The organism is Bradyrhizobium arachidis (assembly GCF_015291705.1).
Classification (GTDB): Bacteria; Pseudomonadota; Alphaproteobacteria; order Rhizobiales; family Xanthobacteraceae; genus Bradyrhizobium; species Bradyrhizobium arachidis.
Genome location: NZ_CP030050.1, coordinates 9,341,588 through 9,399,258, shown reverse-complemented (window position 1 = coordinate 9,399,258; position 57,671 = coordinate 9,341,588). Strand labels below are relative to the sequence as shown.

The window sequence follows — 57,671 nt, the reverse complement described above, 5'->3', positions numbered from 1 at the left end:
ACACGGTCTCGGTGATGACGGCGCCGCCGATCAACGTGCCGGAATGCACGCCGGCCAGCGTCACGACCGGCAGCAGCGCGTTGCGCAGCACATGACGGCGCTGGATCACGGCATCGGAGAGGCCTTTCGCACGCGCCGTCTTGACGAAGTCGAGCCGCTTGACCTCTAGCATCGAGGCGCGCGTCATGCGGGTGTAGGTCGCCATGAAGAACAGGCCGAGCGTCATCGCCGGCATGATCAGGTGCTTTGCGACGTCGACCGCATGGGCAAGCCCGGTGTAGTTGGCGCCGACCGTCTCGTAACCGAAGCTCGGCAGCCAATCCATGGTGACCGAGAACAAGAGGATGCCCATCAGCGCCACCCAGAAGATCGGCATGGCATAGAAGATCAGCGCGAACACGGTGATCGCCGTATCGAGGAAGGTCCCGGCAAAGCGCGCGGCGAAGGTGCCGAAGAGAACGCCGAGCGCGAGTGAGATTGCGAACGCCGTCAGCGTCAGCAGCAGCGTCGCCGGTAGCCGCTCGCCGATCAGCTTTGCGACCGGCGCCTGCTGGCGGAAGGAGAAGCCGAGGTCGAGGGAGACGACGCCCTTGACGTAGATGAAGAGCTGCTCGGGCAGCGGCTTGTCGAGGCCGAACTTTTCGCGGAGCTGCTTGACGAAGACCTGGTCGCTGGCTCCGGCTTCGCCCGCCATCACGACCGCGGGATCGCCGGGCGCAAGGCGGATCAGGAAGAAATTGAGGACGACGATCGCGAGCAGGACGATCACGCCCTTGAGGACACGCTGGGCAACGAAGGAGAGCATCTTAGAAAGTCATCTTGGTGAGGTGTCCAGGAGCGACTGGGGCAGTGTGCTCCCTCGCCCCGCGCTTGCGGGGAGAGGGTTGGGGTGAGGGGCTTCTCTCCACGCATGAGTATGCTCATGGACCTGTACCCCCCTCATCCGCCACGCGCGAGACGATGCTTCGCATCGCTCGGGGCGTGTTGACCTCTCCCCGCAGGCGGGGAGAGGTAAGAGGCTCATCACTTGTCGAGCCATGCGTCCTTGAAGCCGTCATTGACCCCGATCCCCGTGGTGATCAGGTTCTTGACCTTGCAGCGCGTGATGGTCGGGAATTGCAGCTCGAGCATCCAGGCCACCGGCACGTCCTCGACCAGGATTTTTTGCGCCTTCTCATAGATCTCCTTGCGCTTCGAGTCCGGCGTTGCGATCGCGCCGTCGGCGAACAGCTGGTCGATCTCCGGGTTCACGTAGCCCTCGACGTTGTTGAAGATCTGTCCCTTCGCGATGTTGCTGGAGATATAGTTGCGGCCGACGCCGAGCGCGGGATCGCCATACTGGTAGAGATACGTGAAGGCGATGTCGTAATCCCAGTCGCCGATCTTCTGGTTGCCGCCGGCAACGTCGGTGGCGATGGTTTCGATGTTCATGCCGACGTCCTGGAGGTTCTGCTTCACCGCTTCACCCCAGCGCTGCCAGGTCTCGCCATAGGCGAGCGGCAAGAGGCGGATCTTCTCGCCCTTGTAGCCGGCTTCCTTCAGCAGCGCCTTGGCCTTGGCCGGATCGTACGGGTACTTCTTCACGTCGTCGGTGTAATATTTGATGGCCGAAGACGAAGGGCCCGTCGCGACCTTGCCGAGCCCGTTCCAGATCACATCCTTGGCGAAATCACGGTCGATCGCAAACATGATCGCCTGCCGCACCCGCTTGTCGGCGAGCGGACCCTGGCGATTGTTGAGCCACAGCCAGGCCAGCGGCGAGAAGAACTCCCAGCCGGCGCCGGTGACGCAGGTGTCCTTCAGCTTGGACAGCCGCGGCACGTCGAAATTCTCGACCGAGCCGCCGGGCAGCACGTCGACCTTGCCGGTCTCATAGGCCACGGAGCGCGCGGCCGCGTCGGGAATGATCTGCCAGTAGATCTCGTCGATGTAGGGTTTGCCCTTCTCGTAATAGTTCGGGTTCTTGACCAGCCGGATGAACGAGCCCTTCTGCCATTCCTTGAACATGAAGGGACCGGTGCCGACAGGCGCGTTGTTGTAGGGATTGGTCTTGAAGTCGGTGCCTTCATAGAGATGCTTCGGCACCATCGGCATCGAGCCGACCTCGAAGATTCCGAGGAACGGGCCGAACGGCTGCTTCAGCGTGAACACCACCGTGTAGTCGTCCGGCGCCTCGACTTTGTCGACCTGCGCCAGATTGGTGCGGGCACGCGCATGCGTCTGCTTCAGCATCTCGATCGAGAACAGAACGTCGGCGGCGGTGAAGGGCTTGCCGTCATGCCAGGTCACGCCCTTCCTGAGCTTGAAGGTGTAGGTCTTGGCGTCCTCGCTGACGCTCCAGCTTTCGGCGAGCTCCGGCTGCGGCTCGAGCTTGGGGCTGTAGCGCAAAAGGCCCTCGAAGATGTTGCCCGACACCATCTGGGTCGGACCGTTCTGGATCATCGCTAGCATCAGGCCGGGCGGCTCGGGCTGGATCACGGCGTTGATCACGCCTCCTGTCTTCGGCTCTTGCGCCAGGGCCGGGGCCATGAGGCCGCAAGCCAGGAGGAGACCAAGCAACACTCGTTTTGGCATGTCGTATCTTTCTCAAGCGAGACCAGCCGCAGATGCTTCGCAACGTCCTCGCGCGCGAAGCCGCGGCCGGCCCATCCCAGTCCCCATCCAATATCGAGGCTCACACAGTCCCGTTCGGCGCCGCAAGATGAAAGTCTCGACAGCGTTCGCACAAAAAATGTACAGCGCGTCCCGTTTTCACTTGATTCATTGTCTTGTCACGGAGACAAGTCGGCCATGGATAACGCCACCCGCTCCGAACGATCCCGCAATGCCGCGCTCGAAGCGGCCATCGCGATCATCGCGCGCGACGGCCCCGGCCGGCTGACGCTCGACGCGATCGCGCGCGAGAGCGGCCTCAGCAAGGGCGGCGTGATGCATCAGTTCCGCACCAAGGAGGCGGTGCTGAAGGCGTTGCTCGAGCGGCAGATGGCGCATTTCGAGGAATTCTCGACAGCCTACATGGCGAAGGTAAGCAAGACCTCTGCCAATCCCAATCTGGCGACCCAGCTTGCCACCGTGCGCGAAGCCGCGACCTCGCCGAATTCCGCCGCGCTGGCGCTGGTTGCGGCCATGGTCGAGAATCCCCGCCTGATGGCGCTGCCGCGCGAGCGCGAGATGGAGCGGATGGCGGCGATCAGGGACGAGGCCGCCGATCCCGATCTAGCGATGCTGCGCTGGGCCGGCGCGATGGGGCTGCTGCTGAGCTCGCTGTTCGGCATGTCGCCGCTCGGCAAGGACGAGCACCAGCGGCTGTTCGCGCGTCTGCTCGATGACGCGCAATGGACCGGCCTCGAGCAGCCGGCCACTACGCGCAGCACCAAATCCGCGGCGCCATCGGCGGCAAAGGCCGCAACCCGGCGCAAGCGCGCCTGATTCATCGTTAACGAAACCTTGCCATGACCTGCACAAAGCCGCGCCTGCGGCCAAAGGCGTCAGGCTGTCATTTTGCGACTTTACAAACCAACTGGTCGGTTTTATAAATCGAAACACTGAGACGGCCCGAGGCTTCCGAATTGGCCCCGGACGAAGCCCCGGGCCGGCGATGGTGAGCGCCGCAGCCGCGTCTGGTCCCACACGCGGCTGCGGTCACCGAGTCTTTTCCTAAGGCCTTGTTCAAAATCGGCCTTTCACAAAAGCCGCTAGAGGAGTCTGGAATGGATCGCTCGATCGCGTTGCGCGGTCTGGGAACGCTGGTGCGTTGCGCGGCCGCAGCCGGCTGCGCCACGGTCGCGCCGGTGCCCTATTCTGAAATGGCGTCGTCGGCCTACATGGCGCCGGACAAGTCGGACGGGCGTGTGCCCTATCGCTATTCCACGCCGGTCGACTGGCGCGCCTATAATAAAGTGATCCTCGATCCGGTCGTGATCTATCGCGGCAAGGATCACCAGTTCGGCGACATGTCCAACAGGGACAAGGCGACGCTCGCCGCCTACATGCAGAATTGCTTCGCCGACCGGCTGCGCGGCCGCTTCGCGCTGGTGCGCGAGCGCGGGCCGAACACGCTGCGGATCAGGCTGACGCTCACCGGCGCCGTCACCAACACGCCGGTGCTGGGTACACTCTCCCGCTTCGACATGGCCGGCGCGGTTTATAACGGCGTGCAGGCCGCGCGCGACGGCGAGGGCATGCTGACCGGCTCGGTCATCTACGGCGTCGAGATCTTCGACGCCACGACCTCCAGGCTGATCAGCGCCTACGTCACCAAGCAATATCCCGGCGCCTACGACATCAAGGCCACCGCAGGTGCGCTCGCGGCCGCTACCGCCGGCCTCGACAAGGGCGCCGACGCGCTGATGACGCAACTGAACTGACGCTGCGACCCATCCAACGAAAGGTGCCATTGATGAATTTCTTGCTTCGTTTCGTGCTGCGCATCGTGATCACGATCGTGCTGATGGCTTTTGGCGGCCGCGCCGGCGCCGCCGCGCCGCCTGATCCGAGCGGCACCTGGCTGGTCGAGGACGGCCGCGCCCGCATCCGGCTCGAGCGCTGCGGTCCCTCGCGCGATCGCATCTGCGGCTTCATCGTCTGGATGAAGGAGCCGGCCGACAAGCGCGGCCAGCCCTATCGCGACAGCCAGAATCCGGATCCCGACCAGCGTGCCCGCGCGCTGCTCGGTCATCAGCTCATCATGGGCCTGCAGGCGACGGCCGAGGGACGGTTTGCCGGCGAAATCTATAATGCCGAAGACGGCAAGTTCTATTCGGTCTCGCTCTGGCGCGAGTCTCCCGACCGCCTCAAGCTCAAGGGCTGTCTCATAAAGTTCCTGTGCCAGACCCAGACCTGGCAGCAGACGCTCGACGTGCTGCCCGGCCAGCTCGTCGGCCTGACCGGTGATCTCACCGGCCCCCGCGCGGACAAGGAATGGGCCGCTGTGCCGGCGCCGAAGCCGATCCAGGTAAAGGCGAAGTAGCGGACCTGCGGTGGCGCTGTTGGGTCCGGCATGCCAGATTGGTTCGCAATCAACATCGAGAACCATGCCGGGGGCAATATGAGCGACCAGCCGTTTCCGAATCCAGAATTGCGCCCCTTGCACTTGAAGATCGGCGCGCAGACCATCGCGGGTTTTGAAAGCGCAGGTGAGGGGCGTCCGATCCTCCTCATCCACGGCAATTCCTCCTCGTCGCACATCTGGCAGAAGCAGTTGCAGGGCCCGCTTGGGGCCAAGTATCGCATCATCGCGATCGATCTGCCCGGACATGGCCATTCCTCGCCGCCGCCAAACCCCGCGAACGATTATTCCGGCCGCGGCTATGCCGCGGCGATCGCGGCCGTGGCGCGCGAGCTCAATCTCAGGAATGCGGTGGTCGTCGGCTGGAGCCTTGGTGGTCACGCCGTGCTCAACGCGGCAGCCTTGCTGCCCATGGCCGCGGGCCTGATGATCTTCGGCACGCCGCCGGTCGGCAGCGGACCGCAGGGTTTTGCCGGATTCAAGAACCTCTCGCCCACCGCCTTCACGGCTGCGCCGACCGAGGCCCAGATCGCGGAATGGGTGCATACGGCCTTCGCGCCCGGCTATGCGCCGGTGCCCGATTTCGTTGTTGAGGATTTTCGCAGGACCGACGGCAATGCCCGCGCCTGCCTCGGCGCCGTTGCGCAAGGAGGCGGCCTCGCCGACGAGGTCGAGATCGTCCGCAACCTGAAGGTTCCGCTGGCGATCGTGCAGGGCGGCGAGGAGCAGATCGTCGATCTCGGCTATCTCCAGCGCCTGACCGCGCCGACGCTGTGGCGCGGCGCAGTCCAGATCGTCGCCGGCGCCGGCCATTCTACCCAATGGGAGAAGGCCGACGCCTTCAACGCGCTGCTCGACGCGTTTGCGTCGGAGGTGTGAGTGCGTCCTTACCCTCCCCCGGAGGAGGAGGGTAAGGGAGGGTGCCTCACCGCAACCCCGCTCGCCGGAACCCTTCCAGATAATGCTCGCGGTCGGCCTCGGTGGCCCAGGGCAGCTGCGTCGCGATCCAGTGCAGCGAGATGCCCGGCTGGGTGCGGCGCAGCTCGCCCAACGCGCTCTCCGCCAGCGCGCTGTCGCCGATCATGCCGGCGGATACCGCGAGCACGCGGTAGGCGCCGGTGAGGTCGCCGCGGTAGCGGATCGCCTCGCGCGCGAGCGCGATGGCCTCGTCATAGTGCCGCTCGGTGAAGCGGGCATAGCCGGCGATGCCGTAATAGATCGCCAGCGATGGATCGCGCGGCGAAAGCCGGATCGCCCGCTGCGCCGCGTCGAACGAGTCCCGTGAGCGTCCGGCATAGGACAGCGCCAGCGCGTAATAGCCCTGCGCCAGCGAGAAGTTCGGATTGAGCGCGAGCGCCTGCTCGAACTCGGACAGCGCGTTCGAAAGCCTGCGGGTCGAGAAGAACACGCTGCCGAGCGCGGCATGCGCCCAGGCATCCTCGTGGTCGCAGCGCACCGCACTGAGCGCGGCGGCCTCCGCGGCCGGCGCCACACTGGCAAGTTCGGCCCAGCCGAGATGCACGCCGAACATGTGGTTGGCCGCCAGCACCGACAATGCCTGGCCGTAGTTCGGATCGATCCCGACCGCGCGCTCGAGCAGCGCCTGCGCGGCCTCGTGATCCTGCCGCGTCACCCGCCAGTAATGCGACAGCGCCCGCATCAGGAGGTCCCAGGCGTCCAGGCTCGCGGGCGGCTTGCGCCGGTTGCGGAAATTCTCGGCCGCGTGGATCTGCGGCTCGATCGCCGCGGCGATCGCGTTGGTGATCTCGTCCTGCACGGCGAAGACGTCGACCAGCTCGCGATCGTAGCGCTCGGCCCAGAGATGGCTGCCCGACGCGGCATCGTTGAGCTGCGCGGTGATGCGCACGCGAGTGTCGGCCTTGCGCACGCTGCCTTCGACGACGTAGCGGACGCCGAGTTCCTCGGCAATCTGCCTGATATGGACCGCGCGTCCCTTGTAGGTGAAGGACGAGTTGCGGGCGATCACCATGAACCAGCGCTGTTTCGACAGCGCGGTGAGGATGTCCTCGCTGATGCCGTCGCCGAAATAGTCCTGCGCGGGATCGCCGCTCATGTTCTCGAAGGCCAGCACCGCGATCGCCGGCCGGTCCGCAGCAGTGCGCGGCCGGGCGGGGGCGGGCTCGGCCGGCGCCGATGGCGCCGCCGATTCCTCCCGGACCTCGCCGACGAAACGGAAGCCCTTGCGCGGGATGGTCTTGATCAGCCGCTGCGCCGCACCGTCGTCGCCAATCGCCTTGCGCGCGGCGTTGATCCGGCTGTTCAGTGCGGAATCCGAGACGATTCGGTCGCTCCAGATCGCGCTGATCAGGTCATCCTTGGTGACGACGCGGGCGCGCTGCGCGACCAGATAAAGTAGCAGATCGAACACCTGCGGCTGCAGCGGCACGGCTGCGCCGTCACAGGTCAGTTCCCGTAGGTCGCCGTCGAGCACGTTGTTTTCAAAGAGGAATCGCACGTTTCTGTCGTCTCAAGCAAAAATCAAAGTCGTCTCAGGCGAAAATCAACCCTCCGCGAAAGTCTCTGGCGGGCCGATCCGGCATGGTGCGAAGACCAAATAGTGCCGATTCCTCGGCACAACGGAGCGTTCTATGACCCAAATTGATCACCAGGTTCATTCGATCGGCCCGGACATTGCGGGCTCACGCATTTTCAAGTTCATCGCCTTTCTGTACGGAATTGCGGCATATCTCGTGTTTTTCGTCACCATTCTCTACGCTATCGGCTTCGTGATGGGGCTGGTGGTGCCGAAGACGATCGACACCGGAACCGACACGCCGACGGCCGAGGCCGTCATCATCAACCTGCTGCTGATGTCCCTGTTTGCCGTTCAGCACAGCGTGATGGCGCGCCAGCGCTTCAAGGCATGGTGGACGCAATTCGTCCCCAAGCCGGTCGAGCGCTCGACCTACGTCCTGTTCGCGAGCCTGTCATTGCTGCTCCTGTTCTGGCAGTGGCGTCCGCTCCCGACGGTCGTATGGGATGTCGACAATCCGGACCTTGCCGTGACGCTGGTCACGCTGTCGTTTGCCGGCTGGGTGCTGGTGTTCATGAGCACCTGCATGATCAATCATTTCGAATTGTTCGGCCTCCGCCAGGTGACCAACCATCTCGTCGGCAAGAAGGAGGAGGCGCTGCGCTTCAAGACGCCGATGCTCTACAAGTTCGTCCGTCATCCGATCTATCTCGGCTTCATCATCGCGTTCTGGGCGGCGCCGGTCATGACCGTCGGCCACCTGCTGTTCGCGGCCGTGACCACGATCTACATCTTCGTCGGCATCGCGCTGGAGGAGCACGATCTCATCGGCCTCTTCGGCGACGAATACCGGCAGTACAAACAACGGGTGTCGATGCTTATTCCCTGGCGCCGGTCAGTATAGGCTTCGCGTCCATCCGCGCGCGTCCTCCGAAAGGAGGATGCGCGGCGGCGTCTCTTCGCCCCTTCTTCAACGAACGAGGAGAGTGGCAACAGGCCGCCTGCTCGCCTCACAAAATCTCATTCTCAATGGAGACGACCCAATGAAACATGTCGGAAACTGCTTCTGTGGCGCGGTCACGATCGAGGTCACGGGGGAGCCGGCGGCGATGGGCTATTGCCATTGCCGCTCCTGCCGCTCGTGGTCGGGCGGACCGGTAAACGCGTTCAGCCTGTGGAAGCCCGAAGCGGTGCGCATCACCGAAGGCGCCCAGCACGTCGAGACTTTTGTGAAGACGCCGCTCAGCCAGCGCAAATATTGCAGGAAGTGCGGCGGCCATCTCATGACCAACCATCCGCCGCTCGACCTGATCGACGTCTTCACTGCGACCATCCCGACGCTGGCGTTCACGCCCGGCGTCCACGTCAACTATGCCGAGACGGTGCTGCCGATGCGCGACGGCCTGCCCAAGCTGAAGGACTTTCCCGCCGAGTTCGGCGGCAGCGGCGAGATGATGCAGGAGTAGGGGCTCCGTCCTTCCTTCTCCCCTTGTGGGAGAAGGTGGCGCGAAGCGCCGGATGAGGGGCCCCTCTACACATGCAAGACCGCTCGCGAGGATAGAAACCCCTCACCCGGCTTCGATGCGTCGCATCGAATCCACCCTCTCCCACAAGGGGAGAGGGTGCACCGTCAGTGTAGCGCCTACCGCATTCCCGCCCGCCGCAATCCTTCCAGATAGTGCTCGCGATCCTCGGCCCGCAGCATCGGCAGCTCGCGTGTGATCCAGGCGAGCGAGATGCCGGGCTGGGCGCGGTTCAGGCCTTGCAGCGCGGAGGCCGCGAGCTCGGGATCGCCCGACATGCCGGCCGCCGCCGTCAGCACGCGATGGGCGCCGACGAAATCGGCGCGTTGCCGCATCGATTCCCGCGCCATCTGCATGGATGCCTCATAGTTGCGGCCGATGAACTGGGCATAGGCGACAACGCCGCAATAGATCGCCGCCAGCGGATCGCGCGGACTGAGCCGCAGCGCGCGGCGCGCGGCGGCATCGCCGTCCTGCCATCGTCCCGCGTAGCACAGCGTCACGCCGTGGAAGGCGTGCGCCATCGCGAAATTCGGATTGAGCCGCAAGGCCATCTCGAACGCCGCCAGCGCATCGTCGAAGCGGCGGCGGAATAAATAGGTGTAAGCGAGGCCATGATGGGCCCAGGCGTCCTCGCGATCGGCCGCCACCGCCGCGACCGCGGCGCGCTCGGCGACCGGCACGGTCATGGCCATGTCGGCCCAGCCCATATGCGCGCCGAAGATGTGGCTGGTTGCGAACAGGCCGAGCGCCTTGCCATAGGCGGGATCGATCGCAACAGCCTTTTCCAGCAGGCCTTGCGCGACGGCATTGTCCTCGCGCGTGATCCGCCAGTAATGCGACAGGGCGCGCATCACGAGGTCCCAGGCATCGAGACTGCCCGGCGGCTTCTGCTGGGCGCGAAAGCTCTCGGCGGCATAGAGCTGCGGCTCGATCGCGGCGACGATCGCCTCGGTGATCTCGTCCTGCACGGCGAAAATGTCGGCGAGCTCGCGGTCATAGCGCTCGGCCCAGAGATGGCTGCCGGTCGAGACGTCGTTGAGCTGCGCCGAGATGCGCAGGCGCTCGCCGCTCCGCCGCACGCTGCCTTCGAGCACGTAGCGTACGCCGAGCTCGCGCGCGACCTCGTGGATGTGCACGGCACGGCCCTTGTAGACGAAGGAGGAGTTGCGCGCGACCACGAAGAAGCAGCGCAGCTTCGACAGCGCGGTGATGATGTCCTCGCTGATGCCGTCCGAGAAATAATCCTGCTCGCGATCGCCGCTCATGTTGGTGAAGGGCAGCACCGCGATTGCGGGCCGGTCGGGCAGCGCTAGCATGATTTGCGGCACTGCGGCGACACGGCCGGGCTCGGCCGCACCGAACTGGGTCTGGACGTCGCCGACGAAGCGGAAGCCTTTGCGCGCGATGGTGCGGATCAGCGCCTGGTTCGCGCCGCTGTCGCCGATCGCCTTCCGCGCCGCGTTGATCCGGCTGGTCAAGGTGGATTCGGAGACGCTGCGCCCGTGCCATATCTTGTCGATCAGCTCGTCCTTGCTGACGACGCGATCGCGATTTTCCATGAGGTGGACGACGAGATCGAAAACCTGCGGCTCCACGGCCACGGGAACCTGCTCGCGGCTCAGCTCGCGCCGGTCGGTGTCGAGAAGGTGGTCCCGGAATAGAAACTGCACGTCGAAAACTCAATCCTCACGGCAACATCGGCATTGATAAAATCAAAATGGATTTCGACTTGAAGTCTGTGAGTCCGCCGAAGGGTCGACAGGGTTCAGCACGATTGTGTGATGGCTGCCATGCGGATTCCAAGGGGGAATACAACCGGAATTAGAATTGTGACCATTTTCCGGATATCGCTGCGCTCATGCGGCCTCCGTCCTCTCCTTCGTCATTGCGAGCCAATGGGTCCGCGCGAAGCGCGGCCCGATGACAGGCTCCGCGAAGCAATCCAGAGTCTTTCCGCGGACGGTGGATTGCTTCGTCGCAAGAGCTCCTCGCAATCACGGCATGTGCACCGAACCGTGAATGTCATTGCCGAACCGCGTGCCCCGCGTAAGCTGCCCTCCGCACAACACCAACCATAAAGAAACGCCCATGCCCGCTTTTTCCGCCTCCACCACCGTGCTCGACTCCATGTTGTTCCGCGACGCCTTCGGCACGCCTGAGATGCGCGAGGTGTTTTCCGATGTCGCGCTGGTCGGCCGCTATGCCGAGGTCGAGGTGGCGCTGGCGAAAGCGGAGGCGCGATGCGGCGTGATCCCGCAGGAGGCGGCCGACCAGATCGCGGCGTGGACCGACGTCACCGCACTCGATTTCGATCTGCTGCGGCGGGAGACCGACATCGTCGGCTATCCGATCCTCCCTTTGGTGCATCAGATGGTGAAGCAGTGCGGCGATGCCGGCCGCTACGTGCATTGGGGCGCGACCACGCAGGACATCATGGACACCGCCGTGGTGCTGCAACTGCGCGACGGCCTTGAGATTGTCGAGCGCGACATCGCCGCGCTGCGCAAGATCCTTGCGGACCTCTCGAAGCGCTATCGCGACACGCCGATGGCGGGCCGCACCCATCTCCAGCAGGCGTTGCCGGTGACGTTCGGCTACAAGACCGCGATCTGGCTCGCGATGTTCGACCGCCACGCCGAGCGTCTCAACCAATTGAAGCCGCGCGTCCTGGTCGGCCAGTTCGCCGGCGCCGCCGGCACGCTCGCTTCGCTCGGCGACAAGGGTTTTGAGGTGCAGGAGGCGCTCTGCGCCGAGCTGAAGCTCGGCGTTCCCGCCTCGACCTGGCATGTCGCGCGCGACGGCTTTGCGGAAGGCGTGAATTTCCTCGCGCTCGTCACCGGCTCGCTCGGCAAGATCGCGCTCGACATCATGATCATGGCCTCGACCGAGTTCGCCGAGCTCTATGAGCCGTTCGTCAAGGGCCGCGGCGCCTCCTCGACCATGCCGCAGAAGCGCAACCCGATCTCCTCGGAGCTGATGCTCGCGGCAAGCAAGGCGGTGCGCCAGCATGCCGGCCTGATGCTGGACGCCATGGTGCAGGATTTCGAACGCGCCACCGGTCCCTGGCACGCCGAGTGGATGGCGATCCCCGAAAGCTTCGTGCTCACTGCGGGCGCGCTGCACCAGGCAAAATTCGCGCTCGCCGGCCTGATCGTGGACGAAGCGAAGATGAACGACAATCTCGCCATCAGCCGCGGCCTGATCGTGGCCGAAGCGGTCATGATGGGGCTCGCGCCGCAGATCGGGCGGCAGGAGGCGCATGACGTTGTCTACGATGCCTGCCGGCTCGCCAACGAGAAGGGTGTGAGCCTGGCGGACGCGCTCTCGTCCGATTCCCGCGTCGCAAGCCGCATCGACCGCGCCACGATCGAGGCGCTCACCTCACCGAAAAATTACCTCGGTTGTGCGCCCGCCATGGTCGATCGGGTGCTGAAATCCGCAACGCGTTGAAAACCAAGATGGGTGAAATTGCGTATCTTTCATGTGCCGCAAGGTGCTCGCGCACTTGTGTCTCGCGATGCTAGGCTTAGATTGAACAACAGACTTTCGGCAGAGGACCCCGCATGACCGATCACCGCAATTCCGCCGCTCCCATCGATCCCGCGAAACTCGACCGGCTGGCCGAGGTGGCGGTGAAGGTGGGCCTGGGCTTGCGGCCGGGGCAGGATCTGCTCTTGACGGCGCCCGCGATCGCGCTGCCGCTGGTGCGGCGGATCGCCGTGCACGCCTACAAGGCCGGCGCCGGCATCGTGACGCCGATCCTGTCGGACGAGGAGATGACGCTGGCGCGCTACCGCCACGGTCACGACGACAGTTTCGACCGCGCCGCCGGCTGGCTCTACGAGGGCATGGCCAAGGCATTCTCCGACAACACCGCGCGGCTCGCCATCGTCGGCGACAATCCGATGCTCCTGTCGGGCGAGGATCCGTCCAAGGTCGCGCGCGCCAGCAAGGCGAATTCGATGGCTTATCAGCCGGCGCTGGAGAAGATCGTCAATTTCGATACCAACTGGAACATCATCGCCTATCCGAGCCCGTCCTGGGCCAAGCAGGTGTTTCCGAACGATCCGGAGGACGTTGCGATCGGCAAGCTTGCGGATGCGATCTTCGCGGCGTCGCGCGTCGACCGCGAGGACGCGATGGGCAACTGGGCGAGCCACAATGCGGTGCTGCGCGAGCGCACCAACTGGCTCAACGGCCAGCGTTTCCGCGCGTTGCAATATTCGGGACCGGGCACCGATCTCACGATCGGGCTGGCCGACGGTCATGAATGGGAAGGCGGCGCATCGCTCTCCAAGAACGGCATCAGCTGCAACGCCAACATCCCGACCGAAGAGGTCTTCACCACGCCGCACTGCCGGCGCGTCTACGGCCATGTCGTGAGCTCGAAGCCGCTGTCCTATCAGGGCACGCTGATCGACAACATCGCGGTGCGCTTCGAGGACGGCAAGATCGTCGACGCAAAAGCCTCGCGCGGCGCGGAGGTGCTGAACAAGGTGCTCGACACCGACGAGGGCGCGCGGCGTCTTGGCGAGGTGGCACTGGTGCCGCATTCCTCGCCGATCTCGCAGAGCGGGCTGTTGTTCTACAACACGCTGTTCGACGAGAACGCGGCCTCGCACATCGCGCTCGGCCAGTGCTACTCGAAGTGCTTCATCAACGGTGCGCAGCTGACGCCGCAGCAGATTGCCGCGCAAGGCGGCAACCAGAGCCTGATCCATATCGACTGGATGATCGGCTCCGCCGAAACCGACATCGACGGCATTCTTGCTGACGGCAGCAAAGTGCCGGTGTTCCGCAAGGGCGAGTGGGCGAAGTAACGCCGCTGCTCGTCATGCCCGGGCTTGTCCCGGGCATCCACGTTCTGTGTGCCGCAAGGCGTGGATGGCCGGGACGTAGGCGAGCGGAAGCGACGCCGTCCTTCGGACGGCTATGCCCGGCCATGACGGTCGTGAACACCTGATGTTTATCTACTAGCGTCGGAGCGCCCTTCACGCCGCCGCGTCGCGCAGCATCGGGTTGCTGTCGATGCTGAAGCGGTTGAACAGCGTGGTGAACGGGCTGCCGTCGGTGGCCCGCACGATGACGTCGGAAGCAGCCACCGCGTCGTAAAGCGCGCTGACCGGATCATTCGCGTCCGGCAGGTCAAGCGCAGCGCGGATTTCCTCGCGCGCCTCGTTGACGTCGTCCTCGTCGTCGAGTGTCGCCTCGAGCGCATCGGCTGCGCGCCGCATCTCGGCGAGGTCGCCGCCGGCGGAAAATTTCAGGATGTCGAGCCAGTAGGGGCGGGCGATCGCGAGCTGGACGAACGCCTCGAAATTCTCCGCGATGATCCCGGCGCGGCCTTCCGATGAGACGTAGAGCACATTCTGCGACGGTAGCAGGACAAAGGCGCCGCCAGCGCCGTCACTGCCGATCTGCCGGGGGCTCTCGATGCCGTCGATGGTGAACCAGGTCTCGTCGTCCGGCGCGAAGGAGACATCGAGGCTGCCGAGCCAGGCGACGACCTCGTCGTTGGCTGTGAGGACCTCGGGCGTCAGGGGCATCGGCATGGGCTCCTTTGGCTGCTTCGCGCATTTTGTCGCACCCTGGAAAAGATGGGTTCATGTGCGCGGATTTGCAGGGAAATCGGCGCGTTTGCTGCTTCGCACATGCAACTTGCGGCTGATTTGCGGGGCCTGCGTAAGAAAGAATTAAAAACCGGCTACTAGCGTTCCAACATCTTTGGAAACAGTCCGGGCCGAGAGCCCGGTCACCCATATTATATTCCCTGGGGAAGCAGATGTCGCGCGCATTGATTGAAGTTGGTAGTTGCAATGTGGACCTCGAGCTGCGGCCGATCGAGCCGTCCTGGATCATCGAGGGCAACCCGGTGTCGCGCTCGCATATCCTGTCCACCAGCGCCGACGGCACCGCCTCGACCATCATCTGGCACTGCACCGAAGGCCGCTTCAACTGGTACTACGACATCGACGAGACGATCATGATCATGGAAGGATCGATCGTGCTCGAAAGCGACGGCATGCCGCCGAAGCGCTACGGCCCCGGCGACGTCATCTTCTTCCGCGACGGCGCCCATGCCAAATGGCACGTCGAGGGCTACGTCAAGAAGATCGCGTTCTGCCGCAAGACCAATCCGGTGATGATCGGGTTCCTGATCCGCGTCGTCAACAAGCTCAAGAAGATGTTCGTCTCCACGGGCGAGCGCCGCCCGGCCTCGCTGATGGGCGCCGGCTAGAGCAGACAATATCGTTTCAAGGACGCTTCCCAGCGGCCACGACGAAGAGGGGTCGGGATCACATCCCGGCCCCTCTTCTCGTCATGACGGCAGATCGAGCCGGTAGAAATCCGTCGCGGTCTGCGAGAACAGCGCCGTCTTCTCGGCCTCGCTCAAGGGCGCGGCGATACGCTTGAAAGCGTTGAAGATCACCTGGTAGCTGCACTGGCCCTTGTCCGGCGGAAAGTTGCTCTCGAACATCGCGCGCCTCACGCCGAACGCCTCGATGCAGGTTTCGACATAGGGCCGCCAGGCCGCGGCAAGCTCCTCGGATGACGGCGGCTTCTCGCGCAGATGGAAGTCATAGCCGAGCAGGCACATCGCGAGCCCGCCGAGCTTCACCACCACGTTCTCGCATTTGGCGATCTCCTGGATCGAGGCGCGCCACTGCGGAAACACTTCTTCGCGCCGCCCGGCAAAACGGCCGATTCCGGCCGGGCCGCCGCAATGGTCGAGCACGATTTTGGTGTCGGGGAAGGCGCGCGCGAGCTCGGTCAGTTCGCCGATCTGCGGATGGAACAGCCAGGCATCGAAGCTGAGGCCCAGTGGCGCGAGGCAGGCAAAGCCCTTGCGGAAGGCCGGGTCCCGCAACAACTCCTTCGGCCGGTTCGCATACATGCCGGCGACGGCGGGATCTTCGTCCCAGGCCGAGGAATGCCGGATACCGCGGAAGCGGCCATTGCCCGCCGCGTTCTCCGCTTCCAGCACCGGCTTTGCGGCATCGCCCAGCAGTAGATTGGCATGACTGACGATGCCGGCGCAGATCGCGGCCTTGCCGTAGCCGCCGCTCGCGCTCATGGCGGCGACGCCGTTGGCGAACTCGACCTCGCCGACGGGCCGGAATGCCTCGGGTCCGTGCGCGCGATACATCGAGCGGCAATCGACATAGACGGTGGCGATGATGTTGTGGCCGGAGGCGATGTCATCAGCCATCTCCTCGATCAGATAGCGGTGTCCGCGATTCCAGAGATGGTGATGGGGATCGACGATCGGCCGCAAGGGGTCGATGATCTCCTCCTGATGTTGCGCGAGCCAGTCCTCGCGCGGCTCGACGAACAGCCCGCTCGTGTTGGCGGGCAAGCCAGTTGCGGCCATCGGCATTCGCTCCCTTTATATTTTTTGTGGGAGGAGCCTAGCACCTGATCGCCTCACGCAGCAGCGCGCGCTGCGCAACCGCGCCCGTCATCGCGAGCACAGCGCTCAGCCCTTGCGCCGTGTCGCCTTCACATCGACCACCAGCCGCCACGCGGCTGCCGTGGTGGGCTTGACCTCGCCGAGCCATTGGAAGGAATCCCCGGTGATCTCGGTAAAGCTCCAGCGTGTCAGTTCGCCCGTTTCGGTCGCGCCTTCCTGCACGATATCGGCGCCGCGCGCGCGGCCGATCTGCTGGCGGAAGACGCAGCGGCCGGGATCGAACCAGGAAATCCGCCACGCGGAAATGGAGGGATCGTAGACCCGCAGCGTCGTGCCGTACCAATTGCCCGCGACCGGAAACGCCGGGCTGCCCGCGGGCCGCGGGATGATCCAGACGTCCTGCACGGCGCGCCCCTCCAGCACCCAGCCGAAATGGATCTCGCCGGGCGCGATGTGTTTCGTTCCATCGGCGCCATGGGCGGTGACTTCGGCACGCCAGTCGCCGACGAAGCGGCCATAGAGCTGGAGCGCTGCGGCGTGCTCCGGATTTGGCCCTTCCGCGTGCAACAATCTCACAAAGTCGGTCATGTCGATCTCCTATCGTCGGGAGATCAGCACGACCGGATTGCAGATGACTTGGAGAAAATTGCCGTCCGCGGCCGTCAGGTCTTGCGCAGGACGAGATTCTTGGTGCTCCGAACGGTCTCGTCGTTGGTCCGCGAACTCCCTGAGCTTTCAGCGCGCCAAATCACGATGACAGAGACGATGACGAGGCCCGCGCCGAGCAGCATCATGGGCGAGAACGGCTCGCCCAGCACGACGGTGCCGAGCAGCACCGCGATCACCGGATTGACGAAAGTGTAGGTCGACACCAGCGAGGTCGAGACGTTCTCAAGCAGCCAGTTGTAGGCGACGAATCCGATCACGCTGCCCGCGATGATCAGCCATAGCGCCGCTGCAAGCGACATCGGCAAGACGTTGCCCGGCCTGAAGCTTTCGATCTCGCCCGTCAGCCGGCTGATCGCGAACAGCACGGTGCCGCCGATCGACAGCTGCATGCCTGACAGCAGGATGGCGGATGTCTGGTTCGACATGCGCCGGGACAGCACGGTCCCGGCGGACCACGACAAGGCCGCAGCCAGCAGGAGAACGACGGGAAGAATGCTGATGCCGGCCTGCTTGACGTTCTGCCATGCCACGAGTCCGACGCCCAGAAAGCCGGGCACGAGTGCCAGCAGGGCAACGGGCCTCGGTCGCTGATCGCCAGGGAACACGAGATCGATCAGCAGGATCCAGAACGGGATCGTGGCGAGCACGATCGCTGCCACGCCCGAAGGAACCGATTGCTGTGCGAAGGCGAGCACGCCGTGGCAGCCGACAAAGAACAGCAGCCCGCACAGGCTCGCCATGGCCCAGGCCTGCCACGACACGCCTGCGACCTGTCTGCCGCTCATCGCGAGCAGCACAATGCCGCCGCACAACGAGCGAAGCGCCATCAGCAGAAATGGCGGGATCGACTTCAGGCCCAGCGTGATGGCGAAATAGGTGGAACCCCATAGCAAATAGATGGCGGCGAAGGCGCCGATGATGAGGAACCGTCTGCTCATGATTGCTCCGATCGAAGACGATCTCGAAGCAACCAAGTCGGAGGCGGTTCATGCGTTCCCGCCTTTGCGGGTCAGACTCCGTCGAGGATGATCACCGTCGGCTTCGACGGCAGCGCGTCGCGCGACATCCGGAACGAGCGCGCGTTGCGCCGGTCGATCTCGAACTGCTGGCCGATGCGGTCCATGAACTCGTCGAGCGGGGTGGCGAAGCGATGCATCGGCAGCACCACGGACGCGCGCAGGCGTTTGGTGATGTCGGAGATGCCGCCCAGCGACATGGTGTAGGTGCCGTCGATCGGCACCATCACGATGTCCAGCCGTCCGATCTGGGCAAAGTGGCTGTCATCGAGCTTGTGGTGGAGATGGCCGAGATGACCGATGCAGAGGCCCGCGACCTCGAAGATGAAGATCGAATTGCCGTCGCGGATCATGTCGACGCCGGCGTCGTCGCCGAAATAGCGGCGGATGTCCGTGGTGACGTTGCGGATGAAGGTGTCGCCGATGCGTTCCGCGATGATGGCCGGCTTGCCGTCGTCGCCCCAGCCATGCAGCACATGGGGAATGCGCTTGTCGGGAAAGAGACTGTAGTGGGTGCTATGGGCCCGGTTCATGGTGACGACGTCGGGCAGCCGTCCCACCTGATAGGCGCCGCTATAGTCGGTCGCGATGCGCAAGCCGCCCGGCGTGTCGATGAAATAGGTCGAGTGGCCGGCATAGGTGATCTCGACCTCCGCGGCGGCCGCCGCCTGCCTGAAGGCGACCGACATGACCCGCGGCGCGGCATTGGCCATCGCCAGGCACTCGCTGCGCTGTGGCGATTGCTGGGCGAGGGCAGGCGAGAGGGCTGCGCCGAACAGCGCCAGAGCCGCCGAAACAAGTCGCCACATGAATCCGTCCCCGATGACTTCAGGGGAAAGTCTAGCGTGCAATGCGGCCTGCGGCCAACAGCTGGCGATCAACAGCGCGTCAGTGTCGCACCTTCAGTCCCGGCTTTATTCGCGCGGTCTATTCCCGCCGCGGGCTGAACTTCCAGGTGATGGCGACGAGGCCGGCTGTGATCAATCCGCTGATCAGCCCGGCGATCGGCAAGGCAAGCAGCAGCGCGGCGCTGGCGGCCCAGCCGATCGAGGAGAAGGCTTCGGCGAAGGTCGCAAGCCGAGACGACGTCTGGCGGCGGCGGAATTGGCTGCGCCTTGCCTGCACCCGGAACCAGAGCTGGATTGCGGTCGCGGAGGCCGCGCTGATGATGATGGCGCCGGCGCTGACCGCGGCCTGGTATGGCGAGGCAAGGGCGAGCGCGGCGACCAGCGGACAGAAGATGGCGGCGATCGCGATCAGCACAACCTCGATCTTGGCGCGGATGACGCTGGACGGCGTCAGCGGCGCGGTCGCAACGAGATCAGGCGCGTCCTCGCCCGAGATCGTCAGCCAGGCAAGCCCGCCCGCGAGCTGACCGGCCGCCATGACGATGACGGGCGTGATCAGCGTCACCGCCGCGGAGCTGTCGGCAAAGCTGCGCCAGAGCAAGAGCGCCGGCGGCACCAGATAGAGCAGCTGCATCAGGGTCTGCGAGATCAGCCAGGGATCGCGCCAGAGCAACTTGAATTCCTTGCGCCGCAGCGCCTGCTGCCGCGATCCGCCGCGGAACGGGCGCTCCTTCGCGCGCTTGCGGCCGGAGCTGCCGTAAGCCGCGGCATCGATCGCGGTGTCGGCGAAGCGGCCAGAGAACATCGCCATCACGCCGCCGAGCAGCACGAGCCCGAGCGCCAGAAGCAGCAGCAGCGCCTCGCTGTCGCCCATCGTCGCCCGCGCCGGCCACCACCAGATGCTGTCGACGTCGGGGGCGTAGGCGGCAAGGCGCCCCGAGGTCAGGATGGTGAAGCGCGACAGCGTGCTGTAGGACATGATCGCGGCGACCTGGAGCGCGATCACGAAGCCGGCGCCGATGATCGCGGCCAGGATCTGGGCGGCGAAGCGCGTCCGCGCCGGACCGATCAGGCGGAACAAGAGGATGGTGACGGCGATCGCGATCGCCGCGGCCGACAGGCCCATGGCGATGACGACGCCGAATGCTGCGAGCCAGCGCGCACCCCCGCCGATCACCAGCACGTCGATGAACGGCGTCGAGAACACCAGCGCCATCACCGTGACGGTGAGCGCAATGGCGGCGATGCGTACCGAGAACAGATTGGCGAGCGTCGCTGGCGAGGACATGATCAGGTCGAGATCGGCGCGGGCGTAAAACACCCGCGTCACCGATTCGATCGCCTGCGACAGCATCAAGGTCCAGGCGAGAAACATCGTCGCCGTGATCACGATCAGCGAGGATTTGTCGAGCGGCAATTGCAGATCGGCGAAGCGGCCGATCACCGCCCAGGCCGGCACGTGCAGCAGCGCTGCGAAGAAGAGAAGGCCGATCATTGCCGCGCGCGCCCGCTTGCGCCGGCCGCCGGTCATCATGGCGAACCATTCGCGCCAGGCGAGGCGGAGCTCGTGGCGCGCAAACCAGGACAGCGCGGTCGCCGAGCTCATGCGGCTTCCTGGAGCGTCACCAGCGCGATGAAGAGATCTTCCAGGCTGGTGTCGGCATGGCCGTTCTGCTGGCGCAACTCGGTCAGCGTGCCTTCGGCGACGAGGCGGCCCGAGGCGATCACGCCGATGCGGTCGGCCATGCGCTCGGCGACTTCGAGAATGTGTGTCGTCATGATGACGGTGCAGCCGGCACGGACGCGCTCGCCCAGCAATCCCTTGACGTGACGGGCTGAGACGGCGTCGAGCCCGGTCAGCGGCTCGTCGAGGATGATGAGGCGGGGATCGTGCACCAGCGCGCCGGCCAGCGCCACCTTCTGGCGCATGCCCTTGGAAAAGCCCTCGCAGCGTTCGTGCCGGTGTGGCTCAAGACCGAGCGAACTCAGAAGCTCCTGCGCGACCGGTTCGGAGACGGACGGCGCGATGCCCCAGAGGCCGGCGACGAATTCGAGATATTCGAGCGGCGTCAGCTTGTCATAAATCATGGGTTCGTCGGACACCCAGGCCATCACCTGCTTGGCGGCGACGGGGTTCTGGAGCGCATCGATGCCGAAGATCGAGACCGCGCCGGCATCGGGCCGCAGCAGGCCCGCAACCATGCGCAAAGTGGTGGTCTTGCCGGCGCCGTTGGGGCCGACCAGCGCGTAGAATTCGCCGGCATGGATGGTGAGATCGAGGCTGTCGACCGCCAAACGGTCAAAACGCTTCGTTAACCCTCGGACTTCGAGCGCCGACTTGTCCGGCTTCATGACGGCCACACCATCCGGTTTTGCATCGCCCGCGACCATGACCCGAAGATGTTTCGGCACCGTGAATCTACGGCCCACAAATTCCACCATCCGGTTTCGACCAAAGGCAAGTCACCGTTTGTTGACAGCGCTTGGCGGTTCGGGCTGAATTGGCGCCGGGACGAATGCGCGAACGCGGCGAAACGACTGCGTAGCGACTGGACACAAGATGCGGCGAGGCGGCCAAAGAACCGCCGGTTGCATCGGGAGGAAGCGCGGCGATGCTGGATTTCGTTCAGCAGCTGGTCAGCGGTGTTGCGCTCGGCTGCGTCTACGGCCTGATCGCGCTCGGCTTCGTGCTCGTCTACAAGGCCACCGAGGTCGTCAATTTCGCCCAGGGCGATCTGATGATGCTGGGCGGCTTCTTCGCCTTCACCTTCATCGGCATGATGGGCCTGAACTACTGGATCGGCTTTGCCGGTGCGGTCGCCGCCATGGCGCTGTTCGGCATGCTGGCCGAGCGCGTGGTGGTGCGGCCGATCCTCGGCTATCCGCAATTCTCCATCATCATGGCCACGATCGGCCTCGGCTATTTCCTGCGCTCGGTCGCCGGCATGGTCTGGGGCACCGACGATTTCAAGATCGACACGCCGTTCAGCCAGGGCGTCCTGCGCATCGGCTCGCTGGTGCTCGCCTATGACAAGCTGTCGGTGATCGCGGCGACGATCATCCTCTGCACGCTGCTCTATTTGTTCTTCAACAAGACCACGCTCGGCACCGCGATGCGCGCCAGCTCCGAGAACATGCTGGCGGCCTACTACATGGGCATTCCGGTCAAGCGGGTGGTGTCGGTGGTCTGGGCGATCAGCGCGGCGGTCGCGACCTGCGCCGGCGTGCTGCTGGCGCCGATCACCTTCATCCACTCCAATGTCGGCCTCGTGCTCGGCCTCAAGGCGTTTCCGGCCGCCGTGCTCGGCGGCTTCGGCTCGATTCCCGGCGCGGTCGTCGGCGGCGTCCTGATCGGCGTGATCGAGAGCATGGCCGGGTTCTATCTGGCCGAGGGCTGGAAGGACGTCGCGCCTTACATCGTGCTGCTCGCGGTGCTCTTGCTCAAGCCCGAAGGCCTGTTCGGCCTTCACGTCCGCAAGAAGGTCTGAACGCCATGCGCTTCCTGTTCAAGACCGACTACGAGGACGACATTAGGCTGTTTCCGCATTCGGGCTATGTCGTCTCCTACGGTATCCTGCTCGCGCTGCTGCTGATCGCGCCCTATGTGCTCTCCAGCTATTTGATGAGCCAGCTCGTCTTCGTCTGCATCTATGCGACCGTCGGCGTGGCGCTGATGATTTTGACTGGCTTCACCGGTCAAGCCTCGCTCGGGCACGCAGCGTTCCTCGCGATCGGCGCCTACACGGCGGCCTATTTGCAGAAATACAATGTGCCGTTCCCGGTCTATTTCCTCGCCGCAGGCGTGCTCACCGGCTGCATTGGCGCGCTGGTCGGCTTTCCCGCGCTGCGACTCCAGGGCATCTATCTCGTCATCGCCACCATCTCCTTCGCCTTCATCGTCGAGGAGATCCTGGCGCGCTGGGAGAGCGTCACCAACGGCAACGAGGGCATGCGGGTCAAGACGCTGTCGCTGCTCGGCGTCACCGTGCCGCGCGACAGCCCGACCTTCTATTTCCTCTGCCTTGCCGTGCTGGTGCTGACCATCGTCGGCACGCTCAATCTGTTGCGCTCGCCGACGGGCCGCGCCTTCGTCGCCATCCGCGACTCCGAGACGGCCGCGCGCAGCATGGGCATCAATGTCGCGCTCTACAAGGTCAAGTCCTTTGCGATCTCGGCGGCGATCACCGGCCTTGCCGGCGTGCTGTTCGCGCACAAGCTCTCCTTCATCTCGCCGGAAATGTTCACGCTGCAGCTCTCGATCGAGTTCATCATCGTGATCCTGATCGGCGGCAGCTTCAGCCTGCACGGCGCGGTGCTGGGGGCGATCTTCATCGTGATGATCGATCCGTTCCTGACCTACCTCAAGGACGACATGCCCGGCATCATCGCCGGCATCGCCGCGACGTTCGGTGCGGGCCCGGCGACCGCAGGCAATATCCAGTCGAAGGTCGCGGCCTTCGCCTCGCTCAACGGGCTGAAGGGCGCGATCTACGGCATCATCATCGTGCTGTTCGTGCTGTTCGAGCCGCTCGGGCTCTACGGCCGCTGGCTGAAGATCAAGCTCTTCTTCCAGCTCTTCCCGCTCTACAAGCGTGCGACCTTCAAGCGGCAGAAGATCTACGTGAAGTCGGAGCGGAACCGATGAGCTATTTCCGCGCCGAGAACCTGTCGCTGCATTTCGGAGGCCTCAAGGCGGTCGATGCGGTGTCGTTCGCGGTCGAGAAGGGCGAGATCCTCTCGATCATAGGGCCCAACGGCGCCGGCAAGAGCTCGATCTTCAACCTGATCTCGCGGATCTACCGGCCGACCTCGGGCCGCATCTTCTTCGAGGACCAGGACATCACCGAGCAGCCGCCCTACGACATCGCAAGGCTCGGCATCGCCCGCACCTTCCAGAATATCGAGCTGTTCGAGAACGCCACCGTGTTGTCGAATCTGCTGGTCGGCCGTCACCGCCATTCCACCACGCAGCTCTGGCAGGAGCTGCTGTTTCTGCCGAGCGTGCGCGCCAACGAGAAGGTGCACCGCCGCCGGGTCGAGCAGGTGATCGAGTTCCTCGATCTCGAGCCTTATCGCGACAAGCTGATCTCGGGGCTGCCTTACGGCGTGCGCAAGGTGATCGAGCTTGCGCGCGCGCTGTGCTCGGAGCCGAAACTGATCCTGCTCGACGAGCCGTCCTCCGGCCTCAATGTCGAGGAGACCGACGACATGTCATTCTGGATCCGCGACATGAAGAGCGAGCTCGGCATCACCGTGCTGATGGTCGAGCACGACATGTCGCTGGTCAACCGCGTCTCCGACCGCGTCATCGCGCTGAACTACGGCCGCGTGCTCGCGATGGGCTCGCCGGCGGAGGTGCAGCAGCATCCCGATGTCGTCGCCGCGTATCTCGGAGCCTGACCCGATGGATGCCGCCGTGACACCGGACATCATCCTGAAGCTCTCCAACATCGAGAGCTATTACGGGCCGATCATGGCGATCCGCGGCATCTCGCTGGAGGTGCCGCGCGGCCGCATCGTCACGCTGCTCGGCGCCAACGGCGCCGGCAAGACCACGGTGCTGAAGACCATCTCCGGCATTCTCGATCCGCAGAAGGGCGCGATCGAGTTCATGGGCAAGCCGATCCAGCGCATGGAGGCCGACCGCATCGTGCGGCTGGGTCTGAGCCATGTGCCTGAGGGGCGCGAGGTGTTTCCGTTCCTGTCGGTGCGCGAGAACCTGATGATGGGCGCTTATCCACGCCGCGACCGCGACGGCGTCGCGGAGGATCTGGAGCGGGTCTACGGCTACTTCCCGCGGCTGAAGGAGCGCATCAGCCAGCCGGCCGGCCAGCTCTCCGGCGGCGAGCAGCAGATGCTCGCGATCGGGCGCGCGCTGATGAACCGGCCGACGCTGCTGCTGCTCGACGAGCCTTCGCTCGGCCTGTCGCCGCTGCTGGTGAAGGAGATCTTCACGATCATCCGCCGCGTCAACGAGGAGCAGGGCATGTCGATCCTCTTGGTCGAGCAGAACGCCAAGGTGGCGCTGGAGACCGCGCATTACGGTTATGTGCTGGAGATCGGCCGCATCGTCATGAACGACACATGCGACCGCTTGATGCATTCACAGGACATCCAGGAATTTTACCTCGGCGCCAAGGAACAGGGCGCGCGAGGCGAGCGGCGCTGGAAAAAGAAGAAAACTTGGCGCTAGAGCAAGATTTGGCGTTAAATGGAATGGCCCATCCGCCAACACAGACCGCCGGCAAGGCAGGCAGCGGAAGGCAAGGCGACAAGGAGGAGACGCGCATGGCCCGACCGGCGGTGCTGACGGTCGCTGATACGATCGCGAAGAGCTTCTTGCTCGCTGCCGAGACGCGCGGCGAGCGGCCGGCGATCCGCGAGAAGAAGTTCGGCATCTGGCAGCCGACGAGCTGGCGCGAGTGGCTCGCGATCTCCAGGGAGATCGCCTACGCGCTCCGCGCCACCGGCTTCATGCCCGGCGATGTCGCCTCCATCATCGCCAACGCCGTGCCGGAATGGGTCCATGCCGACATGGGCATCTTGTGCGCCGGCGGCGTCTCCTCCGGAATCTATCCCACCGATTCATCCGCGCAGGTCGAATATCTCGTCAACGATTCCGGCACCAAGGTGATCTTCGCCGAGGATGAGGAGCAACTCGACAAGGTCCTCGCCTGCCGCGCGCGTTGTCCGGGCCTGCAACGCATCATCGTGTTCGACATGGAGGGCCTCAGCGGCTTCTCCGACGACATGGTGATGTCGCTCGACGAGTTTCGCGCGCTCGGGCGTAACCACATGGCCGGCCGCGAGGCGCTGTGGCAGGAGATGATCGACAGCCGTAGCGCCGGCGATCTCGCCGTGCTCGTCTACACCTCCGGCACCACGGGCCCGCCCAAGGGCGCGATGCACGCCAACCGCAGCGTCACGCATCAGATGCGGCACGCCAACGATTTCATCCCGGCGCGGGAGGACGAGGACCGGCTGATCTTCCTGCCGCTCTGCCATGTCGCCGAGCGCATCGGCGGCTATTACATCTCGGTCGCGCTCGGCTCGGTGATGAATTTTGCCGAGAGCCCGGAGACCGTGCCGGACAATCTGCGCGAGGTGCAACCGACCGTCTTCCTTGCCGTGCCGCGCATCTGGGAGAAATTCTACTCGGCCATCACCATCGCGCTGAAGGATGCGACGCCGTTGCAGCAATGGGTCTATCGCCGCGCGATCGACGTCGGCTTTCGCATGGTCGATTGCCGGCTCGAGGGCAGGGCGCCGCCGCTGTCGCTGCGCATCGCCAACCGCCTCGCCTACCAGGTCGCGTTCCGCAACATCCGCCGCCTGATCGGGCTCGACCGCTGCCGCATCGCTTTCACCGGCGCAGCGCCGATCGCGCCGGAATTGATCCGCTGGTATCTCGCGCTCGGCATCGACATGCACGAGGTCTATGGCCAGACCGAGAATTGCGGGGTTGCCACCATGATGCCGGCGAAGCGCATCAAGCTTGGCTCGGTCGGCAAGGCGGTGTCCTGGGGCGAGGTCGCGCTGTCTCCTGACGGCGAGATACTGATCAAGGGCGACTTCCTGTTCATGGGCTATCTGAACCAGCCGGAGAAGACCGCGGAAACCATCGATGCGCGCGGCTGGCTGCACACCGGCGACGTCGGCACCATCGACAACGAAGGCTTCGTCCGCATCACCGACCGGATGAAGGACATCATCATCACGTCCGGCGGCAAGAACATCACCCCGTCCGAGATCGAGAACCAGCTCAAATTCTCGCCCTACATCTCGGACGCCGTGGTGATCGGCGACAAGCGGCCGTATCTGACCTGCCTCGTGATGATCGACCAGGAGAATGTCGAGAAATTCGCCCAGGACCACGACATCCCCTTCACCAATTATGCCAGCCTGTGCCGGGCGATGGAGATCCAGGACCTGATCTGGCGCGAGATCGAACGGGTCAATGCCAACTTCGCCCGCGTCGAGACCATCAAGCGGTTCTATTTGATCGAGCGCCAGCTCACCCCGGAGGACGAGGAGCTGACGCCGACCATGAAGCTGAAGCGCGGCTTCGTGAACAAGCGCTATGCCGCCGAGATCGACGCGATGTATCGCGAGCGCGCGGTCGCCTGAGACATCTGTTCCGCGCCTTGAGATCGCGGGCATGTGCCGACAAGAAGCGAAGGAGCGATGGCCCCCGCCCTTCGCGTAACACGGGCCCAAAGGAGAGGAGACGTCAATGTCGAAATCGTTCAGCGCGTTCGGCCTTGCTGTGAGTGCAATGGCGCTCACCTGTCTGCCGGCCGCGGCGCAAACCAAGGTCACCAATGACGGCATCTCGGCCTCCGAGATCGTCATCGGCACCCATCAGGACCTGTCGGGTCCGATCAAGGGCTGGGGCGTGCCGGTAGCAAACGGGATGAAGATGGCGACCGAGGAGGTCAATGCGGCAGGCGGCGTCAATGGCCGCAAGATCAGATTAGTCGTCGAGGACAGCGGCTACGATCCGAAGAAGGCCGTGCTGGCATCGCAAAAGCTGATCGAGCGCGACAAGATCTTCGCGATGGTAGGAGCGATGGGATCGCCGACCGTGCTCGCGGCGCAGGACATCCTGTTCGACGCCGGCGTGCTCCAGCTCTTCCCGCTGACGGCGGCCGAGTTCACCTTCAAGTTCGATCCGGCCAAGCCGCAGGAGCGGCTGAAGTTCAACAACCTCTTGCCCTATGTCGAGAGCACGCGGGCGGCGCTGAAATACATGGTGGAGTGGAAGAGCTTCAAGAAGCCCTGCATCATGCATCAGGACGACGAATACGGTAAAAACGTGCTCGACGGTTTCAACCAGCAGCTCACTGCGATGAAGATCCAGCCGGCCTCGGTGACGAGCTACAAGCGCGGCGCCTCGGATTTCAGCGCGCAGATCGCCAAGATGAAGTCGGACGGCTGCGATCTCGTCGTGCTCGGCACCATCCTCCGCGAGACCATCGGCGCGATGACGGAAGCCAAGAAGCTCGGTTGGGACGTGACCTTCCTGGGAGCCTCGCCGACCAACGTGCTGGAAGTGCCGATGTTGGGCAAGGACGCCGTCGAAGGCCTCTATGCGGCGAGCCTGTTCGAGATCCCCTACGAGGACACGGCCAAGGACAAGGTGAAGGACTGGATTGTCAGCTACAAGAAGTCGTTCGGCACCGACGCCAACACGCAGGCCATGATCGGCTACAACGCGGTGATGACCTTCGCCTTCTACGCGGGCAAGGCGGGCAAGGATATCACCGGGCAGAAGATGCTTGATTCACTGGAGTCAGGCGAGAAATTCCTCGACATCTTCAACTCGCCGCCGACCAAGTTCTCCAAGACCGACCACCTCGCCAACACCATCACCCAGGTGCAGCAGGTCAAGGGCGGCCGCTGGGTGCTGGTGAAGGACAATCTGATGTTTTGATCTCTTGCGGCGATGACGGTGCACCCTCTCCCCTTGCGGGAGAGGGTGGCTTCGCGAAAGCGAAGCCGGGTGAGGGGTCTCTATCCCTACGAATAGTCTCGCGAGCCGGAGAGAACCCCTCATCCGGCGCGCTTATGCGCGCCACCTTCTCCCGCAAGGGGAGAAGGGAGGAAGCGCGCTACGCGGGAAGAGCCCCTACGACCCGCCCCCCGCCGTGCCCGAATTCACCGGGGCCAGCTCGTCTTCCCGGCAGCGCCAGCCATCGGCGGCTCTGACGAACGCAAAGGTCCGCTGGATCCTCAGCCGGCGCGTGACGTTGAAGGCCTCTGCGGAGCGCTCCTTGTTGCCGGCGCCCGGCTGCGGCTGGCCCGTCCTGGGATTCCAGCACGTGCCGGTGCAGGTCGAGGCAACCTTGCTGCACGTGGTGAAGGGCGCCAGCACGGCCATCTCGATCTCGCCGGTGACCTGCGCCTCCTGGTCGGTCACCTGGCTGTCGATCGCATAGACGCGGTTGATGCGAAGGAAGTTGCCGCAGGAATTGGCGGCGTGAATCCGCGCGGCGCAGAAATCGACCGCGTCGGTGTCGGGCGAGCGCGCCGCGACCTGCCGGCCGAACACCTTCTTCGGATCGCCTTTTGCCGCGCGAATCTCCTCGCTCTTGTGCTTGAGATATTCGTCGAGACAGTCTTCCGCGGATTCGAGCTCGGCGAGCGGCACGTTCTCCTTGCCGACCAGATTGCATTTGCGGTCGCGCTCGCGCGTCCAGCGGCCGTATTCGGCGTAGGCAAAGCGCGCCGCGGTCGGGTCGAGCTTGCCGATCAGGCCGAGCACCTGGCTGTTGAGCTCGGTCTCGGTGAGCGCGAGCGCCGGGTCCGCGCAGATCAGTGCGCCCGCCGCGGTGTTGGCGGCAAGGCAGTCGAAGTCCGGGTCGCGCACGATCGCGGCGCGCTCCTCGGTCACCTTGAGCAGGCACGCCTTGACCCGGTCGAACTCGTCGGAGCGGATCGCGGTCTGGCCGACGATGCCGCAGCCGAGATTGCGCTGGCGGATCCAGATCGCATTCTCCTCGATCGCGGGCAGGCGATCGGGCAGGCGGGCGAGCCGCGCTTCGATCGCAGTGCTCAGCTTCTCGGCGGCCGCGGCGAGCTCGGGATCGCCGCAGAACAATTGGTTGCCGGGATCGCGAATCGACTGGCAGTTGTTTCGGGCAAATAGCGGCAGCCGATCGGTGACGGAGCGGTCGGATGGGCCGGATTGCGCCAAGCCTGGTGCCGCTGGCAACGCCAGCAGCGCAAGCACAGACAGCACGATGAACCGCATTCCACTCGCCCCCGCATAGACGGCGCTATGCTAGCGCCCCGGAACCGCGGGCGAAACGGGTTTGTGGCGGGATGAGGTCCTGGCCACAAGGCCACGAGGGCGTGTACTCATAAATCCGCGATGTCCGCTTATTCCCCAACAGCGGCCCAGAAGCAGACATTGAAGGGCCACAAGCGGACGATTGGTCAGCCTTCAGGCTTTGGCCGGCCGACCAGCTTAATGCCACCGGGATTTTCAACCGACCGATATCCTTTAATCCTGTTGAACTCTTCGCGAAACCTGTTGCCCGCTTCTGTCCATCGTCCGAAGCGAGTATTGATGTTTTCCATCAAACCAAAAGTCGCAAGGGCTTCAATTGCATGCTCGCCCGCAGACATGGCGAGGCTATCTACCTCGTCGCCGTGCTCGACCAAATACTGATCGACCATCTTGACGAGCGCGATCAATAGCTTCTGTTCGCGTTCAGATAAAACCTTGGATGTGTTCATCGCGCAGTTGCCTCGCCAATTCCTAGAAGGCCAATTTACATGTCATCGAGGTTGTCAGCTAATGGGATGGTCCGGCCGTGCTCCGGCCCTGCCAGCACGAGAAGCTGGCAAGGGGCGCTCAAGACAAGGAGCACGCCATGTCTCAGAAACTCAACGCGGCGATCGCCGTGATCGGCATCGACATCGGCAAAAACTCGTTCCACATCGTGGGTCAGGATCACCGCGGTGCCATCGTGCTGCGGCAGAAGTGGTCGCGCGGCCAGGTGGAAACGCGGCTCGCCAACCTGCCGCCGTGCTTGATCGGTATGGAGGCCTGCGTAGGCGCCCATCATCTCAGCCGCAAACTCCAAGTACTTGGCCACGACGCCCGCCTGATGCCAGCGAAATACGTGCGCCCGTATTCGAAGGGACAGAAGAATGACTTCCGAGATGCGGAAGCCATCGCCGAGGCTGTCCAACGCCCGACCATGAAGTTCGTCGCGACCAAGACCGCCGATCAGCTCGACCTTCAGGCACTGCACCGCGTCCGCGATCGATTGGTCGGTCAGCGTACCGGCGCGATCAATCAGATCCGTGCGTTCCTGCTGGAACGGGGCATCGCCGTGCGGCAAGGCCCGCATTCCCTGCGGTTCGAGTTGCCAGGTATCTTGGCAACACGCACTGATGTGCTCTCGCCTCGCATGTTGCCCATCATCGAGGGTCTGGCGGAAGACTGGCGCCGGCTGGATGAGCGTATCGAGGGTCTATCTGGCGAGATCGAAACACTAGCCCGTCAAGATAGGGCCTGCCAGCGACTGATGACGGTGCCTGGCATTGGCCCAATCATCTCGAGCGCAATGGTGGCTGCGATCGGCACCGGAGACGTGTTCTCGAAAGGCCGCGACTTCGGCGCCTGGCTTGGACTTGTTCCGAAGCAGATATCGACCGGCGACCGCACGATCCTCGGCAGTATATCAAGGCGCGGTAATCGCTACCTGCGCGCGCTGTTCGTGCAAGCCGCGTGGGTTGTTCTGGTAAAGGTCAAGTGCTGGGAGCGCTATGGCCTCAACTCTTGGATCGAAGCCGCCAAGAAGCGATTGCACCACAACGTGCTGGCGATTGCGCTCGCCAACAAGCTCGCCCGGATCGCCTGGGCGGTCCTCAACAAGGGACGCGCCTTCGCGTGCGTCAAGATGGAGGAGACGGTGTCCCGACCTGCTTGATCCTCGCGCCGTGCGCGGGGCCGTCAAGGCGCAGCCTGGCAGCAGGAGAGCAAGACGTCAGGACAGCACGACGGCCGGCTTTGACGGCCCCTTGCGCGCGGCGCGTCTGCGCGCGCAGGCCGGGACGAAGGAACGGCCGCCAGGCACGAACGAAGGAACAGCGCGAAGTGAGGAGCTATCGATGACGTAACAACCCTTACCCGCCGAGGTCTGCGAGAGGATGAGACGACGATGGAGAATCGGTCTTCCCGGCACATGTGAACCCTGGTGACCCAAATGGCCCGGTCGAGGCCTGTCCGCTAACCAGATCACATGCGCGCTGATATCCATGATGGCCCGGAGCACTGCGCTCCAAACAGAGGCCGGATACATTGATGCAAGACCGCATCTACCGGATCGTCGAAATCTTCTTGCACCCCACGGCCGGACCATACATGTGGGTCACTTGCGGACGTTGTCCTGAGCGCCGCAAGAGATCGGCTATGGGCCAAAAACAGACAATCGAAACAGCCGCGACCTGATCAGCCGCAGATGCGCACGCGGCGCTCGCGCCAGCCATGCCCGTCCCAGAAGCGCTGGGTTATCCAGCGGCAAGGCGGGATCGGCTCTCCAACCGGGGCATCGACATAGCCCGACCAGTACGGATAGCCGCCGGGTCCGGGATAAGTGCGCGGATACGGATTGCCGCCGGGGCCGTAATCGTAGCGCGGACCAGCATAAGCGGACGAGGCTGCTGAAACGACCAAAGTCGCGACGGCAGCGAGGGCCAACAACGTCTTCCTCATGGTGATACCTTTCCAACGCTGCGAAGGCTGAGACAATCGCTGAGCAATGCAGCGTCAGCGTCGACAAGCTGAAATGTCAAGGAGAGTGATCTCAGCAAGGCTATTGTCTGGCGACCTCCTCGGATGTCGCCTTCGGGTCAAAAGCGGCCTTCGGGCACACTGCCTCGATTGGTCCGCTAAGGGCCATACGCGGACATCGCCAACCGAAGCGCGCCTTGACCAAATCTGTGGCTACGAGTGAGAGTACCGAAGACGTGGGTACCGGATTGGAGCAATGTCATGGTCCAAGCAACTCGATTGACTGTGGGTAGCCTAATCTTGCTGACAACGATGGTTAGGCCCGGCGGTGCAGCGGAGCAACAGTTCGCTTGCAAAGGACAGGTCGTTCAAGAAATGACCAATCCAGCCGTTCAACCAAGACCAATCGATCTGAACGTGACGTTGGGCGACAAGAACAAGCTGTCCATAACGACCGGCGACGGGAAAATCCTTGCTCCCCGCATTACCAGCAATAACAAGATCCAACTTAAGTTTGCGACTAAGGAGTTTGCTGGAGAATATTTTCACTATACTGGCGATTTATTCCTCATCTACAAGTCTGGGCCACTCGCGCGGCTCAATTGTTCGCGCTCCTGATCCCATTCCATGGGGCATGCGAGCGAATGTCCGCCATTGCGCATTGGCGGCTCCCGCTAATGGGATGGTCCGGCCGTGCTCCGGCCCTGCCAGCACGAGAAGCTGGCAAGGGGCGCTCAAGACAAGGAGCACGCCATGTCTCAGAAACTCAACGCGGCGATCGCCGTGATCGGCATCGACATCGGCAAAAACTCGTTCCACATCGTGGGTCAGGATCACCGCGGTGCCATCGTGCTGCGGCAGAAGTGGTCGCGCGGCCAGGTGGAAACGCGGCTCGCCAACCTGCCGCCGTGCTTGATCGGTATGGAGGCCTGCGTAGGCGCCCATCATCTCAGCCGCAAACTCCAAGTACTTGGCCACGACGCCCGCCTGATGCCAGCGAAATACGTGCGCCCGTATTCGAAGGGACAGAAGAATGACTTCCGAGATGCGGAAGCCATCGCCGAGGCTGTCCAACGCCCGACCATGAAGTTCGTCGCGACCAAGACCGCCGATCAGCTCGACCTTCAGGCACTGCACCGCGTCCGCGATCGATTGGTCGGTCAGCGTACCGGCGCGATCAATCAGATCCGTGCGTTCCTGCTGGAACGGGGCATCGCCGTGCGGCAAGGCCCGCATTCCCTGCGGTTCGAGTTGCCAGGTATCTTGGCAACACGCACTGATGTGCTCTCGCCTCGCATGTTGCCCATCATCGAGGGTCTGGCGGAAGACTGGCGCCGGCTGGATGAGCGTATCGAGGGTCTATCTGGCGAGATCGAAACACTAGCCCGTCAAGATAGGGCCTGCCAGCGACTGATGACGGTGCCTGGCATTGGCCCAATCATCTCGAGCGCAATGGTGGCTGCGATCGGCACCGGAGACGTGTTCTCGAAAGGCCGCGACTTCGGCGCCTGGCTTGGACTTGTTCCGAAGCAGATATCGACCGGCGACCGCACGATCCTCGGCAGTATATCAAGGCGCGGTAATCGCTACCTGCGCGCGCTGTTCGTGCAAGCCGCGTGGGTTGTTCTGGTAAAGGTCAAGTGCTGGGAGCGCTATGGCCTCAACTCTTGGATCGAAGCCGCCAAGAAGCGATTGCACCACAACGTGCTGGCGATTGCGCTCGCCAACAAGCTCGCCCGGATCGCCTGGGCGGTCCTCAACAAGGGACGCGCCTTCGCGTGCGTCAAGATGGAGGAGACGGTGTCCCGACCTGCTTGATCCTCGCGCCGTGCGCGGGGCCGTCAAGGCGCAGCCTGGCAGCAGGAGAGCAAGACGTCAGGACAGCACGACGGCCGGCTTTGACGGCCCCTTGCGCGCGGCGCGTCTGCGCGCGCAGGCCGGGACGAAGGAACGGCCGCCAGGCACGAACGAAGGAACAGCGCGAAGTGAGGAGCTATCGATGACGTAACAACCCTTACCCGCCGAGGTCTGCGAGAGGATGAGACGACGATGGAGAATCGGTCTTCCCGGCACATGTGAACCCTGGTGACCCAAATGGCCCGGTCGAGGCCTGTCCGCTAACCAGATCACATGCGCGCTGATATCCATGATGGCCCGGAGCACTGCGCTCCAAACAGAGGCCGGATACATTGATGCAAGACCGCATCTACCGGATCGTCGAAATCTTCTTGCACCCCACGGCCGGACCATACATTGGGTCAAAAACAGCAATACTCTGGTTAAGCAGAACATTTCTGCTTAGACCCCAAAAGACGACATCTGCGCCTTTATGAGTACACGCTCCTAGATCAGCGCCCCTCGGTGGCGATCATCGAGAACCGCACCGGCTCGTCGACATATTTCATCACGGCCGTCTGATAGAGCACGAACAGCGGCCGGTAGCTCCGCGCCGCGTCATCCTCGACCATCGCCATGCGGCGATTGTCGAGCATCAGCCAGTGGCCATCGAGCTTTGCGGCGACCACCGCATGCTCTTCGCCGGCCCTGACGTCGCGCACCACGACGATGCGGAGATCGTCGGCGGCAACGCCGGCAAGGCGCAGCGCGGCGAGCTTGGCGATGGCATAGTCCTCGCAATCGCCGGAGCCGCGCGCGAAGGTGGCAAGCGGCGAGCTCCAGACGTCGTCGGCGCCGTCATCGGCGGGGCGGATGGCAAGGTTGATGGCGCGGTTGGTCTCGCCCAGCCGGGCGCGGCCGTCGCGGGCGCGGGCCTGGTCGACGATGGCGAGCAGCCTCAAGGCCGCGGGCGAAGCACAATTGTCGCGGTCGCCGTCGCACAGCGCGAGCTGCACCATGTCGTCGTCGAGCCTGGCCTTCAGCGCAGACCATTTCTCCCGCAGGCTCCCGCCGGAGATCGCGAAGGCGAACACACCGAACGGCTCGGCGGATTTTCGCACGAGGACGCCCGCGCCGGGCGACAGCAGCGAGCCGGCGCGAAGCTCGGCCGCCGATCCGAGCAGGATCAAGCCGCACATGACAAGGATTGCGCGCCAGGTGCGCGAGCGAGCAGCGGTCTCCATTTGACATCCCCTTCCGGCTTCGCCGGGTCCCCTCGACCTCGACGCGCCGGCTTTGTTGCTTTCGCGGAGATAGTGCGAGGCGGGCCGTTTTGTTCTGCTTAACGGGTACGGCCAGGGTCCCAAAACCGGAGGACAGGCTGAAACGGGCCTGCCCAAATTGCTTAAAATTTTACGATTCGCCGGCTAGGAGAGCGGTTGCTGCCGCGAAATGGAACCAATTGCAGGCGCAAGTTGTGAGGCAGCGATTCTGGGTCCTATGGCTAACAGTCCGCTATTTCACGGGTTCTGTTAATTAGGTCACAGATTCAGACCCGTATTTGCCGCAGGATGCTGCGGGGCATCACGAAGAAAAGATGACGCAAGTATCTGCCGTTTCACCTATACGATAGATTACTTCGGATGACTGGAAATGCACGCAGATAAGCCTATTTCGACTTTGGGATGCTTCAAAAACTACTTCGGCTACTCTGTGACGGCACCGCTCGGCGTGGGCTCATATGGCCAAGTGACGCGAAATCACACAAGCAATAGATGGTTTCGCTAACGACTTGGTAATGCTAAGCAAGCTTAGTCGGTCGATACTTACATAAATATTAACCCTTTTTACGGTGCCTGGTTGAACTACGCTGGCAAATTTGACGCCGCGCTCTCTATGGACGGTCAGGGTTCCCGCTCGCCCGCTGACCTCCATATCGATTCGTTTACCGGCACGCCGTTCATCGCCAAGGCGCATGGTCACGTGCCCGACGGCGCGGTGGTTGTTCCCGATGCCAATCTGATCTTCAGCGGCGAGTTCAAGCGCGCCGGCCTCGATCTCGTGCTGTCCCATGACGGGCACGAGTTCGTCGTTCACGATTATTTCAGGGGCGACAAGCGCGCGGCGGTCGCCTCGCCCGACGGCGCCCATCTCACCGGCGACGTCGTCAACGCGCTCACGGGCCATGTGCAATATGCGCAGGCCGCGTCCGGCGTCGCCGCGGCCCAGGTCATCGGCCACGTCACCAAGCTGTCCGGCAGCGCGACCGCGATCCGCAACGGCGTCTCGGTCATCCTCAACAACGGCGACAACGTCGAGAAGGGCGACGTGGTCTCGACCGGCGCCGATTCGACGATCGGCATCACCTTCATCGACGGCACCGTGTTCGGCCTGTCCTCGAATGCGCGGATGGTGCTGAACGAGATGGTCTACGACCCCAACGGGTCGAGCAACTCCTCGCTGCTCAGCCTCGTCGCCGGCACCATCACCTTCGTCGCCGGCGAGACCGCTAAGCACGGCGACATGAAGATCGACACGCCGGTCGCCACCATGGGCATCCGCGGCACGGCGGTTCTGACCCAGATCAACTTCGTCGTTCCCGCCGGCGGCGGCGATCCGCAGCCGCAGGCGAGCTTCCAGGTGCTGGTCGAGCCGAACGGCACGACGGGCTCCTACATCCTGTTCGACAAGGTCACGCTGCTGCCGATCGCGACGGTCAACCAGGCCGGCCAGATGATCCAGATCAGCGGCGGCAACGTCTCGATCACCAACGGGCTGCTGTCGCCGGACGTGCAGAAGCTGATCACGGACGTGTTCACGCTGAAGTTCACCGACAACAACACCAACACCAAGCTCACCACGAATTTCACCGACACGATCACGCAGACCAGCGACGGTATCCTGATCAAGACGCCGTCAGGCGCCACCGCGATCCTGACCTTCACGAATCTCAATCCGTTGCCCTCGACGGGGCCGGGCAACTCACCGGTGACCAGCACCCGCATTCCCGGCCCGCCGGATGCGCGCAGCCTCGACGCCAACGGCAATGTGAAGACGGCATTCACGCTGACCGAGCACGCGAACGCGACCGGCGGCCGCGCGGACGGGACCGGCGACACCGTGGGTTCCGACACGATCTCAGGCCGGATCACCTTCGTCGACCAAAATCTCGGCGACCAGCCGACGGTGTCGATCAGCCTCGGCGATGCGCCGAACTACGTCTACAAGAACGCCGGCCAGCAGGACGTCACCGGCACGCTCTCCGCGCTCCAGAAGCAGGACATCGCGGCGACGCAGGTCGCTATCCAGGTCGTCCCCGACGCGGCCAACAACAACAACGGCTCGGCGGTCTGGACCTACACGATCCCCGACCACGTCTTCGATTTCCTCGCGGCCGGCGAAACGCTGACGCTGACCTACATGGTCCGCGTCAACAACAATTTCGCCGTCAATCCTGAATCCATCCTCATCCCGATCACCATCACCATCACCGGCACCAACGACAAGCCGGTGATCACAACCAGCGTTCCGACCATCACCTTCGAGGGCGGCACCAGCGTGCCGGGCGGACCGCTCGCCAGCGACGTTCCGACCTCGGGGACGCTGAGCTTCGACGATGTCGACCTCACCGACACGCACACGGTGTCGGTGAAGCTCACCAGCGCGACCCTGCCCGACGGCACCGTGCCGCCGGGCCCGCTCGCGGCGTTTGCGAAGGCGATGTCGGTCTCGATCGCGTCGGGCGCCGACAGCACCGGCGACGGTACCGGCACCATCAACTGGTCGCTGGCCGATCTGCCGGTCTACCTCGCCGACTTCATCCCGAAGGGCGAGGTGCTGACGCTGGTCTACACCGTGACGCTCACGGATTCGCAGGGCGCGACCTCGCAGCAGACCATCACCGTCACCATCACGGGCACCGACGCGCCCGCAGTGGTGTGGATCGCGACCGACAAGGCGGGCGCTCCCTCGGGCGGGTTCTGGAAGGACGCAGCCAACTGGGAAACCGGCACGGTTCCGACCATCAATGACGACGTCATCGTCATCACCGACCAGTTGCACGGCCTGACGCCGTCCTATCCGGTGACGATCGACACGGCCGCCTTCGCCAAGTCGATCACGATGAACGACTTTGGCGGCCCGCCGCCGAAGCTGATCAACCAGAGCTCGCTGACGATCGCAGGCGCGCTCAACATGAGCGCCGACTCGATCCTCACCAACGCCGCGACCGGCACGATGTCGGTCGGCGGCAAGGCCGAGATCCTCGACACCAGCGTGCTCACCAATGCCGGCCATCTGACGCTCGCGGGCGGCGGCGATTTCGCTGCCGGTGCCACGATCACCAATTCCGGCACGATCGAGCTGTCCGGCGGCACGCTGAAGACGCTTGCCACGATCCACAATGCGGGCGGCACGCTGAAGGCTGATGGCGGTACGACGCTGGTCGTCGACGGCACGACCGTCGATGGCGGCACCGTCGCCATTCTCGGCACGCTGGAGCTCGACGGCACCAGCCTGATCGAGAACGGCACGCTGAACAATTCCGGCAACGTCAACGTCAAGGGCACGGCTGAGTTCGCCCACGAGACGGTCTCGAACACCGCCACCGGCACGATCAAGGTGCTGGCGAATGGCTGGTTGACCATCGACCAGGGCACCAGCGTCACCAACACCGGCCATGTCACGGTCGATGCGAACGGCAAGCTGACGATCAGCGGCGCGAGCATCAATGGCGGCACGGTCACGATCGCGGGCACGCTGGAATCGACCGGCACGAGCGTCATCGATAATGCCGACATCACCAATACGGGTACGATCACTGTCACCAGCGGCACGCTGACGATCGATCCCGCCACGATCCACCTCATCACCAATCACGGTCTCGTTCAGGCGAACGGCGGTGTGCTCGATATCTCCGGCGAAGATATCTCCAACACCGCGTCTCTCGCGGCGATCAACTATGGCGTGCTGAAGCTGACAAATCTCACTGTCAGCAACAGCAGCACCGGAACGATCACCGTCGACAACCTCTCGAAGCTTTATCTCACCGACGTCTCGATCAATGGCGGCACCCTCGGCAATGCCGGCAATCTCTACGGCGTCTCCGGGTCCAGCACGATCTCGGCCGCCGTCGACAACACCGGCAACATCGAGGTGCAGGCCGGCACGCTCTACCTGTCCGGCGGTCTCACCGGAGTCGGCGAGGTGATCATCGACGACGGCGCGACGCTGGAGCTCGCGGGGGCGACCGCGCAGACCATCACCTTCGCCGGCGGAACCGGCACGCTCCAGCTCGACAAGGTGGCGGGCCAGAGCTTTACCGGCACCATCACGGGCCAGTCGTCGACGGGCGGCACCTTCACCATCACGGGCACGGCCGACATCACGACATCGAGCGGCAATGCGCTCAGCTTCACGGCGTCGGGCGGCACGCTGGCCAACCCCGCCGACATCGTCCTCACGCCCACGGGAACGCTGACCGGCGCCGCCGGTGGCGTGGTCGTGACGCAGAACGGCACCGGCGACATCTCGCTGACCGCGACCGGGGACATCAAGGGGCTCGCCGGCAACGGCATCACGCTGCGCGACAGCGCCACCGGCGTCGGCGACATCACCATCGACAACGTCTCCGGCAAGGCGACCGGCACCGGCGCGAATTCGGTCGGCGTTCTCGTCGAGAATTTGAACAGCGCCAATGGCGGCGACATCTCGGTCACTCAGCTCGGCGGCGCCGTTGGGGGCGCGTACGGCATCGACGCGGTCACGCAGGGTGGCGGCGACATCACCATCGACGCCGGCGGCGCGATCACGGGCAGCTCGATCTACGGCATCCGGTCGCGCAGCTATGGCAGCGGCAGCCAGACCGTCACGACCGAGGCCGGCAGCGTCATCACTTCGGGCAGCTCCGGCATCGTCGTGGTCAATCGCGCGATCTCGCTCGACGCGTCTGACGACAGCACGATCACCGTCAACGCCTACGGCGCGATCAACTCCGGCAGCAGCCCGAACCTCGCCGGCAATTCGCCTGCTGGCATCGAGGTCGGCTACACCGGCGCCACGAGCGGCACCAACGACAACACCGACGTCAACGGCATGGTCGTCGTCAACAACCACGCCAATATCACCGCCGCGGCCGGTTACGGCATCAACGCCTACAACTACGGCAATGGCGACGTCACGGTGAACAGCTTCGCCGGCACCACGATCTCCGTCGCCGGCACCCAGAGCATCGGCATCAATGCCGCGGCCTTGAGCGGCGGCGCCGGCGACGTGACGGTCACCCTCGGCGAGAACGTCACGATCTCGGGCGCGACGAGCTACGGCATCAGGGCCTTCAGCGTCGACCAGGGCGACATCAGCGTCACCCTGGCGAAGGGTGACAGCATCACGTCAGGCAGCTCCGGCATCGTCGCCGTCAACTATGCGACCGCGATCGCGGGTGGCTTGGACAGCACGATCTCCGTCGAGGCGCATGGCACCATTCATTCCGGCGCGACGCTGAATACCGACGGTACCACCCCGGGCGGCATCATCGCCGGCTACAAGCCTGGCGGGACCGGCTCCTTCTCGAATTTGGTCAACGGCGACGTCACCGTCGACAGCGATGCGAAGATCACTGCAGATGCTGGCTACGGCATCGAGGCGTTCACCTGGGGCGTCGGCGACATCACGGTCACGACCGGCCAGAATTCGGAGATCACCGCCGCAGGTACGGCGATCGGCGCGTTCGATCACGGCGGCGGCAACGTCAGCGTCACCAACGAAGGCTCCGCCACAGGCGCGGTTGGTCTCGCCGCCATCGCCAATGGCGCGGGCGACGTCACCATCGTGAACCACGGCGACATCACCAGCACCAGCCTCGCCGGCATCAGCGTCACGCAGAACGAAACTGGTGCGACCGGCTCCACCCACATCACCAATTCCGGCTCGATCGTGGCCCCGACCGGCCATGCGGCGATCTTGATCCAGGAAAACACCACGGGCTCGGCGACGATCGACAATTCCGGCACGATCGGAGCCGCCGTCGCCTCGACCGTGACCTCGACGACCTATGCGATCGTCGAGACCGGCGGCGCCATCACGATCAACAACTCCCACGAGATCAACGGCAACATCTCGGTCGCGCACGCGACCTTCAACAACGAGGCGGCCGGCACCTGGACCGTGTCCGGCACCAGCGTGTTCGGCAATCTGTCCTCGATCGTCAACGACGGCGTCATCGATCTGCTCAACGGCGCCTCGATTTCCGGGACCGACCTCAACATCACCAACGCCCATGAGATCGACAGCTGGGGCACCGCATCGATCTCGGGCACCATCGCCAACACCGGCACCATCGAGGTTCATGATGGCGTCCTGACCCTGTTCGGCTCGCTGTCCGGCACGGGCTCGGTCACCGTCGACGCCGGCGCGTTGCTGAAGCTGGATGGCACGGTCTCGCAGACGATCACGCTCGCCGGCGACGGCGCCGAGCTTCAGATCGACACGGCGAGCTTCGGCGGATCGATCTCGGAACTGTCCGCGACCGACACGATCGACCTGTCGACGATCAAATACGGGCTCGGCACCAGCGCGGTCTATGTCGCCAATGCCGATCCTTCGACTGGCGGCGTGCTGACCGTCACCGACGCGGACGGCAAGAGCATCAGCCTGAACCTGACCGGCGCCGACTACAGCCACGCGCACTTCGCCGGCAGCGATGACGGCACCGGCCACACGCTGATCACGATCCATGCGGACGACGATGCGCCGGCGCTCGACACGGCCACGGCGACGCTGAGCGCGGATTTCTCCGAGCGCGAGAGCACGACCGGCGACCCCACGCCCGACCCGGCGCCGGCCGCGACCGGTTCGATCCACTTCACCGACATCGACCTGACCGACCGGCCGACGGCGAGCGTCACCGAGCAGACCGTGACCCTGCTCGCCGCGGATGGCATCACCGATCTCACCGCCTCGCTCACGGCCGACGAGATCGCCGCGCTGAAGAGCGCGCTGAGCTACCAGCAGACCGGCAAGAACAACGGCACCGTCACCTGGAACTATTCGATCGCCGACAACAAGCTCGATTTCCTCGGGCCGGACCAGAAGGTCAAGGTCGTCTCCACCATTACGCTGGATGACGGAGCCAGCCAGAAGGTTGCGGCCGACGTCACCGTCACGATCACCGGCGAGAACGACGCGCCGACAGTCGCAGCGGTGACCACGGGCCCGCTCGTGGATACCGCCACGACCGACAGCTTCTCGGACATCACGGGGACGCTGGTCGGGACCGATGCCGATCATGGCGAGACGGCCGGGCTGACCTATGCCGTGCTGGATGCGACCAGCCACGCCGTGACGACGCTCGCAGGTCATTATGGCTCGCTGACGGTCAACGCCGACGGCTGCTACACCTACGTTCCCGATGCAGCGGCGATCAATGCGCTGTCGGAAGGCAACTATACCGATACTTTCACCGTCCAGACCAAGGACGCGCATGGCGCCACCGGCACGGCCTCGTTCACGGTGAACGTGACCGGCGCCAACGATGCGCCGGTGATCACGGTCGAGAGCGGTGACAGCGCCAGCGCGACCACGGACGAGACCAATGCGGGCCTCGACCTTCACCGCACGCTGACCCTGTCCGATGTCGACACGGCCGATCACGTGGCGGTCTCCGCCACCGGCGTCGGCATCTATCTCGACGGCCATCTGCAGGCGGACGGGTTCGAGGGATTGTCGGCCTCGGATCTGATCAGCTATCTCGTCTTGCCATCCGGCGACATCCTGAACGGCACCGCCACGCACGCCCAGTTCACCTGGGAATTCAACTCGGGCAGCCAGGCCTTCGATTTCCTCACCGCCGGCCAGACGCTGTCGCTGCAATACACCATCGTGCCCAATGATGGTCACACGACCGGCGCAAGCCAGACCATCACCATCAACATCGCCGGCAGCAATGATGCGCCGACGCTGGACGACGCCACGCTGGCGTCCGTCGCCGGCAACGACAGCGATCCGAGCGGATGCACCATCAGCGATCTGTTCGCGAGCAAGTTCGGTGACGCCGATACCGGCGCGAGCTTCAAGGCCATCGCGGTGAGCGCCGACGGCGCCTCCTCGGGTGAGGGCGTCTGGCAGTACGAGATTGCTGGCACCGACCACTGGGTCGATATTTCCGGCGTCAGCGACACCAGCGCGCTGGTGCTCAGCACCGACACGCTGATCCGCTTCGTCCCGGCGGAAGGTTTCTCCGGCACGCCCGGTACTCTCGGCGTCCATGCGCTCGACGACACCTATACCGGCGCGATCACGACCGGCTGCGCGACGGAGACGATCGATCTCACCGCCACAGGCACCGGCGGCACCACGCCGGTCTCGGACGGGCTGACCAGCATCGGCACCAGCGTGACGGCGCCGGTCGGCAGCGGCCCGGTCATCAACACCGAGAACTTCCACGTCGAGCATGTCCGCGAGAACAACAGCGACATCATCACCGATCTCGTGGTCACCGACACCGATGCCGGCGCCGCGACCCACGACTTCACCGTCACCGTCTCGACCGCGCATCCCGGTCTCAGCAGCGTCGATTTCTATCCGGCGTCCGGCTCGCTCGACGACATCAACCTGGGCTTCGAGACCGGCCCGACCTACAATCCGACCGGGGGCACCACCGATCCGGAAGCCTCAGCGCCGGACACGGACCAGATCAGGGTGACGGTGACGGACAAGACCACCGGTCTGTCGGACACCGTCAATTTCATCTTCAACGAGGCCGGCAACACCAGCCAGGGCATCACCTTGCAAGGCACCGACGGCAAGGACGTGATCTTCGCGACCGATACCAACGATACGCTGACCGGCGGCGGCGCCAAGGACCAGTTCGTGTTCGCGCCGGGGCTCCTGTACGACGACAACGGGCAGCCGGTCACCGAGTTCACGCACACCATCACCGATTTCACGGAAGGCCTCGACAAGATCGACCTGCGGCAGTTCTCGGGCGTCAGCTCCATCGGCAATCTCACCATTGCCCAGCAGGACGGCACCAGCGATACGTTGGTCACTTGGCATCAGCAGGTCATGCAGCCTGAGGGCGCGCCGGTGACGGAGACTGAGACGCTGCTGCTCAAGAACGTGATCGCCGCGAACCTCAAGGCCAGCGATTTCATCTTCCACATCACCTGATGCGCGCCGGGGCCGGCGTGCGGCTGGCCTGCCCGCGACGAACACGCAGCTCGCCCCCCGGCAAAAAAATCCACGATCCTTCCCATTCGGGGAATAGCCAATCGCGCGCCGGCGCGCCATGATCGGGCCAGCACGGCAGGAAGTCCGACTGAATGAAGCGTCTCAAGATCCTGCGGCGGTGGTTTGCGCGCAAGCTCGGCCTTGCGCGGGTGATGTGCCTCGTGCTGCTGGCCGTGTTTGCGGGACTGCGCCTGTGGGATCCGCCGCCGGTCCAGGAATTGCGGCTGCGCACCTTCGACATGTTCCAGCTGCTCGATCCGCGCCACAAGGCGGCGCGTCCGGTCGTCATCGTCGACATCGACGACAAGAGCCTCGCCAGGCTCGGCCAGTGGCCGTGGCCGCGGACGCGGATCGCGGACATGATCCAGAGCCTCACCAGCAACGGGGCGGTCGCAATCGGCTTCGACGTGGTGTTCTCCGAAGCCGACCGGCTCAATCCGGATCTGGTCGCGAGCCAGATGCGCTATCTCGACGACGCCACCCGAGCCAGGCTGCGCGAGCTGCCGAGCAACGACCAGATCCTCTCGGAGGCGATCAAGCGCTCGCGCGTGGTGCTGGGCGAAACGGGGCAGTCGGCGATCACGTCGGAGATCGACAAGGCGCTTCCCTTCACCGGCGTGGCAACGGTCGGTGAAGCGGGGGCCGAGCGCTTCCTGTTCGAATTCCCGGGCCTGCTGCGCAACGTGCCCGTGATCGAGAAGGTCGCCGCCGGCCGCGGCCTGTTCACCATCCGCACCGAGCGCGACGGCCTGATCCGGCGCGTGCCGATGATCATGCGTGCCCAGGGCAACATCATGCCCTCGCTCAGCCTCGAAATCCTGCGGGTCGTCACGGGAACGCCGACGCTGCTGGTGCGGACCGACAAGACCGGCATCCGCGCCGTCCGCCTCAAGGGTGTCGAGATCCCGACCGACGAGAACGGCCAGCTCTGGGTGCACTATGCCCGCCACGATCCCTCGATCTACGTCTCGGCGGCCGACGTCCTCGACAACACGGTATCGCCGAGCAGGATCGCCGGCAAGCTGGTGCTGGTCGGCACCTCCGCGGTCGGCCTGAACGACATCAAGACCACGCCGGTGTCGCGGGCCATGCCGGGTGTCGAGATACACGCCCAGGTGCTCGAAAGCGTACTGACCGGCGCTGCGATCTCCCGCCCGAACTACGCGCTCGGCGTCGAATTGCTCGTCGCGATGATCATAGGCTTGCTCGTCATCATCTTCACGCCGAATCTCGGACCGGTGCGCCTCGTGCTTGCCGGCGCGATGTTCGCCGCGATCCTGGTCGGCACGTCCTGGTTCTTCTACGCGAAGTACCGCTACCTCATCGACTTCACCTATCCGCTGCTCTCGACGACCGCGATCTACATCACGTTCATCTTCTCCAGCTTCGTGCGCGAGCAGCGCCAGCGCGTGCAGATCCGCGGGCAATTCGCTCAGTACATGTCGCCCGTGCTGGTCGAGCAGCTCGCGCAGTCGCCGGAGAAGCTGAAGCTCGGCGGCGAGGAGCGCGAGATGACGATCATGTTCTCCGACGTGCGCGGCTTCACCTCGATCTCGGAGAGCTACAAGCACGATCCGCAGGGCCTGACGGCGCTGATGAACCGCTTCCTGACGCCGCTGACCAACGTGATCATCGAGCAGAAGGGCTATATCGACAAATACATGGGCGACGCCATCATGGCGTTCTGGAATGCGCCGCTCGATGATCCCCAGCACGAGATCAATGCCTGCGAGGCTGCGATCCAGATGCTCGAGAAGATCGACGTGGTCAACAAGGAGCGCGAGGAAGAAGCGGCCGACGGCGGCCACGTCTACATCCCGCTCAATGTCGGCATCGGCCTCAACACCGGCATCGGCGTTGTCGGCAACATGGGATCGGACCGCAAGTTCAACTATTCGGTGCTGGGCGACAGCGTGAACCTGGCCTCGCGGCTGGAAGGCCAGTCCAAGGAATACGGTTTTCCGATCATCGTGGGATCCCGAACCGCGCTCGCCGCCAAGGACAAGTTCGCGATCCTCGAGCTCGATTTCATCATGGTCAAGGGCAAGACCGAGCCGGAGGTGATCTACGCCATCGCCGGCCGCGAGGACGTGATGCATTCGGCTGCCTTCCAGCGCCTGCGCAACATCACCATCGAGATGCTCGGCTGCTACCGCAGCCGGAACTGGCAGGGTGCGCTGGACGCGATTGCGCGCGGCCGCAAGAGCGAGGACGCCGACACGCTGGAGAAGCTGTTCAAGCTCTACGAGGCGCGCGTCAAGGATTTCCAGGTCAATCCGCCGGCGGAAGGCTGGACCGGGGCGTATGCGCTGCTGACGAAGTAGGGCGGGTGTCGGCGCCGCTGGCACCACACCACAAGTGTCGTCCCTGCGAACGCAGGGACCCATAACCACAGGGAGTAGTTGTGGCGCGAGCTGGTAACTCAGAGTCCTCGCCAAACCACTCCCTGTGGTTGTGGGTCCCGGGTCTGCGCTTACGCTTGCCCGGGACGACAGCGGTGTTTGGCGCGGCAGTTTGGCTCGAGCACTTGCGGCGCCCACGGCTCCCGTAGGGTGGGCAAAGGCGCAACGCGCCGTGCCCACGTCTTTCTCACCGCATCATTGGTGGGCACGCTTGCGCTTTGCCGACCCTACGACACCGGTGTCCCCCGCTTCACTCCGTCCCGATCGTCGTCAGATCCTGAAACCAGTGCTGCGCTTGCACGAACTGCTTGATCTTCGGCGACAGCGCGTGCGGGTTGGTGTCGTGGACGACCCAGACCAGCACGGCATCGTCCACGATCAGGGCATGCGCCTGCGCGATCAAATCGTCCTGCTTGGCGGTGTCGAAGGTCTGCTTGGCCTCGTTGATCAAGGCGTCGACCTTCGGGTTCTTGTAGCCGCCCCAGTTGACGCCGACAGGCGCGATCTGGTCGGAGGCGAAGAAGCGGACGATGGCGTAGAGCGGGTCCGAGGTGACATAGGCGATGTTGTTGGCGGTGATGCCGGCGTTCATCTCGTCCGCCGCGCCCTTGCGCCAGTGCGTATATAATGTCTCGAGCTCGACCACCTTGAAGTCGATGTCGATGCCGATCTCCTTGAAGCTCTGCTGCAGGAATTCGTTCATCGGCAGCGACAGCATCTGGCCGGTGCCGCCCTGCGCGATGATGAAGGTGGTCTTCAGCGGCTTTGCTTTTGAATAGCCGGCTTCCTCCACCAGCTTCTTTGCGGCAGCGAGATCATATTTCAGCTCGAAGGTCGGCTTGCCGAACCACGGGCTCGACGGATCGACCTGGCCCTTGGCGGGCTTTGCGAGGCCATTCATCAGGCCGACGACTTCGTCGCGGTTGATCGCAAGGTTGAGCGCCTTGCGCAGGCGGATGTCGGTCCAGGGCGAGCCCGGCAGCACGCTGAGATGATAATTCCAGACATGCGGCGTGACGTTGTCGACGATCTTCATGCCGGCAGCTTTCAGCTGCGGCACGGCATCCGGCGCCGGCGTCTCGATCAGATCGACCTGGCCGGCAAGCAGGGCATTGGTGCGCGTCAGCGCTTCCGGCATCGGCACCAGCACGATCTTGTCGGCCTTCGGAATGCGCTTCTTGTTCCAGTAATCGGGGTTCTTGGTGAGCTCGGCGAGCTCGCGCGGCACCAGTTTCGTCAATTTGAAGGGGCCGGTGCCGGAAGGCTGGCTCGCGAACTTGTCCCAGTCCTTGCCGAGCTTTTCATACTGCGCCGGGCTCGACACCAGGAACCAGAGCATCTGATAGGGAAAGAAGGAATCGACCGTCTTGGTCGTGATCTCCACCGTGAAATCGTCGATCTTGGCGTAGCTGGCGACCGAGGGGAGGCGGGTTTTCACCTGCGCGCTCTGCCGCTTGTCGAATTGCGGCGCCTTGTCGTTGAGCACCTTGTCCAGATTCCAGATCACCGCGTCGGCATTGAAGTCGCTGCCGTCGTGAAACTTCACGCCCTTGCGCAAGCTGAAGCGCCACTTCGTCTTGTCGGCATCGTCCACCTTCCACTCGGTGGCGAGGCCCGGCACCAGCTTGCCCGGCCTGTCGGCGACGTCCATCTCCCACGCCACCAGCGGATCGTAGATCGTATAGGCCGTGAACTGATAGGCGCCGGCGCCGCGATCGGGCTGGCCGGTCGTCAGCGGAATATCCGCCATCGAGATACCGTAGCGCACCACGGTCTCGGCGCGCACCGGGATTGCGGATAACGCCAGCGCAAGCATGGCGAGACAGGTCGATAGACGAATACGCATGGCCCAAAACTCCCAGGAGATTCCGGGGCCAAACTTGCAATCTTGATGCCAGAATAGGCAGCTGGGCTGCTTTGTCTTCAATCGATCACAAGGACTTGTCGTCGCAGGGGCAATTTGCAGAATAAGTTTCTCCTTGGCATAGCCATTGCATACGATTGCATCAAAATTAATCATCGAAAGCCGAAGAAGGATCGAGGCGATGCTTATCAAGAACAACAAGACACGGGCGGCGCTGATCGCGCTCTTGGCGCTTGGCAGCGCGGCCGCATGGCCGCGCGTGGCGGCAGCGGAAACTGTGCTGCGCATCGGCATGACGGCTGCCGATATTCCGCGCACGCTGGGTCAGCCCGACCAGGGTTTTGAAGGCAACCGCTTCACCGGCCTCACCATGTACGACGCGCTGACCGGCTGGGACCTGTCCTCCGCCGACAAGCCGAGCACGGTGATCCCCGGCCTTGCCACCGAGTGGAAGGTCGACGATGCCGACAAGACCAAATGGGTCTTCAAGCTGCGTCCCGGCGTCACCTTCCATGATGGCACGCCGTTCAATGCCGATGCGGTGGTGTGGAACGTCGAGAAGGTGCTGAAGCAGGATGCGCCGCAATTCGACGCCAGCCAGGTCGGCGTCACCGCCTCGCGCATGCCGACGCTGGCCTCGGCGAAGAAGATCGACGACATGACCGTCGAGCTCACCACCAAGGAGCCCGACAGCTTCCTGCCGATCAACCTCACCAATCTCTTCATGGCGAGCCCGGCGAAGTGGCAGCATTTCTATGACAAGGCCGAAGGCGCAGACGCCAAGGCCAAATCGCAGGCCGCCTGGACCGCCTTCGCCAAGGACGCCGCAGGCACCGGCCCGTGGAAGATGGCGAGCTTCACCCCGCGCGAACGGCTCGAGCTGGTGAAGAACGCGAATTATTGGGACAAGGCCCGCGTCCCCAAGGTCGACAAGATGGTGCTCTTGCCGATGCCTGAAGCGAACGCGCGCACCGCGGCGCTGCTGTCCGGACAGGTCGATTGGGTCGAGGCGCCGGCGCCGGATGCGTTGCCTGAGCTCAAACAGCGCGGCTTCAAGCTCTACGCCAACGAGCAGCCGCATGTTTGGCCCTGGCAGTTCTCGCGCATCGAGGGCTCGCCCTGGAACGACATCCGCGTGCGCAAGGCCGCCAACCTCTGCGTCGACCGCGAAGGCCTCAAGGACGGCCTGCTCGCCGGCCTGATGGTGCCGGCGACCGGCACCTTCGAGCCCGGCCATCCCTGGCGGGGAAAACCGACCTTCGAGATCAAGTACGACAAGGCGGCTGCGCAAAAGCTGATGCAGGAGGCCGGCTTCGGTCCCAGCAAAAAGCTGACGGTGAAGATCCAGACCTCAGCATCAGGCTCGGGCCAGATGCAGCCGCTGCCGATGAACGAATATCTCCAGCAGGCTTTGGCCGAGTGTTATTTCGACGTGAAGCTGGACGTCATCGAGTGGAACACGCTGTTCACCAACTGGCGCCGCGGCGCCAAGGATCCCAGCGCCAACGGCTCGAACGCGACCAATGTCACCTATGCGGCGATGGATCCGTTCTTCGCGCTGGTCCGCTTCCTGCAATCGGGCATGGCGCCGCCGGTCTCGAACAATTGGGGCTTCATCAACGAGCCCAAGTTCGACGAGCTGGTGAAGAAGGCCCGCCAGACCTTCGATCCCGCCGCGCGCGACGCCGCGCTCGCCGAGCTGCATGCGGCCTCCGTCGACGATGCCGCCTTCCTCTACGTCGCCCACGACGTCGGCCCCCGCGCGATGAGCCCGAAAGTGACCGGCGTCGTGCAGCCGAAGAGCTGGTTCATCGACTTCTCGCTGGTGTCGATGAAGTAGTGAGGTGCTAGCAACGTATTCGGTGCACCCTCTCCCCTTGCGGGAGAGGGTGGCTTCGCTTTAGCGAAGCCGGGTGAGGGGTCTCTCTCCGCGGATGCGGACCTCTCCATCGATGCAATAATCCCCGCGGACAGAACCCCTCATCCGGCGCTTGCGCGCCACCTTCTCCCGCAAGGGGAGAAGGAAGAAAGAACCAAACGTGCTCGCCTATACCGCCAGACGCATCGTCTATGTCATTCCGATCGTCATCAGCGTCGCGCTGGTGTGCTTCCTGCTCGTGCACATCACGCCGGGCGATCCGCTCGTCGCGGTGCTCCCCGCCGATGCCTCGCAGGAGCTCGCGGCGCAGCTCCGCGCCGCCTATGGTTTCGACCGCCCGCTGCCGGTGCAGTTCGGCCTGTGGTTGATGCGCGCCCTTCACGGCGATCTCGGCAATTCCATCGCCACCGGCCGTCCCGTGCTCGCCGAGGTCATGCGCGCGGTCGGCAACACCGTCACGCTGGCGATTGCCGCCGCCATCATCGGCTTCACCATGGGCATCCTGCTCGGCTTGATCGCCGGCTATTTCCGCGAGACCTGGATCGACAAGGTTGCCACCTCCTTTGCCATCGCCGGCGTCTCGGTGCCGCATTACTGGCTCGGCATGCTGCTCGTCATCATCTTCTCGGTGCAGCTCAACTGGCTGCCCGCGGTCGGCGCCGGACCCAACGGCTCCAACTCCTGGGCCTGGGACTGGGCGCATCTGCAATATCTCGTGCTCCCGGCGATCACGACCTCGGTGATCCCGATGGGCATCGTCACCCGCACCGTGCGTGCGCTCACAGGTGACATCCTTTCGCAGGATTTCGTCGAGGCGCTTCGCGCCAAAGGCCTGCATGAGCGCGGCGTGTTCCGCCACGTCATCAAGAACGCCGCGCCCACCGCGCTCGCGGTGATGGGGCTTCAGCTCGGTTACATGCTCGGCGGCTCGATCCTGATCGAGACCGTATTCTCCTGGCCGGGCTCGGGCTTCCTGCTCAACTCCGCGATCTTCCAGCGCGACCTGCCGTTGCTCCAGGGTACGATCCTGATCCTGGCGCTGTTCTTCGTCGTCCTCAATCTCCTGGTCGACATCGCGCAAGCCGCGATCGACCCACGCATCAAGCGGGGCTAGCGAGATGAGCGAGCTTCCGTTGTCCGCCACCGCCGATGCCGCGCTGCAGGCCGCGCCCGCGACCAAGGCGCGGGGCTATTGGGCGACCGTCGGCCGCCGCATCATGCGCGACAAGGTCAGCATGGCCTGTGCGCTGGTGCTGCTGCTGATCTTCCTCTCCGCGATCCTCGCGCCGTGGCTCGGCCTCGAAGACCCCTACAAGGGCTCGATGATCCGCCGCCTGCGCCACATCGGCACCGTTGGCTATCCGCTCGGCACCGACGAGCTCGGACGCGACATGCTGGCGCGGCTGATCTATGGCGGGCGGCTGTCGCTGGTGATCGGCATCCTGCCGGTGATCCTCGCGTTCTGCTTCGGCACCTCGCTCGGCATCATTGCCGGTTATGTCGGCGGCAAGCTCAACACCGCGATCATGCGCACGGTCGACGTGTTCTACGCTTTCCCCTCGGTGCTGCTGGCCATCGCGATCTCCGGCGCGCTAGGGGCCGGCATCCTCAACTCCATCGTCGCGCTTACCATCGTGTTCGTGCCGCAGATCACCCGCGTCGCCGAAAGCGTCACCACAGGCGTGCGCAACATGGATTTCGTCGAGGCCGCACGCGCCTCCGGCGCCGGCGCCTTCACCATCATGCGCGTGCACATCCTCGGCAACGTGCTCGGCGCGATCTTCGTCTATGCGACCAGTCTCATCTCTGTTTCGATGATCCTAGCGGCCGGTCTCTCCTTCCTCGGCCTCGGCACCAAGCCGCCGGAGCCGGAATGGGGCCTGATGCTGAACACGCTGCGCACCGCGATCTACGTCAACCCGTGGGTTGCGGCATTGCCGGGCGCGATGATCTTCGCGGTCTCGATCTGCTTCAACCTGCTCTCGGACGGCCTGCGCAGCGCCATGGACATCAGGAACTAGCCATGAGCGAGAGCAACACATCCGTCGAAATGCTCGAGCCGGTCGAAGACCGTGGCGGCGTCGCGCAGCCGCTGCTTCAGGTCAACGGCCTGACCAAGCATTTCCCCGTGCGCGGCGGGCTGTTTGCAGCAAAGCGCACCGTGCGCGCCGTCGACAACGTCTCGTTCGCCGTCGCCAAGGGCGAGACCGTCGGCATCGTCGGCGAGTCCGGTTGCGGCAAGTCAACCACCGCGCGGCTGTTGATGCATCTGATGCCGCGCGATACCGGCGACATCATCTATGACGGCATGACCGTCGGCCAATCGCTGTCGCTGCGCGAACTGCGCCGCGGTATGCAGATGGTGTTCCAGGATTCCTATGCCTCGCTCAATCCGCGCCTCACCATCGAGGAATCCATCGCGTTCGGCCCCAAGGTCCACGGCATGGCCGATGGCGCGGCCCGCACCCTGGCGCGCGAGCTGCTCGGCAAGGTCGGCCTGCGGCCGGAGAATTTCGCCAACCGCTATCCGCACGAGATCTCGGGCGGCCAGCGCCAGCGCGTCAACATCGCCCGTGCGCTGGCGCTGTCGCCGCGGCTGGTGATCCTGGATGAGGCCGTCTCCGCGCTCGACAAGTCCGTCGAGGCGCAGGTGCTCAATCTGCTCGCCGATCTCAAGCGCGAGTTCGGCCTGACCTATCTCTTCATCAGCCACGACCTCAACGTCGTCCGCTACATCTCCGACCGCGTGCTGGTAATGTATCTCGGCGAGGTCGTCGAGCTCGGCCCGGTCGATCAGGTCTGGGATAGTCCCGCGCATCCCTACACGCGCGCGCTGCTTGCTGCGATGCCGTCCTCCGATCCCGACAAGCGCACCGTGAAGCCGCCGATCACGGGCGATCCGCCCAATCCGATCGATCCGCCTTCGGGCTGCCGCTTTCACACCCGTTGTCCGTTTGCGGAGCCGCTCTGCGCAAATGCGACACCAAAGCTCACCGCGCTGGATAGAATGGGCCACGAGGCCGCGTGCTACATGGCGATACCGGGTTCAGGCCATAGCCGCGCGCCCGCAGAGGAAACAGCATGACAAGACCGACACCGAAAGAGATCAAGCCGATCGCGCAGATTGCGGGCATCCCCGTAGATGACGAGATCGCAACGCGGATCTCCAATTCCATCGGGCCTGCCTTCGAGGGCTTTGAGACCATCGCCGGCACGTTGCCGTTCGACCTCGAGCCCGCGCTCTATCCGATCGCGCAGACGCAGAAGGTGTCGAAATGAGCACCGAGCCTGCCTTGATGACGCTCACCGAGGTCGCGCGAGCGATCGCGATGAAGCAGGTGTCCTCGCATGAGGTGACGCGCGCGCTGTTGCATCGCATCGCGCAGTGGCAGCCGCATCTCAACGCCTTCATGTCGGTTGAAGCGGAATCCGCATTGAAGGCGGCCGAGGCCGCCGACGCAGAGCTTGCCAAGGGCAATGTCCGCGGTTCGCTGCACGGCGTGCCGCTCGCGCACAAGGACATGTATTACGACGCCGGCCATGTCGCGACCTGCGGCTCACTGATCCGCCGCGACTTCGTTCCGACTGTCACCTCCACCGCCTTGCAGCGGCTGAAGGATGCGGGGCAGGTCCGCCTCGGCACGCTGCACCTTGCCGAGTTCGCCTATGGCCCGACCGGCCACAACGCCCATTACGGCCCGGTGCGCAATCCCTGGAACGTCGCGCATATCACCGGCGGCTCCTCCTCCGGCTCAGGCTCGGCGGTCGCGGCACGCCTGACCTATGCGGCGCTCGGCTCCGACACCGGCGGCTCGATCCGCATGCCCGCGCATTTCTGCGGCGTTACCGGCCTCAAGACCACCGTCGGCCGCGTCAGCCGCGCCGGCGCGATGCCGCTGTCGCAATCGCTCGACACCGTCGGCCCGCTTGCCCGCACTGCGGAAGATTGCGCGCTGCTGCTGGCGCTGATGGCCGGCGCGGACCCCGCGGATTCCACCTGCAGCCACGAGCCGCTGTCGGACTATGTCGGCGCAACCAAGGGCTCGCTGAAGGGCCTCAAGATCGGTGTGCCCGCATCGTTCTATGTCGACGATCTCGACAGCGAGGTCGCGCGTGTGCTGGACGGGACCATTGCGGTGCTCAAGCGCGAGGGCGCCGACATCGTCAAGGTCGAGCTGCCGGATCAGCGGCAATTGTCGGCGGCGAGCCAGCTCGTGCTCGCGGCGGAAGCGGCGGCTTTCCACAAGCGATGGATGATCGAGCGCCCGCAGGACTACGGCACGCAGGTCCTGATGCGGCTTCAGAACGGGCTCGCCGTTCCCGCCATCACCTATCTCGAAGCGATGCGCTGGCGCGGTCCGGCGCTGGCCGCGCACAACGCGGCGACATCGGGCGTCGATGCGATCATCGCACCGGCTTCCCCGATCCCAGCGCCGACGATCGAGGAGAGCGATGTCGGCGGCGGCCCCAATGCGCCGGCGCTGTTGCAGCGCCTGACGCTGTTCACCCGTCCGGTGAACTTCCTGGGCCTGCCGTCGCTGACCGTGCCCTCGGGCTTCGCCAAAAGCGGTCTTCCGATCGGCATGCAGCTGATCGGCCGCTCCTTCGATGAAGCGACCCTGCTCACCATCGGCGCCGCGTTCCAGCGCGTCACCGACTATCACGATCGATTGCCGAAACTGCCGTCATGACAAACCTCGTCGAGATCTCGGGCCTCAACATCCGCTTCACCGGCGAGCGCACGGTCTATGCCGTGAACGATCTCAATCTCTCGCTTGGCAACAGTGAGGTGCTGGGCCTGCTCGGCGAATCCGGTTCGGGCAAGAGCGTGACCCTGCGCGCCTTGATGCGGCTATTGCCGAAGAAGCGCACGCAGATCACTGGCACGGTGAACGTCATGGGGCGCGACGTGCTTGCCATGAATGACGAGCAGCTGTCGTCGTTCCGTGGCCAGACCGTCTCGATGATCTTCCAGGAGCCGGCACTGGCGCTCGATCCGGTCTACACCATCGGCGCTCAGATCGCCGAAAGCGTCGTGCGCCATGAAGGCAAGAGCTTTGCAGAGGGGCGCGCGCGTGCGCTCGAAATGCTCGAGGTCGTCCGCATTCCCTCGGCAAAACGCCGGCTCGACGCCTATCCGCACGAGATGTCCGGCGGCATGCGCCAGCGCGCCATGATCGCGCTCGCGCTCGCCTGCCGGCCCAAGATCTTGCTTGCGGACGAGCCGACCACGGCGCTCGATGCCACCGTGCAGATCCAGATATTGTTGCTCTTGCGCGAACTGCAGCGCGAGTTCGGCATGTCCGTGATCTTCGTCACCCACGATATCGGCGTCGCCATCGAGATCTGCGACCGCGTCGCGGTGATGTATGCCGGCCAGATCGTGGAGCAGGGGACTCTGCGCGACATCGTCCGCAGCCCGGTGCACCCCTATGCCAAGGGCCTGCTCGCCTCCACCATCCACGGCGCCAGGCGAGGGCAGCGGCTCGAAACCATCCCCGGCACCCCGCCGTCACTGGCCGAAAAACCCCACAACTGCTCCTTCGCCCCCCGCTGCAAGCTCGCCGAGCCGCGCTGCCTGGAGCGGCTGCCTGCGAATGTCGAGGTCGGCCCGGGCCGGGCGGCGAGGTGCGTGCTGGCGGAGGCGGCGGTCGCGACGTAGCCGGTGCGCTTCGTCGCGAGCGTGTTTTTGTCCATGTGAGCCAAGCTCCAACCAAGCGCACAACTGCGCTCCCTCCCCCCTTGCGGGGGAGGGCGGGGGAGAGGGGTAGCCCAGCAAAAGGCATTCGTTGTCGGGGTGAGCGGAGCGGCGCCACAGAGAGAGTCCCCGTGTGGCCACCCCTCTCCCTGCCCCTCCCCCGCAAGGGGGAGGGAACGAGAGAGAAGTGCGACCCTCACTTCGCAAATGTGCGGGAAAACGGGACGGGAAAGTGAGCGCACCGCGCCCCTCACGTCGAACCGCGCGCTTCCTCTAAATTCCTCCACGACAACACGCAGTTGTCACACTCCACCCCGCACCGACCGCCAGCGCAGCTCCTACTGTGCATGGGGTTGTTTTCGACACTTTTTGTTTTCGCAGCCGCAACCGGGGCGTGGGGAACAGCATTCACACCCCATTCATCCCGGTTCCCGTTCCATGCGGGCCGTTTACGGAGAGGGACTTAACTGATGCACATTTCCAACGAAGGCCTGCTTGTCATCCTGTTCGTCGGCTTGGTGGCCGGCTGGCTCGCCGGCAAGGTGGTGCGCGGAACCGGGTTCGGCATCATCGGCGACATCGTGGTCGGCATCGCCGGCGCGCTGGTGGCGAGCTTCCTGTTTCCCAAGCTCGGCATTCGTCTCGGGACGGGCCTCGTGTCAGAGATCGTCTATTCCGCCATCGGCGCGGTGATCCTGCTGCTGGTGGTCCGTCTGGTGCGCGGCGGCGGTAGGTTCTAGCCGCCCCCTGTTCGGAACCTTCCGCCTCTCTCCGCACTGGGGAGAGGCGGAAACGTCTGCTATAAAAAGCCGCAAAGCCTGTGAAATACCGGACTTGCGCGCGGGCCCATCAGGGGTAGATGTGGCCCATCGGGGTCCTGGATTTATTCGACTGCGCTCAACAGGGAGAAGACGATGTTAATCCCGGTCGAGTACGCCTGAACCTGTGAAATCTGGGGCTTTGCCCCTTACCCGAAAGAGATCAGATTGATGGCAGCCGTACCTGGCGTCCGCCGTTCAGAGCTCGGTGACGCCTTGCGCGCGTGTCGCACGGCGTTCGTCGGCGTCGGCTTGATGAGCTGCATGATCAACCTGCTCTATCTGACCGGGTCGATCTTCATGCTGGAGGTCTATGACCGGGTGCTGCCGAGCCGCAGCATCCCGACGCTGGTCGGCCTCATCATCCTCGCCAGCTTCCTCTACATGGCGCAGGGCGTGCTCGACATGATCCGCAACCGCATCCTCGGGCGGGTCGGCACCGCGCTGGACGACGCCCTCAACAAGCGCGTGTTCGACACCATCGTCCGCCTGCCGCTGCTGGTCGGCAGCCGCAACGAGGGCCTGCAGCCGCTGCGCGACCTAGACAATGTCCGCTCCTTCCTCGGCAGCATGGGCCCGAGCGCATTCTTCGATCTGCCCTGGCTGCCGCTCTACCTCGCCATCTGCTTCGCCTTCCATGTCATGATCGGCGTCACCGCCCTGGTCGGTGCCATCATCCTGGTCGGGTTGACGCTGGTCACCGAATTCCTGTCCCGCCAGCCGGCGAAG

General features: G+C 64.3%; 45 protein-coding genes (2 of these 45 running past the window's edge). 29 read left to right on the top strand and 16 right to left on the bottom strand.

All coding sequences use genetic code 11. The features are described 5' to 3' along the window. Both WN72_RS44360 and WN72_RS44355 read right to left on the bottom strand, forming a co-directional pair. Positions 1–805: the 5' portion of an ABC transporter permease gene (locus WN72_RS44360; RefSeq protein ID WP_027561998.1), read on the bottom strand. 167 nt of this gene lie to the left of the window's left edge; 805 of the gene's 972 nt are visible here — the first part of the coding sequence; the start codon lies at positions 803–805; its stop codon lies off the left edge, out of view. A gap of 218 nt (positions 806–1,023) precedes the next feature. After that, on the bottom strand, positions 1,024–2,574 hold the full coding sequence (locus WN72_RS44355) for an ABC transporter substrate-binding protein (protein ID WP_092212307.1): 1,551 nt from the start codon (positions 2,572–2,574) through the stop codon (positions 1,024–1,026). A 216-nt stretch (positions 2,575–2,790) separates the two neighbouring features. On the opposite strand from WN72_RS44355, the gene WN72_RS44350 reads away from it, so the two are divergent. The 4 genes from WN72_RS44350 (at position 2,791) to WN72_RS44335 (ending at position 5,887) form a co-directional block, all read left to right on the top strand. Then, positions 2,791–3,429 carry a TetR/AcrR family transcriptional regulator gene (locus WN72_RS44350; protein WP_027562000.1) on the top strand — a complete coding sequence of 213 codons (639 nt, stop codon included), beginning with the start codon at positions 2,791–2,793 and terminating at the stop codon, positions 3,427–3,429. A 281-nt stretch (positions 3,430–3,710) separates the two neighbouring features. Beyond that, positions 3,711–4,367, top strand: coding sequence for a DUF3313 domain-containing protein (locus WN72_RS44345; protein ID WP_092212309.1), 657 nt, complete (start codon positions 3,711–3,713; stop codon positions 4,365–4,367). A gap of 32 nt (positions 4,368–4,399) precedes the next feature. Next, complete coding sequence (locus WN72_RS44340; protein ID WP_092212311.1) at positions 4,400–4,969, top strand: DUF2147 domain-containing protein; 570 nt, start codon at positions 4,400–4,402, stop codon at positions 4,967–4,969. A gap of 30 nt (positions 4,970–4,999) precedes the next feature. Then, positions 5,000–5,887 (top strand): alpha/beta fold hydrolase, encoded by an 888-nt coding sequence (locus WN72_RS44335; protein ID WP_244553646.1) that lies wholly within the window; start codon positions 5,000–5,002, stop codon positions 5,885–5,887. Between the two features lie 46 nt (positions 5,888–5,933). Here WN72_RS44335 and WN72_RS44330 read toward each other — a convergent pair whose 3' ends face one another. Continuing rightward, positions 5,934–7,484: a winged helix-turn-helix domain-containing protein gene (locus tag WN72_RS44330; protein ID WP_092212313.1), complete on the bottom strand. Its 1,551-nt coding sequence runs from the start codon at positions 7,482–7,484 to the stop codon at positions 5,934–5,936. Positions 7,485–7,617: 133 nt separating this feature from the next. Between WN72_RS44330 and mddA the strand changes: the two genes are divergently transcribed. Then, positions 7,618–8,406, top strand: a complete 789-nt coding sequence (gene mddA, locus WN72_RS44325) for a methanethiol S-methyltransferase (RefSeq protein WP_092212315.1) — start codon at positions 7,618–7,620, stop codon at positions 8,404–8,406. A 139-nt stretch (positions 8,407–8,545) separates the two neighbouring features. Next, entirely contained in the window at positions 8,546–8,968 is a 423-nt protein-coding gene (locus WN72_RS44320) for a GFA family protein (RefSeq protein ID WP_027562006.1), read from the top strand. A gap of 176 nt (positions 8,969–9,144) precedes the next feature. Here the strand turns inward: WN72_RS44320 and WN72_RS44315 are convergent, their stop codons facing one another. Continuing rightward, the gene (locus WN72_RS44315; RefSeq protein ID WP_092212317.1) at positions 9,145–10,698 is read right to left on the bottom strand and encodes a winged helix-turn-helix domain-containing protein; all 1,554 of its coding nucleotides are present in this window, start codon (positions 10,696–10,698) and stop codon (positions 9,145–9,147) included. Positions 10,699–11,116: 418 nt separating this feature from the next. Between WN72_RS44315 and pcaB the strand changes: the two genes are divergently transcribed. Beyond that, positions 11,117–12,478: a 3-carboxy-cis,cis-muconate cycloisomerase gene (pcaB, locus tag WN72_RS44310; protein ID WP_092212319.1), complete on the top strand. Its 1,362-nt coding sequence runs from the start codon at positions 11,117–11,119 to the stop codon at positions 12,476–12,478. 113 nt (positions 12,479–12,591) lie between these two features. Then, entirely contained in the window at positions 12,592–13,848 is a 1,257-nt protein-coding gene (locus WN72_RS44305; protein WP_092212321.1) for an aminopeptidase, read from the top strand. Between the two features lie 171 nt (positions 13,849–14,019). On the opposite strand, the gene WN72_RS44300 is transcribed toward WN72_RS44305, so the two are convergent. Beyond that, positions 14,020–14,574, bottom strand: coding sequence for a hypothetical protein (locus WN72_RS44300; protein WP_027562010.1), 555 nt, complete (start codon positions 14,572–14,574; stop codon positions 14,020–14,022). A 236-nt stretch (positions 14,575–14,810) separates the two neighbouring features. On the opposite strand from WN72_RS44300, the gene WN72_RS44295 reads away from it, so the two are divergent. After that, positions 14,811–15,266, top strand: a complete 456-nt coding sequence (locus WN72_RS44295; protein WP_092212323.1) for a cupin domain-containing protein — start codon at positions 14,811–14,813, stop codon at positions 15,264–15,266. A gap of 81 nt (positions 15,267–15,347) precedes the next feature. Here WN72_RS44295 and WN72_RS44290 read toward each other — a convergent pair whose 3' ends face one another. The 6 genes from WN72_RS44290 to WN72_RS44265 all read right to left on the bottom strand — a co-directional run bounded on the left by WN72_RS44290 (position 15,348) and on the right by WN72_RS44265 (position 21,324). Next, complete coding sequence (locus WN72_RS44290; protein WP_027562012.1) at positions 15,348–16,400, bottom strand: amidohydrolase family protein; 1,053 nt, start codon at positions 16,398–16,400, stop codon at positions 15,348–15,350. A gap of 105 nt (positions 16,401–16,505) precedes the next feature. Then, on the bottom strand, positions 16,506–17,027 hold the full coding sequence (locus WN72_RS44285) for a hypothetical protein (protein ID WP_092212325.1): 522 nt from the start codon (positions 17,025–17,027) through the stop codon (positions 16,506–16,508). 74 nt (positions 17,028–17,101) lie between these two features. Further along, on the bottom strand, positions 17,102–18,046 hold the full coding sequence (locus WN72_RS44280; protein ID WP_092212327.1) for an EamA family transporter: 945 nt from the start codon (positions 18,044–18,046) through the stop codon (positions 17,102–17,104). A gap of 71 nt (positions 18,047–18,117) precedes the next feature. Continuing rightward, entirely contained in the window at positions 18,118–18,933 is an 816-nt protein-coding gene (locus WN72_RS44275; RefSeq protein ID WP_027562015.1) for an MBL fold metallo-hydrolase, read from the bottom strand. 118 nt (positions 18,934–19,051) lie between these two features. Continuing rightward, positions 19,052–20,578, bottom strand: a complete 1,527-nt coding sequence (locus WN72_RS44270; protein ID WP_092212329.1) for a permease — start codon at positions 20,576–20,578, stop codon at positions 19,052–19,054. Next, positions 20,575–21,324, bottom strand: coding sequence for an ABC transporter ATP-binding protein (locus WN72_RS44265; protein ID WP_027562017.1), 750 nt, complete (start codon positions 21,322–21,324; stop codon positions 20,575–20,577). The genes WN72_RS44270 and WN72_RS44265 overlap by 4 nt, the downstream gene beginning before the upstream one ends. A 260-nt stretch (positions 21,325–21,584) precedes the next feature. On the opposite strand from WN72_RS44265, the gene WN72_RS44260 reads away from it, so the two are divergent. From WN72_RS44260 to WN72_RS44235, 6 genes are all read left to right on the top strand, one after another. After that, the gene (locus WN72_RS44260; protein WP_027562018.1) at positions 21,585–22,460 is read left to right on the top strand and encodes a branched-chain amino acid ABC transporter permease; all 876 of its coding nucleotides are present in this window, start codon (positions 21,585–21,587) and stop codon (positions 22,458–22,460) included. Between the two features lie 5 nt (positions 22,461–22,465). Beyond that, entirely contained in the window at positions 22,466–23,617 is a 1,152-nt protein-coding gene (locus WN72_RS44255) for a branched-chain amino acid ABC transporter permease (protein ID WP_092212333.1), read from the top strand. Then, positions 23,614–24,372, top strand: coding sequence for an ABC transporter ATP-binding protein (locus WN72_RS44250; RefSeq protein WP_027562020.1), 759 nt, complete (start codon positions 23,614–23,616; stop codon positions 24,370–24,372). Before WN72_RS44255 ends, WN72_RS44250 begins: the two co-directional genes overlap by 4 nt. 4 nt (positions 24,373–24,376) lie before the next feature. After that, on the top strand, positions 24,377–25,165 hold the full coding sequence (locus WN72_RS44245) for an ABC transporter ATP-binding protein (RefSeq protein ID WP_092212335.1): 789 nt from the start codon (positions 24,377–24,379) through the stop codon (positions 25,163–25,165). 95 nt (positions 25,166–25,260) lie between these two features. Then, positions 25,261–27,099, top strand: coding sequence for an AMP-dependent synthetase/ligase (locus WN72_RS44240; protein WP_092212432.1), 1,839 nt, complete (start codon positions 25,261–25,263; stop codon positions 27,097–27,099). A gap of 106 nt (positions 27,100–27,205) precedes the next feature. Next, entirely contained in the window at positions 27,206–28,405 is a 1,200-nt protein-coding gene (locus WN72_RS44235) for an ABC transporter substrate-binding protein (RefSeq protein ID WP_027562023.1), read from the top strand. A 195-nt stretch (positions 28,406–28,600) separates the two neighbouring features. On the opposite strand, the gene WN72_RS44230 is transcribed toward WN72_RS44235, so the two are convergent. Both WN72_RS44230 and WN72_RS44225 read right to left on the bottom strand, forming a co-directional pair. Then, positions 28,601–29,725 (bottom strand): lysozyme inhibitor LprI family protein, encoded by a 1,125-nt coding sequence (locus WN72_RS44230; RefSeq protein WP_027562024.1) that lies wholly within the window; start codon positions 29,723–29,725, stop codon positions 28,601–28,603. A gap of 185 nt (positions 29,726–29,910) precedes the next feature. After that, positions 29,911–30,213, bottom strand: a complete 303-nt coding sequence (locus tag WN72_RS44225) for a hypothetical protein (RefSeq protein ID WP_051378303.1) — start codon at positions 30,211–30,213, stop codon at positions 29,911–29,913. Positions 30,214–30,350: 137 nt separating this feature from the next. On the opposite strand from WN72_RS44225, the gene WN72_RS44220 reads away from it, so the two are divergent. Beyond that, entirely contained in the window at positions 30,351–31,415 is a 1,065-nt protein-coding gene (locus WN72_RS44220; protein WP_194482925.1) for an IS110 family RNA-guided transposase, read from the top strand. A 521-nt stretch (positions 31,416–31,936) separates the two neighbouring features. Here the strand turns inward: WN72_RS44220 and WN72_RS44215 are convergent. Continuing rightward, positions 31,937–32,200 carry a hypothetical protein gene (locus WN72_RS44215; protein WP_027562025.1) on the bottom strand — a complete coding sequence of 88 codons (264 nt, stop codon included), beginning with the start codon at positions 32,198–32,200 and terminating at the stop codon, positions 31,937–31,939. Positions 32,201–32,479: 279 nt separating this feature from the next. Between WN72_RS44215 and WN72_RS44210 the strand changes: the two genes are divergently transcribed. Beyond that, positions 32,480–32,836 carry a hypothetical protein gene (locus WN72_RS44210; RefSeq protein ID WP_143130895.1) on the top strand — a complete coding sequence of 119 codons (357 nt, stop codon included), beginning with the start codon at positions 32,480–32,482 and terminating at the stop codon, positions 32,834–32,836. 135 nt (positions 32,837–32,971) lie between these two features. After that, positions 32,972–34,036, top strand: a complete 1,065-nt coding sequence (locus tag WN72_RS44205) for an IS110 family RNA-guided transposase (RefSeq protein ID WP_194482925.1) — start codon at positions 32,972–32,974, stop codon at positions 34,034–34,036. Between the two features lie 530 nt (positions 34,037–34,566). On the opposite strand, the gene WN72_RS44200 is transcribed toward WN72_RS44205, so the two are convergent. Then, positions 34,567–35,298: a transglutaminase-like cysteine peptidase gene (locus WN72_RS44200; protein WP_092219714.1), complete on the bottom strand. Its 732-nt coding sequence runs from the start codon at positions 35,296–35,298 to the stop codon at positions 34,567–34,569. A 739-nt stretch (positions 35,299–36,037) separates the two neighbouring features. Between WN72_RS44200 and WN72_RS44195 the strand changes: the two genes are divergently transcribed. Both WN72_RS44195 and WN72_RS44190 read left to right on the top strand, forming a co-directional pair. Further along, positions 36,038–44,221, top strand: a complete 8,184-nt coding sequence (locus WN72_RS44195) for a VCBS domain-containing protein (RefSeq protein ID WP_430640406.1) — start codon at positions 36,038–36,040, stop codon at positions 44,219–44,221. 152 nt (positions 44,222–44,373) lie between these two features. Next, a complete protein-coding gene (locus WN72_RS44190) occupies positions 44,374–46,605 on the top strand; it encodes a CHASE2 domain-containing protein (protein ID WP_092219711.1) in 2,232 nt (743 codons plus the stop codon). A 328-nt stretch (positions 46,606–46,933) separates the two neighbouring features. Here WN72_RS44190 and WN72_RS44185 read toward each other — a convergent pair whose 3' ends face one another. Then, positions 46,934–48,529, bottom strand: a complete 1,596-nt coding sequence (locus WN72_RS44185; protein WP_027562029.1) for an ABC transporter substrate-binding protein — start codon at positions 48,527–48,529, stop codon at positions 46,934–46,936. A 199-nt stretch (positions 48,530–48,728) separates the two neighbouring features. Here WN72_RS44185 and WN72_RS44180 point away from each other — a divergent pair, with 199 nt between their 5' ends. The 9 genes from WN72_RS44180 to WN72_RS44140 form a co-directional block, all read left to right on the top strand. Then, positions 48,729–50,387 (top strand): ABC transporter substrate-binding protein, encoded by a 1,659-nt coding sequence (locus WN72_RS44180; RefSeq protein WP_027562030.1) that lies wholly within the window; start codon positions 48,729–48,731, stop codon positions 50,385–50,387. Positions 50,388–50,586: 199 nt separating this feature from the next. Beyond that, complete coding sequence (locus WN72_RS44175) at positions 50,587–51,540, top strand: ABC transporter permease (protein WP_027562031.1); 954 nt, start codon at positions 50,587–50,589, stop codon at positions 51,538–51,540. A gap of 4 nt (positions 51,541–51,544) precedes the next feature. After that, positions 51,545–52,447 (top strand): ABC transporter permease, encoded by a 903-nt coding sequence (locus WN72_RS44170; protein ID WP_092219709.1) that lies wholly within the window; start codon positions 51,545–51,547, stop codon positions 52,445–52,447. A 2-nt stretch (positions 52,448–52,449) separates the two neighbouring features. Then, positions 52,450–53,511, top strand: coding sequence for an ABC transporter ATP-binding protein (locus WN72_RS44165; protein ID WP_167381135.1), 1,062 nt, complete (start codon positions 52,450–52,452; stop codon positions 53,509–53,511). Then, positions 53,508–53,705: a hypothetical protein gene (locus tag WN72_RS44160; RefSeq protein WP_027562034.1), complete on the top strand. Its 198-nt coding sequence runs from the start codon at positions 53,508–53,510 to the stop codon at positions 53,703–53,705. The genes WN72_RS44165 and WN72_RS44160 overlap by 4 nt, the downstream gene beginning before the upstream one ends. Further along, entirely contained in the window at positions 53,702–55,117 is a 1,416-nt protein-coding gene (locus WN72_RS44155; RefSeq protein WP_092219707.1) for an amidase, read from the top strand. Before WN72_RS44160 ends, WN72_RS44155 begins: the two co-directional genes overlap by 4 nt. Further along, positions 55,114–56,088, top strand: a complete 975-nt coding sequence (locus WN72_RS44150) for an ABC transporter ATP-binding protein (protein WP_092219705.1) — start codon at positions 55,114–55,116, stop codon at positions 56,086–56,088. Before WN72_RS44155 ends, WN72_RS44150 begins: the two co-directional genes overlap by 4 nt. A gap of 506 nt (positions 56,089–56,594) precedes the next feature. Then, positions 56,595–56,864: a GlsB/YeaQ/YmgE family stress response membrane protein gene (locus WN72_RS44145; protein ID WP_028140658.1), complete on the top strand. Its 270-nt coding sequence runs from the start codon at positions 56,595–56,597 to the stop codon at positions 56,862–56,864. A gap of 249 nt (positions 56,865–57,113) precedes the next feature. Further along, positions 57,114–57,671, top strand: partial view of a type I secretion system permease/ATPase gene (locus WN72_RS44140; protein WP_027562038.1) — the start only. The gene runs 1,188 nt beyond the window's last position; the window shows 558 of its 1,746 coding nt (coding positions 1–558); it begins with the start codon at positions 57,114–57,116; the stop codon falls past the right edge of the window.

What these genes read in the sequence shown, in the direction of transcription:
- WN72_RS44355 (WP_092212307.1), bottom strand. Translation starts at nt 2,574, where the DNA reads ATGCCAAAACGAGTGTTGCTTGGTCTCCTCCTGGCTTGCGGCCTCATG.
- WN72_RS44350 (WP_027562000.1), top strand. Translation starts at nt 2,791, where the DNA reads ATGGATAACGCCACCCGCTCCGAACGATCCCGCAATGCCGCGCTCGAA.
- WN72_RS44345 (WP_092212309.1), top strand. Translation starts at nt 3,711, where the DNA reads ATGGATCGCTCGATCGCGTTGCGCGGTCTGGGAACGCTGGTGCGTTGC.
- WN72_RS44340 (WP_092212311.1), top strand. Translation starts at nt 4,400, where the DNA reads ATGAATTTCTTGCTTCGTTTCGTGCTGCGCATCGTGATCACGATCGTG.
- WN72_RS44335 (WP_244553646.1), top strand. Translation starts at nt 5,000, where the DNA reads ATGCCAGATTGGTTCGCAATCAACATCGAGAACCATGCCGGGGGCAAT.
- mddA (WP_092212315.1), top strand. Translation starts at nt 7,618, where the DNA reads ATGACCCAAATTGATCACCAGGTTCATTCGATCGGCCCGGACATTGCG.
- WN72_RS44320 (WP_027562006.1), top strand. Translation starts at nt 8,546, where the DNA reads ATGAAACATGTCGGAAACTGCTTCTGTGGCGCGGTCACGATCGAGGTC.
- pcaB (WP_092212319.1), top strand. Translation starts at nt 11,117, where the DNA reads ATGCCCGCTTTTTCCGCCTCCACCACCGTGCTCGACTCCATGTTGTTC.
- WN72_RS44305 (WP_092212321.1), top strand. Translation starts at nt 12,592, where the DNA reads ATGACCGATCACCGCAATTCCGCCGCTCCCATCGATCCCGCGAAACTC.
- WN72_RS44300 (WP_027562010.1), bottom strand. Translation starts at nt 14,574, where the DNA reads ATGCCCCTGACGCCCGAGGTCCTCACAGCCAACGACGAGGTCGTCGCC.
- WN72_RS44295 (WP_092212323.1), top strand. Translation starts at nt 14,811, where the DNA reads ATGTCGCGCGCATTGATTGAAGTTGGTAGTTGCAATGTGGACCTCGAG.
- WN72_RS44290 (WP_027562012.1), bottom strand. Translation starts at nt 16,400, where the DNA reads ATGGCCGCAACTGGCTTGCCCGCCAACACGAGCGGGCTGTTCGTCGAG.
- WN72_RS44285 (WP_092212325.1), bottom strand. Translation starts at nt 17,027, where the DNA reads ATGACCGACTTTGTGAGATTGTTGCACGCGGAAGGGCCAAATCCGGAG.
- WN72_RS44280 (WP_092212327.1), bottom strand. Translation starts at nt 18,046, where the DNA reads ATGAGCAGACGGTTCCTCATCATCGGCGCCTTCGCCGCCATCTATTTG.
- WN72_RS44275 (WP_027562015.1), bottom strand. Translation starts at nt 18,933, where the DNA reads ATGTGGCGACTTGTTTCGGCGGCTCTGGCGCTGTTCGGCGCAGCCCTC.
- WN72_RS44270 (WP_092212329.1), bottom strand. Translation starts at nt 20,578, where the DNA reads ATGAGCTCGGCGACCGCGCTGTCCTGGTTTGCGCGCCACGAGCTCCGC.
- WN72_RS44265 (WP_027562017.1), bottom strand. Translation starts at nt 21,324, where the DNA reads ATGAAGCCGGACAAGTCGGCGCTCGAAGTCCGAGGGTTAACGAAGCGT.
- WN72_RS44260 (WP_027562018.1), top strand. Translation starts at nt 21,585, where the DNA reads ATGCTGGATTTCGTTCAGCAGCTGGTCAGCGGTGTTGCGCTCGGCTGC.
- WN72_RS44255 (WP_092212333.1), top strand. Translation starts at nt 22,466, where the DNA reads ATGCGCTTCCTGTTCAAGACCGACTACGAGGACGACATTAGGCTGTTT.
- WN72_RS44250 (WP_027562020.1), top strand. Translation starts at nt 23,614, where the DNA reads ATGAGCTATTTCCGCGCCGAGAACCTGTCGCTGCATTTCGGAGGCCTC.
- WN72_RS44245 (WP_092212335.1), top strand. Translation starts at nt 24,377, where the DNA reads ATGGATGCCGCCGTGACACCGGACATCATCCTGAAGCTCTCCAACATC.
- WN72_RS44240 (WP_092212432.1), top strand. Translation starts at nt 25,261, where the DNA reads ATGGCCCGACCGGCGGTGCTGACGGTCGCTGATACGATCGCGAAGAGC.
- WN72_RS44235 (WP_027562023.1), top strand. Translation starts at nt 27,206, where the DNA reads ATGTCGAAATCGTTCAGCGCGTTCGGCCTTGCTGTGAGTGCAATGGCG.
- WN72_RS44230 (WP_027562024.1), bottom strand. Translation starts at nt 29,725, where the DNA reads ATGCGGTTCATCGTGCTGTCTGTGCTTGCGCTGCTGGCGTTGCCAGCG.
- WN72_RS44225 (WP_051378303.1), bottom strand. Translation starts at nt 30,213, where the DNA reads ATGAACACATCCAAGGTTTTATCTGAACGCGAACAGAAGCTATTGATC.
- WN72_RS44220 (WP_194482925.1), top strand. Translation starts at nt 30,351, where the DNA reads ATGTCTCAGAAACTCAACGCGGCGATCGCCGTGATCGGCATCGACATC.
- WN72_RS44215 (WP_027562025.1), bottom strand. Translation starts at nt 32,200, where the DNA reads ATGAGGAAGACGTTGTTGGCCCTCGCTGCCGTCGCGACTTTGGTCGTT.
- WN72_RS44210 (WP_143130895.1), top strand. Translation starts at nt 32,480, where the DNA reads ATGGTCCAAGCAACTCGATTGACTGTGGGTAGCCTAATCTTGCTGACA.
- WN72_RS44205 (WP_194482925.1), top strand. Translation starts at nt 32,972, where the DNA reads ATGTCTCAGAAACTCAACGCGGCGATCGCCGTGATCGGCATCGACATC.
- WN72_RS44200 (WP_092219714.1), bottom strand. Translation starts at nt 35,298, where the DNA reads ATGGAGACCGCTGCTCGCTCGCGCACCTGGCGCGCAATCCTTGTCATG.
- WN72_RS44190 (WP_092219711.1), top strand. Translation starts at nt 44,374, where the DNA reads ATGAAGCGTCTCAAGATCCTGCGGCGGTGGTTTGCGCGCAAGCTCGGC.
- WN72_RS44185 (WP_027562029.1), bottom strand. Translation starts at nt 48,529, where the DNA reads ATGCGTATTCGTCTATCGACCTGTCTCGCCATGCTTGCGCTGGCGTTA.
- WN72_RS44180 (WP_027562030.1), top strand. Translation starts at nt 48,729, where the DNA reads ATGCTTATCAAGAACAACAAGACACGGGCGGCGCTGATCGCGCTCTTG.
- WN72_RS44170 (WP_092219709.1), top strand. Translation starts at nt 51,545, where the DNA reads ATGAGCGAGCTTCCGTTGTCCGCCACCGCCGATGCCGCGCTGCAGGCC.
- WN72_RS44165 (WP_167381135.1), top strand. Translation starts at nt 52,450, where the DNA reads ATGAGCGAGAGCAACACATCCGTCGAAATGCTCGAGCCGGTCGAAGAC.
- WN72_RS44160 (WP_027562034.1), top strand. Translation starts at nt 53,508, where the DNA reads ATGACAAGACCGACACCGAAAGAGATCAAGCCGATCGCGCAGATTGCG.
- WN72_RS44155 (WP_092219707.1), top strand. Translation starts at nt 53,702, where the DNA reads ATGAGCACCGAGCCTGCCTTGATGACGCTCACCGAGGTCGCGCGAGCG.
- WN72_RS44150 (WP_092219705.1), top strand. Translation starts at nt 55,114, where the DNA reads ATGACAAACCTCGTCGAGATCTCGGGCCTCAACATCCGCTTCACCGGC.
- WN72_RS44145 (WP_028140658.1), top strand. Translation starts at nt 56,595, where the DNA reads ATGCACATTTCCAACGAAGGCCTGCTTGTCATCCTGTTCGTCGGCTTG.